At 69.1% G+C, this 52681-nt stretch carries 58 protein-coding genes, 1 tRNA gene and 1 pseudogene; 29 read left to right on the top strand and 31 right to left on the bottom strand.

What is annotated here, in order from left to right; translation table 11 throughout:
* The first annotated feature begins 130 nt into the window (after window positions 1-130).
* Window positions 131-1348 carry an RtcB family protein gene (locus tag AC1DYP_RS11560; RefSeq protein ID WP_477046452.1) on the top strand — a complete coding sequence of 406 codons (1218 nt, stop codon included), beginning with the start codon at window positions 131-133 and terminating at the stop codon, window positions 1346-1348.
* Between the two features lie 47 nt (window positions 1349-1395).
* Window positions 1396-3000 carry a hypothetical protein gene (locus AC1DYP_RS11555; protein ID WP_477046451.1) on the top strand — a complete coding sequence of 535 codons (1605 nt, stop codon included), beginning with the start codon at window positions 1396-1398 and terminating at the stop codon, window positions 2998-3000.
* Between the two features lie 51 nt (window positions 3001-3051).
* Here the strand turns inward: AC1DYP_RS11555 and AC1DYP_RS11550 are convergent, their stop codons facing one another.
* Together AC1DYP_RS11550 and AC1DYP_RS11545 are read right to left on the bottom strand one after the other, a co-directional pair.
* Window positions 3052-3477, bottom strand: a complete 426-nt coding sequence (locus tag AC1DYP_RS11550) for an RcnB family protein (RefSeq protein WP_477046450.1) — start codon at window positions 3475-3477, stop codon at window positions 3052-3054.
* 243 nt (window positions 3478-3720) lie between these two features.
* Window positions 3721-4029 carry a hypothetical protein gene (locus AC1DYP_RS11545; RefSeq protein ID WP_477046449.1) on the bottom strand — a complete coding sequence of 103 codons (309 nt, stop codon included), beginning with the start codon at window positions 4027-4029 and terminating at the stop codon, window positions 3721-3723.
* Window positions 4030-4122: 93 nt separating this feature from the next.
* Between AC1DYP_RS11545 and AC1DYP_RS11540 the strand changes: the two genes are divergently transcribed.
* Window positions 4123-4755, top strand: a complete 633-nt coding sequence (locus tag AC1DYP_RS11540; RefSeq protein WP_477046448.1) for a LysE family translocator — start codon at window positions 4123-4125, stop codon at window positions 4753-4755.
* 7 nt (window positions 4756-4762) lie between these two features.
* Here AC1DYP_RS11540 and AC1DYP_RS11535 read toward each other — a convergent pair whose 3' ends face one another.
* Window positions 4763-5107, bottom strand: coding sequence for a copper-binding protein (locus tag AC1DYP_RS11535; protein ID WP_477046447.1), 345 nt, complete (start codon window positions 5105-5107; stop codon window positions 4763-4765).
* A 319-nt stretch (window positions 5108-5426) separates the two neighbouring features.
* Here AC1DYP_RS11535 and mdoH point away from each other — a divergent pair, with 319 nt between their 5' ends.
* Window positions 5427-7433, top strand: coding sequence for a glucans biosynthesis glucosyltransferase MdoH (mdoH, locus tag AC1DYP_RS11530; RefSeq protein WP_477046446.1), 2007 nt, complete (start codon window positions 5427-5429; stop codon window positions 7431-7433).
* Window positions 7434-7519: 86 nt separating this feature from the next.
* Window positions 7520-8422, top strand: coding sequence for a cobalamin biosynthesis protein CbiG (locus AC1DYP_RS11525; protein WP_477046445.1), 903 nt, complete (start codon window positions 7520-7522; stop codon window positions 8420-8422).
* Window positions 8423-8428: 6 nt separating this feature from the next.
* Here AC1DYP_RS11525 and AC1DYP_RS11520 read toward each other — a convergent pair.
* Window positions 8429-8560: pseudogene (locus AC1DYP_RS11520) on the bottom strand (hypothetical protein); the annotation flags it as partial.
* Window positions 8544-9920 carry an MATE family efflux transporter gene (locus AC1DYP_RS11515; protein ID WP_477046444.1) on the bottom strand — a complete coding sequence of 459 codons (1377 nt, stop codon included), beginning with the start codon at window positions 9918-9920 and terminating at the stop codon, window positions 8544-8546. The gene AC1DYP_RS11515 and the pseudogene AC1DYP_RS11520, both read right to left, overlap by 17 nt.
* A 131-nt stretch (window positions 9921-10051) precedes the next feature.
* Between AC1DYP_RS11515 and AC1DYP_RS11510 the strand changes: the two genes are divergently transcribed.
* Window positions 10052-11062: an SDR family oxidoreductase gene (locus tag AC1DYP_RS11510; RefSeq protein WP_477046443.1), complete on the top strand. Its 1011-nt coding sequence runs from the start codon at window positions 10052-10054 to the stop codon at window positions 11060-11062.
* A 266-nt stretch (window positions 11063-11328) separates the two neighbouring features.
* Window positions 11329-12162 (top strand): flagellin, encoded by an 834-nt coding sequence (locus AC1DYP_RS11505; RefSeq protein ID WP_477046442.1) that lies wholly within the window; start codon window positions 11329-11331, stop codon window positions 12160-12162.
* Window positions 12163-12165: 3 nt separating this feature from the next.
* On the opposite strand, the gene AC1DYP_RS11500 is transcribed toward AC1DYP_RS11505, so the two are convergent.
* On the bottom strand, window positions 12166-12678 hold the full coding sequence (locus AC1DYP_RS11500) for a hypothetical protein (protein ID WP_477046441.1): 513 nt from the start codon (window positions 12676-12678) through the stop codon (window positions 12166-12168).
* A gap of 134 nt (window positions 12679-12812) precedes the next feature.
* Here AC1DYP_RS11500 and AC1DYP_RS11495 point away from each other — a divergent pair, with 134 nt between their 5' ends.
* The 4 genes from AC1DYP_RS11495 to AC1DYP_RS11480 are packed head-to-tail and all read left to right on the top strand — an operon-like array spanning window position 12813 to window position 15145.
* Window positions 12813-13169: a DUF6152 family protein gene (locus AC1DYP_RS11495; protein WP_477046440.1), complete on the top strand. Its 357-nt coding sequence runs from the start codon at window positions 12813-12815 to the stop codon at window positions 13167-13169.
* Window positions 13170-13643, top strand: a complete 474-nt coding sequence (locus tag AC1DYP_RS11490; protein WP_477046439.1) for a hypothetical protein — start codon at window positions 13170-13172, stop codon at window positions 13641-13643. It begins immediately after the preceding gene.
* Between the two features lie 60 nt (window positions 13644-13703).
* On the top strand, window positions 13704-14099 hold the full coding sequence (locus AC1DYP_RS11485) for a VOC family protein (RefSeq protein ID WP_477035407.1): 396 nt from the start codon (window positions 13704-13706) through the stop codon (window positions 14097-14099).
* A gap of 2 nt (window positions 14100-14101) precedes the next feature.
* Window positions 14102-15145, top strand: a complete 1044-nt coding sequence (locus AC1DYP_RS11480) for a ThuA domain-containing protein (RefSeq protein WP_477046438.1) — start codon at window positions 14102-14104, stop codon at window positions 15143-15145.
* A 40-nt stretch (window positions 15146-15185) separates the two neighbouring features.
* On the opposite strand, the gene AC1DYP_RS11475 is transcribed toward AC1DYP_RS11480, so the two are convergent.
* The 3 genes from AC1DYP_RS11475 to AC1DYP_RS11465 form a co-directional block, all read right to left on the bottom strand.
* A complete protein-coding gene (locus AC1DYP_RS11475) occupies window positions 15186-15731 on the bottom strand; it encodes a DUF2239 family protein (RefSeq protein WP_477046437.1) in 546 nt (181 codons plus the stop codon).
* On the bottom strand, window positions 15728-16075 hold the full coding sequence (locus AC1DYP_RS11470) for a GIY-YIG nuclease family protein (protein WP_477035404.1): 348 nt from the start codon (window positions 16073-16075) through the stop codon (window positions 15728-15730). The genes AC1DYP_RS11475 and AC1DYP_RS11470 overlap by 4 nt, the downstream gene beginning before the upstream one ends.
* A 102-nt stretch (window positions 16076-16177) precedes the next feature.
* The gene (locus AC1DYP_RS11465) at window positions 16178-16591 is read right to left on the bottom strand and encodes a (2Fe-2S) ferredoxin domain-containing protein (RefSeq protein WP_477046436.1); all 414 of its coding nucleotides are present in this window, start codon (window positions 16589-16591) and stop codon (window positions 16178-16180) included.
* A gap of 102 nt (window positions 16592-16693) precedes the next feature.
* Between AC1DYP_RS11465 and AC1DYP_RS11460 the strand changes: the two genes are divergently transcribed.
* Entirely contained in the window at window positions 16694-17020 is a 327-nt protein-coding gene (locus AC1DYP_RS11460; protein ID WP_477046435.1) for a hypothetical protein, read from the top strand.
* Here the strand turns inward: AC1DYP_RS11460 and AC1DYP_RS11455 are convergent.
* Both AC1DYP_RS11455 and AC1DYP_RS11450 read right to left on the bottom strand, forming a co-directional pair.
* The gene (locus tag AC1DYP_RS11455; RefSeq protein ID WP_477046434.1) at window positions 17017-17463 is read right to left on the bottom strand and encodes an NUDIX domain-containing protein; all 447 of its coding nucleotides are present in this window, start codon (window positions 17461-17463) and stop codon (window positions 17017-17019) included. The genes AC1DYP_RS11460 and AC1DYP_RS11455 overlap by 4 nt on opposite strands.
* A 4-nt stretch (window positions 17464-17467) precedes the next feature.
* Complete coding sequence (locus tag AC1DYP_RS11450) at window positions 17468-18514, bottom strand: phospholipase C/P1 nuclease family protein (RefSeq protein WP_477046433.1); 1047 nt, start codon at window positions 18512-18514, stop codon at window positions 17468-17470.
* Between the two features lie 352 nt (window positions 18515-18866).
* Here AC1DYP_RS11450 and AC1DYP_RS11445 point away from each other — a divergent pair, with 352 nt between their 5' ends.
* From AC1DYP_RS11445 to AC1DYP_RS11435, 3 genes are all read left to right on the top strand, one after another.
* Window positions 18867-19361 (top strand): 3D domain-containing protein, encoded by a 495-nt coding sequence (locus AC1DYP_RS11445; protein WP_477046432.1) that lies wholly within the window; start codon window positions 18867-18869, stop codon window positions 19359-19361.
* Window positions 19362-20400: 1039 nt separating this feature from the next.
* Window positions 20401-21315, top strand: a complete 915-nt coding sequence (locus tag AC1DYP_RS11440; protein WP_477046431.1) for an alpha/beta hydrolase — start codon at window positions 20401-20403, stop codon at window positions 21313-21315.
* A gap of 31 nt (window positions 21316-21346) precedes the next feature.
* Window positions 21347-22444, top strand: a complete 1098-nt coding sequence (locus AC1DYP_RS11435) for a Gfo/Idh/MocA family protein (RefSeq protein WP_477046430.1) — start codon at window positions 21347-21349, stop codon at window positions 22442-22444.
* Between the two features lie 35 nt (window positions 22445-22479).
* Here the strand turns inward: AC1DYP_RS11435 and AC1DYP_RS11430 are convergent, their stop codons facing one another.
* From AC1DYP_RS11430 to cobA, 5 genes are read right to left on the bottom strand one after another with little or no spacing between them, the layout of a single operon-like run.
* Complete coding sequence (locus AC1DYP_RS11430) at window positions 22480-23253, bottom strand: phosphoadenylyl-sulfate reductase (protein WP_477046429.1); 774 nt, start codon at window positions 23251-23253, stop codon at window positions 22480-22482.
* On the bottom strand, window positions 23253-23771 hold the full coding sequence (locus AC1DYP_RS11425) for a DUF934 domain-containing protein (RefSeq protein WP_477046428.1): 519 nt from the start codon (window positions 23769-23771) through the stop codon (window positions 23253-23255). Before AC1DYP_RS11425 ends, AC1DYP_RS11430 begins: the two co-directional genes overlap by 1 nt.
* Window positions 23755-25413: a nitrite/sulfite reductase gene (locus tag AC1DYP_RS11420; RefSeq protein WP_477046427.1), complete on the bottom strand. Its 1659-nt coding sequence runs from the start codon at window positions 25411-25413 to the stop codon at window positions 23755-23757. Before AC1DYP_RS11420 ends, AC1DYP_RS11425 begins: the two co-directional genes overlap by 17 nt.
* 6 nt (window positions 25414-25419) lie before the next feature.
* Window positions 25420-25785 (bottom strand): DUF2849 domain-containing protein, encoded by a 366-nt coding sequence (locus tag AC1DYP_RS11415; protein ID WP_477035392.1) that lies wholly within the window; start codon window positions 25783-25785, stop codon window positions 25420-25422.
* Entirely contained in the window at window positions 25782-26747 is a 966-nt protein-coding gene (gene cobA, locus AC1DYP_RS11410; protein WP_477046426.1) for a uroporphyrinogen-III C-methyltransferase, read from the bottom strand. The genes AC1DYP_RS11415 and cobA overlap by 4 nt, the downstream gene beginning before the upstream one ends.
* Before the next feature lie 221 nt (window positions 26748-26968).
* On the opposite strand from cobA, the gene gcvA reads away from it, so the two are divergent.
* Window positions 26969-27925 (top strand): transcriptional regulator GcvA, encoded by a 957-nt coding sequence (gene gcvA / locus AC1DYP_RS11405; protein WP_477046425.1) that lies wholly within the window; start codon window positions 26969-26971, stop codon window positions 27923-27925.
* A gap of 6 nt (window positions 27926-27931) precedes the next feature.
* The gene (locus AC1DYP_RS11400; protein ID WP_477046424.1) at window positions 27932-28261 is read left to right on the top strand and encodes a chorismate mutase; all 330 of its coding nucleotides are present in this window, start codon (window positions 27932-27934) and stop codon (window positions 28259-28261) included.
* Between the two features lie 149 nt (window positions 28262-28410).
* Here AC1DYP_RS11400 and AC1DYP_RS11395 read toward each other — a convergent pair whose 3' ends face one another.
* Entirely contained in the window at window positions 28411-29241 is an 831-nt protein-coding gene (locus tag AC1DYP_RS11395; protein ID WP_477046423.1) for a TIGR00266 family protein, read from the bottom strand.
* A 181-nt stretch (window positions 29242-29422) separates the two neighbouring features.
* Window positions 29423-29761, bottom strand: coding sequence for an Hpt domain-containing protein (locus tag AC1DYP_RS11390; protein ID WP_477035387.1), 339 nt, complete (start codon window positions 29759-29761; stop codon window positions 29423-29425).
* An 81-nt stretch (window positions 29762-29842) separates the two neighbouring features.
* Here AC1DYP_RS11390 and AC1DYP_RS11385 point away from each other — a divergent pair.
* Window positions 29843-29918 (top strand) — tRNA-Lys (locus AC1DYP_RS11385).
* A gap of 139 nt (window positions 29919-30057) precedes the next feature.
* Here the strand turns inward: AC1DYP_RS11385 and AC1DYP_RS11380 are convergent.
* Window positions 30058-30693 (bottom strand): TetR family transcriptional regulator, encoded by a 636-nt coding sequence (locus tag AC1DYP_RS11380; protein WP_477046422.1) that lies wholly within the window; start codon window positions 30691-30693, stop codon window positions 30058-30060.
* 91 nt (window positions 30694-30784) lie between these two features.
* On the opposite strand from AC1DYP_RS11380, the gene AC1DYP_RS11375 reads away from it, so the two are divergent.
* From AC1DYP_RS11375 to AC1DYP_RS11365, 3 genes are all read left to right on the top strand, one after another.
* Window positions 30785-31618, top strand: a complete 834-nt coding sequence (locus AC1DYP_RS11375) for an NAD(P)H-binding protein (protein WP_477046421.1) — start codon at window positions 30785-30787, stop codon at window positions 31616-31618.
* A 105-nt stretch (window positions 31619-31723) separates the two neighbouring features.
* Window positions 31724-33211 (top strand): acetyl-CoA acetyltransferase, encoded by a 1488-nt coding sequence (locus AC1DYP_RS11370; RefSeq protein WP_477046420.1) that lies wholly within the window; start codon window positions 31724-31726, stop codon window positions 33209-33211.
* Window positions 33212-33256: 45 nt separating this feature from the next.
* Complete coding sequence (locus tag AC1DYP_RS11365) at window positions 33257-33745, top strand: hypothetical protein (protein WP_477046419.1); 489 nt, start codon at window positions 33257-33259, stop codon at window positions 33743-33745.
* On the opposite strand, the gene AC1DYP_RS11360 is transcribed toward AC1DYP_RS11365, so the two are convergent.
* The 7 genes from AC1DYP_RS11360 to AC1DYP_RS11330 all read right to left on the bottom strand — a co-directional run bounded on the left by AC1DYP_RS11360 (window position 33742) and on the right by AC1DYP_RS11330 (window position 39161).
* Window positions 33742-33939, bottom strand: a complete 198-nt coding sequence (locus AC1DYP_RS11360; protein ID WP_477046418.1) for a hypothetical protein — start codon at window positions 33937-33939, stop codon at window positions 33742-33744. The genes AC1DYP_RS11365 and AC1DYP_RS11360 overlap by 4 nt on opposite strands.
* 66 nt (window positions 33940-34005) lie before the next feature.
* The gene (gene dxs / locus AC1DYP_RS11355; RefSeq protein WP_477046417.1) at window positions 34006-35922 is read right to left on the bottom strand and encodes a 1-deoxy-D-xylulose-5-phosphate synthase; all 1917 of its coding nucleotides are present in this window, start codon (window positions 35920-35922) and stop codon (window positions 34006-34008) included.
* A gap of 17 nt (window positions 35923-35939) precedes the next feature.
* On the bottom strand, window positions 35940-36824 hold the full coding sequence (locus AC1DYP_RS11350) for a polyprenyl synthetase family protein (RefSeq protein ID WP_477035380.1): 885 nt from the start codon (window positions 36822-36824) through the stop codon (window positions 35940-35942).
* A complete protein-coding gene (locus tag AC1DYP_RS11345; RefSeq protein ID WP_477035379.1) occupies window positions 36821-37171 on the bottom strand; it encodes a tRNA-binding protein in 351 nt (116 codons plus the stop codon). Before AC1DYP_RS11345 ends, AC1DYP_RS11350 begins: the two co-directional genes overlap by 4 nt.
* Window positions 37171-37413, bottom strand: coding sequence for an exodeoxyribonuclease VII small subunit (locus AC1DYP_RS11340; RefSeq protein ID WP_477035378.1), 243 nt, complete (start codon window positions 37411-37413; stop codon window positions 37171-37173). Before AC1DYP_RS11340 ends, AC1DYP_RS11345 begins: the two co-directional genes overlap by 1 nt.
* 120 nt (window positions 37414-37533) lie before the next feature.
* Window positions 37534-38193: a histidine phosphatase family protein gene (locus AC1DYP_RS11335; RefSeq protein ID WP_477046416.1), complete on the bottom strand. Its 660-nt coding sequence runs from the start codon at window positions 38191-38193 to the stop codon at window positions 37534-37536.
* A gap of 47 nt (window positions 38194-38240) precedes the next feature.
* Window positions 38241-39161 carry a histone deacetylase family protein gene (locus AC1DYP_RS11330; RefSeq protein ID WP_477046415.1) on the bottom strand — a complete coding sequence of 307 codons (921 nt, stop codon included), beginning with the start codon at window positions 39159-39161 and terminating at the stop codon, window positions 38241-38243.
* 16 nt (window positions 39162-39177) lie between these two features.
* On the opposite strand from AC1DYP_RS11330, the gene AC1DYP_RS11325 reads away from it, so the two are divergent.
* The 4 genes from AC1DYP_RS11325 to AC1DYP_RS11310 all read left to right on the top strand — a co-directional run bounded on the left by AC1DYP_RS11325 (window position 39178) and on the right by AC1DYP_RS11310 (window position 42047).
* Window positions 39178-39696: an N-acetyltransferase family protein gene (locus AC1DYP_RS11325; RefSeq protein WP_477046414.1), complete on the top strand. Its 519-nt coding sequence runs from the start codon at window positions 39178-39180 to the stop codon at window positions 39694-39696.
* Window positions 39697-39762: 66 nt separating this feature from the next.
* Window positions 39763-40467: a hypothetical protein gene (locus AC1DYP_RS11320; protein ID WP_477046413.1), complete on the top strand. Its 705-nt coding sequence runs from the start codon at window positions 39763-39765 to the stop codon at window positions 40465-40467.
* A 55-nt stretch (window positions 40468-40522) separates the two neighbouring features.
* The gene (locus tag AC1DYP_RS11315) at window positions 40523-41701 is read left to right on the top strand and encodes a vWA domain-containing protein (RefSeq protein ID WP_477035373.1); all 1179 of its coding nucleotides are present in this window, start codon (window positions 40523-40525) and stop codon (window positions 41699-41701) included.
* A 67-nt stretch (window positions 41702-41768) separates the two neighbouring features.
* Complete coding sequence (locus AC1DYP_RS11310) at window positions 41769-42047, top strand: UvrB/UvrC motif-containing protein (RefSeq protein ID WP_477046412.1); 279 nt, start codon at window positions 41769-41771, stop codon at window positions 42045-42047.
* Between the two features lie 2 nt (window positions 42048-42049).
* On the opposite strand, the gene AC1DYP_RS11305 is transcribed toward AC1DYP_RS11310, so the two are convergent.
* Window positions 42050-42196 (bottom strand): hypothetical protein, encoded by a 147-nt coding sequence (locus AC1DYP_RS11305; RefSeq protein ID WP_477035371.1) that lies wholly within the window; start codon window positions 42194-42196, stop codon window positions 42050-42052.
* A 34-nt stretch (window positions 42197-42230) separates the two neighbouring features.
* Window positions 42231-43109, bottom strand: a complete 879-nt coding sequence (locus tag AC1DYP_RS11300) for a transglutaminase family protein (protein WP_477046411.1) — start codon at window positions 43107-43109, stop codon at window positions 42231-42233.
* 92 nt (window positions 43110-43201) lie between these two features.
* Between AC1DYP_RS11300 and AC1DYP_RS11295 the strand changes: the two genes are divergently transcribed.
* The gene (locus AC1DYP_RS11295; protein WP_477046410.1) at window positions 43202-44422 is read left to right on the top strand and encodes a putative DNA modification/repair radical SAM protein; all 1221 of its coding nucleotides are present in this window, start codon (window positions 43202-43204) and stop codon (window positions 44420-44422) included.
* Window positions 44422-45975 (top strand): UdgX family uracil-DNA binding protein, encoded by a 1554-nt coding sequence (locus AC1DYP_RS11290; RefSeq protein ID WP_477046409.1) that lies wholly within the window; start codon window positions 44422-44424, stop codon window positions 45973-45975. The genes AC1DYP_RS11295 and AC1DYP_RS11290 overlap by 1 nt, the downstream gene beginning before the upstream one ends.
* Window positions 45976-46019: 44 nt before the next feature.
* On the opposite strand, the gene AC1DYP_RS11285 is transcribed toward AC1DYP_RS11290, so the two are convergent.
* Window positions 46020-47858 (bottom strand): discoidin domain-containing protein, encoded by a 1839-nt coding sequence (locus AC1DYP_RS11285; RefSeq protein WP_477046408.1) that lies wholly within the window; start codon window positions 47856-47858, stop codon window positions 46020-46022.
* Window positions 47859-48139: 281 nt separating this feature from the next.
* Complete coding sequence (locus tag AC1DYP_RS11280; RefSeq protein WP_477046470.1) at window positions 48140-48778, bottom strand: TetR/AcrR family transcriptional regulator; 639 nt, start codon at window positions 48776-48778, stop codon at window positions 48140-48142.
* 330 nt (window positions 48779-49108) lie between these two features.
* On the opposite strand from AC1DYP_RS11280, the gene AC1DYP_RS11275 reads away from it, so the two are divergent.
* Window positions 49109-50911 carry a CHASE3 domain-containing protein gene (locus tag AC1DYP_RS11275; RefSeq protein ID WP_477046407.1) on the top strand — a complete coding sequence of 601 codons (1803 nt, stop codon included), beginning with the start codon at window positions 49109-49111 and terminating at the stop codon, window positions 50909-50911.
* 13 nt (window positions 50912-50924) lie between these two features.
* Here the strand turns inward: AC1DYP_RS11275 and AC1DYP_RS11270 are convergent, their stop codons facing one another.
* Window positions 50925-51128: a UvrB/UvrC motif-containing protein gene (locus AC1DYP_RS11270; protein ID WP_477046406.1), complete on the bottom strand. Its 204-nt coding sequence runs from the start codon at window positions 51126-51128 to the stop codon at window positions 50925-50927.
* Window positions 51129-51229: 101 nt separating this feature from the next.
* On the opposite strand from AC1DYP_RS11270, the gene AC1DYP_RS11265 reads away from it, so the two are divergent.
* A partial coding sequence (locus tag AC1DYP_RS11265; RefSeq protein WP_477046405.1) for an MFS transporter occupies window positions 51230-52681 on the top strand: 1452 nt, incomplete at its 3' end.

The following is a 52681-nucleotide window of genomic DNA, read 5'->3' as shown; positions in this document are numbered from 1 at the left end:
TCTAGGGTTCGTCTGAACTCGGGATGTTCGTAGGAGCCCCTCCTGGCCTGGCCGGAGGGGTTTCTTCGTTTTGTGCGGGAAGTTCTCCGACCAAGTCGCCAGGAGGGGCGGTTTGGAAAAGGAGAAGCCCATGAGCGGCTTCACACACATCGAAAGCGACGGCGCGCCGATCAAGGCGTGGACGCATGGCGTGCCCATCGAGGACTCCGCCCTCAAGCAGCTGCGCAACGTCGCCGCCCTGCCCTTCATCCACAAGCACGTGGCGGTGATGCCCGACGTGCACTGGGGGATGGGCGCGACGGTCGGCTCGGTGATCCCCACCAAGGGGGCGATCATCCCGGCCGCCGTGGGCGTCGACATCGGCTGCGGCATGATGGCGGTGCGCACCTCGATCCGCGCCGAGCACCTGCCCGACAACCTGTTCGGCGTCCGCTCGGACATCGAGGCGGCGGTGCCGCACGGCCGGACCGACAACGGCGGGCGCAACGACAAGGGCGCCTGGCAGGTCGAGCCTCCGGCGGCCGCGGCCGAGAAGTGGGCGGGCCTGAAGGCCGGCTACGACGACGTCGTGGCCCGGCATCCGAAGGCGGCCCACCCGCGCGGCTTCGGCCACCTGGGCACGCTGGGCACCGGCAACCACTTCGTCGAGCTCTGCATCGACGAGGCGGGCGACGTCTGGGTGATGCTGCACTCGGGCTCGCGGGGCGTCGGCAACCGGTTCGGGACCTACTTCATCGAGCGGGCCAAGTACGAGATGCGGCGCTGGTACATCAACCTGCCCGACGAGGACCTGGCCTACTTCGCCGAAGGCAGCGAGGGCTTCATCGACTACGTGCGGGCCGTGTCCTGGGCGCAGAAGTACGCCCTGGCCAACCGCGAGGTGATGATGGAGCAGGTGCTGTCGGTGCTGAAGCGGACCTTCCCCGACCTCGTGACCACGGAGCATGCGGTGAACTGCCACCACAACTACGTGTCGCGGGAAAAGCACTTCGGCAAGGACGTGTTCCTCACCCGCAAGGGGGCGGTCTCGGCCAAGGACGGAGAGCTGGGGATCATTCCGGGTTCGATGGGCGCCAAGTCGTTCATCGTGCGCGGCCGGGGCAACCCGGACTCGTTCTGCACGTGCTCGCACGGGGCCGGACGGGCGATGAGCCGGAACGAGGCCAAGCGGCGGTTCACGATCGCCGACCACGTGGCCGCCACCGCCGGCGTCGAGTGCCGCAAGGACGCCGACGTGATCGACGAAACGCCGATGGCCTACAAGGACATCGACGCCGTCATGGCCGCCCAGAGCGACCTGGTGGACATCGTCCACACGCTGCGCCAGGTCGTTTGCGTGAAGGGCTAGAAGATCGCCGGGCGCGAAAGCGTCCGGCGATCGATTGGGGAAAGCGAATGCCGATCATCAATCCGTTTGCCCGGCGCCGGGCCGCGCCGACCTTCGACGCCCTGCCCGCCCCATGGCCGGCGGACGCCTCGAGCCTCTACGACCAAATCACCTCGGCGATGGGCGTCCAGAAGGTCGACCAGGAGCTGGAGCTGGACGCGCATCAATCCGGTGAGCCCGAAGACCTTCAGTGGGCGGCCGGGATCAAGGACGCCCTGTTTGGCGAGCCTGATCGTTCGACGAAGCAGATTTCGGCGCGAACCCTGCTGGCCGCGCTGGGAAGGCTGGTGCGCAAGCCCGGCGCGGACGCCTTCGCGCATCTGCACGGCTTGATGGCCGACGCCGACGTGCTGGGCGTGATCGACGGCTTTCTGCCTCAGGTGATCCAGACCAAGCTGGACCCTGTCGCCGTGGCCGCTATCGCCCGACGCATCGCGCGCCAGTCGCCTGAGCTGTCGGCCGTCAAGCTGGCCATCGGCCTGCTGGGCGTGACGTCGCGCGCCGTCGATCGCGACCTGGTGCTTCATCTCGGCCGCTACGAGGAGCTGACGCTGTTCAGCGCCGTGGCCATGTCGCACATGCTGCCCGATGCGGCCGCTTCAGAGCAGGCGATCTGGGCCCTGGCCCAATCGACCCATGGCTGGGGCAGGATCCAAGCGGTGCGACGGCTGCGCGATATCCAGGACCCCGACCTCCGGCGATGGCTGCTGGAGGAGGGCTACCGCAACACCATCATGACCGAGGAAATCGCCTACGCCTGCGCGATCGAGGGCCGACTGCTCGACGCCTTGCAAGCGCCCGCGCCCAGCGAAGCTCTCCTGAACGGAGCCGGCGCGCTGCTCGACGCTCTGATCGAAGGCGGCCCCGCCGAAGACATGGACGACTACGCCCACGGCGCCGAGGCGACGCGGCTCTATGTCGAGCATGTCGCCGCCCTGCCCTCGACGGACTTGCGTCGTTTTCTGCAAGTGCGGACGATCCAGGGCTTCGAGGCGGGGATCGAAGGCGACAAAGCTGCGTGGACGGCCGCGCGACGCTGGGCGATCCGCACCCATGCGGCGGCCTTTCTTGCCAGGCCACAGTGGCGGGAGTTGGCGGAAGCGGGGCTGCTGAACGAAGACCGGCAGGACTTCTGGCCGGCGGCCGAGGTCGCGAAAGCATTGGGGCTGGATGTCTGGCCGCATTACCTGCGTCGCCAGCGCGATCTGCGCTCCGACGAATGGTACTTCCTGATGCGGACCGACGACCCCGTACGTGTGCAGGAGGTTCTCGCCCTGGCCCACGAGCAACTCGATCTGGATCGGGTTGGATCAGGGCCGGGAATGGCGATGGGCCTGGGAAGAGACTACGCCGACGACAGCGCGCTCGATTTCATCCTGCAGGACCTGAGGCGCTTTCCGGGAATGGGCTGGCCGTTGATCGAGGTGGGTTTGCGGGGGCGGACGATCCGGGCTCGCAACATGGCCCACCGCGCCCTGGACGCCTGGGATCGCACCCAATGGCCCGAGCAGGCGATCTTCGTCCTGAAGACCGCCTTGACCAAGGAGCCCGATCAGGAGGTCGCCCAGCGCATTCGGGCGCTGATCGACGGCCGCGCCCTGAACTGGGACTGAGAACAGCAAGGCGCCGTCCGGTCGAGAGACCGGGCGGCGTTTTGCGTTGGCCTATTGGAACAGCTGGAAGATCACCGAGCTGATGACGCCGGTGGCGACGGCCGCCAGGACCACGTCGTTGTTGACCCGGACGTACTGGTAGCCGCGCGGCGGAGCGCCCAGGCCGTAGTGGCGGTAGTCGACCTGATAGGCCCGGCCTCGATAGTTGGCCGGCAGCTTGTCGCCGCGATGCCATTGGCGCGCCTGGTAGCCGCGCGGCGGCTGGTAGCGGCCGGGGGCCTTGTAGCGCTTGCTGGCGTGACGCTCGTACTGATTGTCGCCGGGGCGCTGGTCATGGCGATCGTTGTCGTGGCGACCACGGTCGTCCTGGCCCCGCTGCTGGTGCTGGTCGGGACGTTGCGGGCCGGGTTGGGCGCTGGCGACGCCGGCTGAAGCCACGATGGACAGCGCGACCGCGGCGGTCAGGAACTTCTTCATGGCTTCTCGTCTCCTTGCCGGCGGGCCGCCGCTTTGGCGACCTCGTTCCGGCATGTTTGTTGTGCGCGCCGCCGCTTGAGCCGGGACTGAACGCCAGTCGTGGCCAAGGTTCATCGGAGAGACACCGCGCAACCGCAATTACGTGATGCGGTGACGAAAGCGGGGCCGCTTGTTTGCGGCCCCGCCTCGAAGTTTCAGGGTGGAAATGAAGAGGCGGGCCGGATCGTCCGCGGCCCGCCGATCTCAGGTGATGTGCTTGGCGCTGGGCGGATCGCTGGCCGGGAAGCTTTCTTCGAGGCTCTCGTCGATCAGGGCTTCCTGACGATCTTCCGCGGTCTCGAGATGCTCGGCCAGATGGTCGGGTTTCTCGCCTTCGGGCAGAGGCTCGACCTTGCGGCTGGTCGGCGTGTCTTCGTTCTGGAAGGCCTCCTTGACGTCGGTCTCGGAGACGCGGTCCTCGGGATGGCCGGGCTGGCCCAGGTCCTGGGCCTGGGAGAAGTCGCCCAGCACGCCGGGGCGCGAGCCGTCTTGCGGCGCGGTGTTGTCAGCCATTTTGAATGTCCTTGGGTTGGACCCGATCAACGGCTGCGCCTGACCCGGCGTTCCATGGCGCAGCTCTCGAAAATCATATAAGGATATCTTTATATGATTTTCGACCGAGCCCTCCCGATGCTTCTCGACCTGGCCAATCTCGCCCTGTTCACCGTCGCGGCCATCGTCCTGCTGGGCTCGCCGGGACCGGGCATCGCCGCCCTGATCTCGGTGGGACGCCACAAGGGCTTCATCGGCGGCCTGAGGTTCTATGGCGGCCTGCAGGCGGGCCTAGCGGTCGCGGCGGCCGTTTCCGCGGCCGGCCTGTTCTCGGCCGTCCAGGCCCTGCCGTTCGCCCAGCGCGCCCTGGCGATCATCGCCACGGCCTATCTGCTGTTCCTGGCCTGGAAGATCGCGACGGCCCCGGTCGGCGATCATGGGGAGGCCAAGGGCTCCGACCTGGCCGAGACCGCGCTGGGCGGCGCGCTGCTGGGCGTCACCAACCCCAAAGCCTATATCGCCTTCGCCTCGCTGATGGCCGCCTATCCCATCGTCCGGCAACGCCCGCCCCTCGACCTGGGGATCAAGTGGGGGATCTGCGTGATCGTGATGGTGGTGGTCGACCTGGCCTGGCTGGGGCTGGGCGTCGCGGTCGGCAAGGCGCGGCTGCCGCCTCGCGCGGAGCGGGCGATGAACTGGATCATGGGCGGTCTGATCCTGGCGACCGCCCTGCTGGCGTTCGTCTAGCTAGGCGTCAGCGGGTCTTCAGCTCGGTCAGTTCCCAGGCGTCGCCGACCTTGTGGAACTTGAACGCCACGCGCGCGCCGGGCGTCACCGGCGCCTCGGCCAGGATGTCGCCATAGGCCTGGAACGCGGTGCGGCCGGCCACCAGTCCCGCCCCGCTCGCGCCCTCGTGATCGAGCGTTACCAGTTGGCCGTCTAGGGCGGCGATCACGCCCGTCGAATCGTATTCCGGACCCGTCGGAGCCACCGCGGGGGCCGCCACAGAAGCCTCGGACGTGGTTTTCGCCGGCTTGCCCGGTCCACAGGCAGCGAGCGCACCAATCAGGAAAAATGCCGATATTGTTTTGATTTTCATCGTCTTAGCAGAATTCACGAGTCAACGGATCGATCCGAACACGTCACTCATACAAGGTTTTTTGCCGCAGGTGCGAAAAGCGCGGCGATTGTGGTAGCGATTTTGTGATCGAAGTTTTACTCTAAGACCTGCCGGCGGCTCTCCACGCCGGTCGTCGAGATAAAGCCAGACCTGCCCAGCCGAGCACGCCGATCCTAGCGGACACGATCCCTAGCGACCCTGGCGCGCCCCGTGAAGCCGACCTCGCGCCTCTCGAAAGCTCTGCGGAGAGGCCCGGCCTCGGACCACCCGAACCGGACAGCCCGAGACGATGGACCTGATGAGCGAACGCGGCGCCTTCTTCGATCTGACCTCCTCGCGGAGCGTCGCCTACGACACGGTGATCTCCACGAGCGATCGGGTCGAGATCCCCGTCGACGCGCCCCTGGCCATGCCGGTCCAGCCGCTGGCTTTCTGGCAGGGCGACGCCAAGCCGGTCGCCACGGCGAAAGAGAACCTGGTCCTGCGCCGCTGGGGCGTGTTCATCGCCACCGCGATCATGGGCTTCGCCGGCTGGAAGGCCACCTACGACACCATCGCCCTGGGCGGCGTGACGCGCCTGGAAGCCGTCTGCATCACCCTGCTGGCCCCGCTGTTCCTGGCCCTGGCCCTGTGGTTCTGCACCGCCGTGGTCGGCTTCGTCGTGCTGCTGGGCAAGCCCAGGGATCCGCTCGGCATCGACGACTCCGCGTCTTCGCCCATGCCCAAGCCCAAGGCCCGCACGGCCATCCTGATGCCGGTGCACAACGAGGACGCCGCCGAGGTGTTCGCCCGCCTGCGCGCCATGGACGCCTCGATCGCCGAGACGGGCAATAGCCGCGCCTTCGACATCTTCATCCTCAGCGACACCCGCGACGCCGCCGTGGCCCTGGCCGAACAGGCCTGCTTCGCCCGCTTCCGCCGCGAGGCCAACAGCCACGTCTTCTATCGCAAGCGCACCCAGAACACGGGCCGCAAGGCCGGCAACGTGGCCGACTGGGTGGCCCGCTGGGGCGGCGACTACGAGCACATGCTGATTCTGGACGCCGACAGCCTGATGACCGGCGAGGCCATGGTGCGCCTGGCCGACGCCATGGAGCGTCACCCGCGCGTGGGCCTGATCCAGACCATGCCGATGATCATCAACGGCCAGACGATCTTCGCCCGCACCCTGCAGTTCGCCACGCGCCTGTACGGCCGCGTCGCCTGGACCGGCCTGGCCTGGTGGTCGGGTTCGGAAAGCAGCTTCTGGGGCCACAACGCCATCGTGCGCACCCGCGCCTTCGCCGAGACCTGCGGCCTGCCCGAACTGAACGGCCCCAAGCCGTTCGGCGGCGAGGTGATGAGCCACGACGCCCTGGAGAGCGCCCTGCTGCGCCGCGGCGGCTGGGGCGTGCACCTGGCCCCCTATCTGGGCGGCTCGTACGAAGAGAGCCCCTCCAACCTGCTGGACTTCGCCACCCGCGACCGTCGCTGGTGCCGGGGCAACGTGCAGCACGTCCCGCTGATCGGCCTGCCCGGCCTGCACTGGATGAGCCGCCTGCACCTCGTGATCGGCGTGCTCAGCTACGTGCTGTCGCCCCTGTGGTTCGTGGCCCTGTCGGCCGGGATCATCTCGCGCATGCTGATGCCCGAGCTGAAGAAGGCCGCCTTCACCATGGCCGACCTGCAAGCCGCGGCCCACGCCCTGATCGACTGGCGCGAGATCCAGGCCACCGCCTGGGCGATGATCATCACCTTCGTGCTGCTGTTCGGCCCCAAGATCCTGGGCTCGATCCTGGTCTTCTCGCGCGCCAACGAGATCAAGGGCTTCGGCGGCCGTCGCCGGATCATGGCCGGCCTGGGCGTCGAGATGCTGCTCTCGGCCTTGGTCGCCCCGATGCTGATGTTCACCCAGACCCGCGCCCTGGTCGAAATCCTGGCCGGCAAGGTCGGCGGCTGGGCCACCCAGCGCCGCGACGCCGACAAGGTGACCGGCAAGGAAGCCTTCGCCGCCATGGGCTGGATCAGCGTCACCGGCCTGGTCCTGGCCGTCGCCTTCTGGTTCACGCCCGACCTGCTGACCGCCACCCTGCCGATCCTGGCCGGCCTGATCCTGGCCGTGCCGCTGACCATGCTGGGCGCTCACAAGATCGCCGGCCTGGGCGTCAAGTCGAACGGCCTGTTCATGACCCCGGAAGAGCGCCGCCCGCCGGCCATCGTCCGCGCTGCCCTGGGCCCGGCCTGCGAGCCGCCCGTCCGCTGGTTCAGCCGCCAGCCGGCTCCGGCCCTGGTCGCCGAACAAACTGCGGAACGGAACGCGGCCTGAACGCTTAAGCGTCTAGAAGCCCCATAGCCGCCCGCCCTCGACCGGAGTAGAAGCGCGCTTCGTTCAATCCTAACGGAGCGTCCGCCGTGTCGCGCCTCTTCAGCGCCTATGTGATCGTCGACTGGAGCGCGGCGGCCAAGCCGACCACGGGCGCCGACTCCGTGTGGATCGGCGTGATGAAGCGCGACGTGCGGTTCCGGCTGACCTTCGAAAGCTTCAATCCGCCCACCCGCCAGGAGGCCGAGGCCAAGCTGACGGCGATCCTGGACGACCTGAAGAAGCGCAACGAGCGGGCCCTGGTCGGCTTCGACTTCCCGCTGGGCTTCCCGCGCGGCTTCTCGCAGGCCCTGGCGCTGAAGGGCGACCACCCTTGGCGCGCGGTCTGGGACCAGTTGAACAAGATGGTCAAGGACAAGGCCGACAACACCAACAACCGCTTTGGCGTCGGCTCCGAGCTGAACCGTCGGCTGACCGGCGGGCCGTTCCCGTTCTGGGGCGTGCCGCCCAAGGACACCCTGACGACCCTGCAGCCCAAGAAGACCCGCGAGCACGGGCCCGACGACCTGCCGGAGTTCCGCCACGCGGACCTGGCGGCCAAGGGCGCGGCCTCGATCTGGAAGCTCTATTACAACGGCTCGGTCGGCGGTCAGGCGATCGTCGGCATCCCCGCCGCGCGCCGGCTGAGGGACGCTCGCGGCGACGCCGCCAAGGTCTGGCCGTTCGAGACCGGCTTCAAGGCCCTGAACGAGGCCGACCTAGAGGGCGTGCAGGTGGTGATCGCCGAGGTCTATCCCTCGCTGGTCAAGGCCATCCCCGCCCCCGGCGAGGTCAAGGACGCCGCCCAGGTGCGCGCCCTGGCCGAACACTTCGCCAAGCTGGACGAGGCCGGCAAGCTGGCCGCCCTGTTCGGACCACCGAAGGGCCTTGCGGAGGACGTCGTCGCCGAGGCGGAGACCGAAGAGGGCTGGATCCTGGGGGCGTCGGCCTAGGCTGAAACGCACTGCGTCCTTCGAGGCCCGCTGCGCGGGCGCCTCAGGATGAGGAGCGTTGTTGCTGATTTCCTCATCCTGAGGTGCGAGGCGAAGCCGAGCCTCGAAGGACGCACAACGTTCACCGCTCCCGCACATCCAGCATCCGGTACCGCCCCAGCAGGAACGCCGCGGCGATGAAGCTGGTGATGATCACCGACACCACGATGCCGTTGACGCCCATCTTCATCGGCAGGGCCAGCCACCAGGCCAGGGGGCCCATGATCAGGGCGTAGCTGATCATGTGGGTGACGGCCGGCACCCAGACGTCGCCCCGCGCCCGCAGCGCCTGGGCGCAGACCACCTGCACGGCGTCGGGCACCAGGAACAGGCTGGTAAGCACCAGGGCCGGCGCGATCAGGGCCAGGGCCGCTGGGTCGCTGGTATAGGCCCCGCCCACCAGGTGGCGCAGCGGCGCGAGCAGCACGGCCACCAGCAGGGCGAAGACGGCGGTGACGCCGAAGGCGATCCAGCCGGCGCGGCTCATGCCCGCCGGATCGCGCGCGCCGTGGGCCCGACCGACCTGCACAGCCGTGGCCGTCGACAGGCCCAGCGGGACCATGAAGATCACCGCCGCCACGTTCAGCACCACCGCCCAGGCCGCGACGTTCAGCCCGCCCAGCCAGCCGGCGATCAGGCTCATGCCCGCGAAGGCCGAGACCTCGAACAGGTTGGACGTCCCGGCCCCATAGCCGACCCGGCGCTGCTCCTTGGACGCGGCAAGGTCGCGGGCGGGCTTGTCGAATACGCCCATGGCCCGGGCGTCCTTCAGGCGCACGATCACCACCGCCAGCATCAGGGCGAAGACGTTGCGGGCCACGAAGGTCGCCCAGGCCGCGCCCACCGCGCCCAGGGCCGGCAGGCCGAACGTCCCCGGCACCAGCAGCAGGTTGACGGCCAGGTTCACGATGTTGGCCACCCACATGTTCACCGTGACCAGGCCCGGCCGGCCCAGGCCCTCGAGCCAGAAGCTCAGCGCGACGCTGATCGCGTAGGGCGTCATCGACAGCGAGAAGACGATCAGCGGCGCGGTCGCGCCGTCGGCCAGGGCCTTCTCGATGCCGGCGTGGTGCAGCAGCGGCGGGGCGGCCAGGACCAGCAGGACCGAGCCTGCCAGGCCCAGCCAGAAGGCGTAGACCACGCCCCGGCGCAGCACGGCGCCGGCCTCGTGCAGCCGTCCCGCCCCCAGGGCGCGCGAGCCCATCACCTGGGTCCCGACCAGCAGGCCCACCGTCACCGTCACGAACACCGAGGTCGGCGCCCAGGCCATGGCGTGGAAGCCCAGCTGCTGGGCCGAGAAGTGGCCGACCACGATGGCGTCGGTCAGGCCCATGACCATGATGCCCAGGCGCGACAGCACCACCGGCCCGGCCAGGCGCAGCAGTTCGATCAGATCGGAGACAATGACGCCGTGCGGCTTCCCGGAGCGGGGAGCCGGCGCGGCCGCGGGACGCGACATCGGATGGGCCTTTCAAAGAGGCCGGGAAGGTGACCGAAGCTCACGCCTTGGGCAACCCCGGTTCCTGCGGTGAGGCTTGGAACATAGGGACGGTCCGCCGGTTTCGCCGTCTCCAGCTTAGGGAGCCAGCCATGTCCGACATCGAGACCCCGCAGTTCGAACCCGCCGCCGACCGCGTCGCCCAGGCCGAGCGCAACATCCAGGCCCCGCTGGACGCCAAGGAGAAGCGGTCGTTCAAGGACGGTGGCGAGGAGAAGGAAAAGCCCGCCATGCAGGCCGGCGCCCGCCCCTACCCCGAGCCGCCCTTCCCCGAGCAGCACCAGGTCAAGCCGGGGATCGAGGCCAAGCTGGATCCGGCCCCGATGTACGACGCACCGTTCTACAAGGGCTCGGGCAAGTTGGAGGGCAAGGTCGCGTTGATCACCGGCGCCGACAGCGGCATCGGCCGGGCCGTCGCCGTGCTGTTCGCCCGCGAGGGGGCCGACGTCGCCATCGCCTATCTCGACGAGGAAGAGGACGCCGACCTGACCCGCATGGCGGTCGAGCAGGAAGGCCGCCGCGCCATCCTGCTGCCCGGCGACGTCGCCGACCCGGCCTACGCCAAGGCCGCCGTCGAACAGACGGTCAAGGCGCTGGGCAAGCTGGACATCCTGGTCAACAACGCCGCCTTCCAGGAGCATGTGCTGGACTTCGAGGACCTGACCGTCGAGCACTTCGACCGCACGCTGAAGACCAACCTCTACGGCTATTTCCACATGGCCCAGGCGGCGGTGAAGGTGATCCCGCCGGGCGGGACGATCATCAACACCGGCTCGGTCACCGGCCTGCTCGGCAACAAGGACCTGCTGGACTATTCCCTGACCAAGGGCGGCATCCACGCCTTCACCCGCTCGCTGGCCACGCACCTGATCGACAAGGGCATCCGGGTCAACGCCGTGGCTCCGGGTCCGGTCTGGACGCCCCTGAACCCGGCCGACAAGCTGGGGCCGCAGGTGGCGCAGTTCGGCGGCAAGACCCCGATGAAGCGCCCTGCCCAGCCCGAAGAGATCGCGCCGGCCTACGTGTTCCTCGCCTCGCCCCAGACGTCCAGCTACATCACCGGCGAGGTGCTGCCGATCATCGGCGGGTACAACGGGGGCTGAGGACGCCCCAAGGCCCTCCCCCCGTGGGGGAGGCGGTCGCGAAGCGATCGGTGGGGGGAGTGATCGGATGGATCGACAATCCAATCCGCCTCAAACACTCCCCTCCCCGTCGGCTTCGTCGACACCCCTCCCACAGGGAGGGGGACTTGCTGGCCCACCGCCCTTAACCTCGACTGCTAACGAACGGCTAAGCCTGCGCGCGTAAGTTGTCGGTCAGGCGCAAAACGCGCCCTCGGCCTCGTGGCCGAACCTGGAACCGGTCGTCGATGGCGCTGAACAGCATCAACACCAATGTCGGGGCGATGATCGCCCTGCAGTCGCTGAACGCGATCAACCGCGACCTGTCCGACACCCTGCGCCACATCGCCACCGGCCTGGCGATCTCCAGCCCCAAGGACAATCCGGCCATCTGGGCCATCGCCCAGAACCAGCGCTCGGAATCCCGCTCGCTGGACGCCGTGCGCGCCTCGCTGCAGCGCGGCCAATCGGTCACCGACGTCGCCCTGGCGGCCGGCGAGACGGTCACCGACCTGCTGGGCCAGATGAAGGAAAAGATGCTGGCGGCCTCGGACACCAGCCTCTCGACCGCCAGCCGCAGGGCCCTGAACGACGACTACCTGAACCTGAAGCGCCAGATCGACCGCACCGTGGGCGCCGCCGACTTCAACGGCGTCAACCTGATCTCGTCGGGCAGCGCGGGCCAGATCCGCGCCCTGGCCAACGCGAACGCCACCGACACCATCGACGTCGACCACGTGGACCTGTCGACCACCGGCTCGGCGCTTTCGGGAATGCGCGCCGACCTCCTGGGCGCGCCGATCAGCGCCGCCGAGATCAAGGCGATGAGCGGCGCGATCGACAACGTGACCTCGGCCCTGTCCAGCCTGGGCACTCGGTCCTACGCCTTGGAGACCCACCTCAGCTTCATCGACAAGCTGCAGGACACGCTGGACGCCTCGGTCGGCCGGCTGGTCGACGCCGACATGGCCAAGGAGGCCACCAAGCTCCAGGCCCTGCAGATCAAGCAGCAGCTGGCGATCAAGTCGCTGAGCATCGCCAATTCCGGGCCCAGCTATCTGCTGAAGCTGTTCGGCGGCTAAGGCCTAGTGCGGCCAGGCCTCGGTGAGGACCTTGGCCTTCCCGCCCTTCCAGCTGACCTCCAGGGCCGGCGCCTTGGGCTGCCCCTCGGCGAACAGCTCGTAGATCACTTGGCCGTCGTCCTCGGTGCTCTCGATCACCCGCACCGGCGCGATCTTGGGGACGGCCTTGACGGCGGCGTCGCGCACCGGCTGGGGCGTGGCCGTCCAGGCGATGTCGCGCTGGGTCTCGACGATCTTCCAGGTTTCCCCGGTCTGCAGCAGGTCGAACTCGATCTCCGCCCCGTCCGGCAGCACGCCCTCGACGTCGTAGTAGCGACGGTCGGCGCGCTCCTTGAACTCGGCCTCCTTGATCTTCAGCCCGGGCGCGGCGGCGGTGACCACGGCGACCACCGCCGGCGGCAGGTCCGCGGCGGCGACGGGGGTGACCTTGGTCTCGGGGACCTGGGCCGCGACGGCTCCGGCCGTCAGGGCGAGGGTCAGCGCGAAGGCCGGAGCGAGGGTTGAACGCGGGAACACGGCGGTTTCCTCCAGGACGTGGTCGTCTGCGACCCCAGTATGCCCCAACAGAAGGCGGAAAGATTGCACCCGACGCGGTCTTGACCTCAAATCCCGGCGGGCGGGCGCTGACGATGCACGAAGGAGCTGTTCCGATGACGCTGCACAAAAGCCTGGCGAGCGCGGTCGCCCTCGCCGTCCTGATCCCCGGCGCGGCCCTGGCCCACCACGGCTGGAGTTCCTACGACGCCGAGAAGACCCTGACGGTCACCGGACCGCTGACCGACATCGCCTGGCGCAACCCGCACGGCGAGGCCAAGATCAAGTACGACGGCAAGACCTGGGCCGTGGTGCTGGCCCCGGTCGCCCGCATGGAGGCGCGCGGCCTGACCCAGGCGATGATCTCGAACGGCAAGCCGGTCAAGCTGGTGGGCTATCCGCGCAAGGACGGCGTGGCCGAGATGCGCATCGAGCGGGTCACGGTCGACGGCAAGACGGTCGAGCTGCGCTAGGTGGAGGCCCTGGCCGTCGCTCTCGAGGCCTCGCCGCTCGGGGCCTGGGCGCGCGGCTCGAACCTGGCCTATCCGGTGGCGAACCTGGTCCATCTGCTGGGCCTGGTGATGCTGATCGGCGGCATCGGGGTGCTGGACCTGCGCCTGGTCGGAGCGTTTCACCGATTGCCGGTCGAGACCCTATGGCGCTGCCTGCTGCCGTTGGCCGTCGCGGGCGTGCTGCTGCTGGTCCCGGCCGGTTTCGTGATGTTCGCCGCCGACGCCTCCAGCCTGATCGTCTCGACGGTGTTTCGCTGGAAGATCGCCCTGATCGTCGTCGCCCTGGCCAACGCCGGCGCCTATCACCTGCTGTGGCGGCAGCGCCTGGCGCTGTGGGACGTCGATCCGCCGGTAGGCGGGCGGATCATGGCCGCCGGCTCGCTGAGCCTGTGGCTGCTGGTCGCCGCCCTGGGCCGCTGGATCGCCTACACCTGACCAGCCTGCCTGACACGTCGCATCGGCGTGCTAAGCAAGGGCGTCACCGAGTGAGTCCCCATGGCCCAGCACCTCGCCCTCCTGTCCCTGCTCGTCCGCGACTATGACGAGGCCCTGGCCTTCTATGTCGGCAAGCTGGGGTTCTCCCTGGTGGAGGACAGCGAGTTGGGCGGCGGCAAGCGTTGGGTGGTGGTCGCGCCGGGCGCGGCCGGCACGCGGTTTCTGCTGGCCAAGGCCAGCGACGACCAGCAGAAGGCGATGATCGGCGGCCAGGGCGGCGGCCGGGTCTGGCTGTTCCTGCACACCGACGCCTTTGAGGCCGACCACGCCCGCTTCAGCGCCGCCGGGGTGAAGTTCCTCGAAGAGCCCCGTCACGAGGCCTATGGCAGCGTGGTCGTGTTCGAAGACCTCTACGGCAACCGCTGGGACCTGCTGCAACCCAAGACCAAGGCCTGATCATGCGTCGCGTCGTCGCCCTCCTGCTGGTCGCCTTCGCGACCCTGTTCGCCCTGCCCGCCCTCGCCAAGCCGGCCGCCCCGCTGCGGGTGCTCTATCTGGACCAGTCGGTCGGCTGGAAGCACGCCCCTGTCGCCCGCCCCGAAGGCGGCGGCCTCGCCCCGTCGGAAATCGCGATCCAGGCCATTGGCCAGGAGAGCGGCGTCTTCACCGCCGAGGTCACCCAGGACGCCCGCGAGATCACGCCGGAGCGGCTGGCGAATGTCGACGTGCTGATGTTCTACACCACCGGCGCCCTGCCCCTCTCGCCCGAGGCCTGGACCGTGGTCCAGCAGCGGGTGGCGGCCGGCAAGCTGGGCTTTGTCGGCGTCCACAGCGCCACCGACACCGGCTGGCCCTATGACGGCCCCGGCGAGACCTACACCCAGTTCATCAACGGCCATTTCGCCGGTCACCCCTGGACCCAGGGCACGCCGATCCGCATCGAGACCCTGGACGCGGACCTGCCGCTGGTCGGCATGTGGCCGGTCAGCGTCGACTACGCCGAGGAGATCTACCAGCACAGCGACTACGACCCGTCGAAGGTGCGGGTGCTGCAGACCCTGGACTTCGCCGGCACGCCGCTGAAGCGCCCCTACGCCGTGCCGATCGCCTGGGCGCGCCAGATCGGCCAGGGCCGGCTGTTCTTCACCAACCTGGGCCACACGCCCTCGACCTGGGACGATCCCCGCTTCCGCGCGCAGATTATCGAGGCCGTGAAGTGGACGGGCGGCCGCACGGCGGGACGCGCGACGCCCGACCCGCTGCGCCAGTTCCTGTGGCAGCTGAAGGCCCTGCTGGCCTACGAGCCCGTCGCCGGCCGCGACGACAAGGCGATCATCGGCCGGCTGCTGAAGATGGACCCGGTCTGGCAAACCGCGACGGCCAAGCGCATCGCCGACCTGCGCGCGGTCTATCCGAAAAAGCCCGACAGCGACCGTGCCCCGTTCGACGCGGCCTACAAGGCGGTGCTGGCGGACGTGCTGGCCAAGGGCGGGGCGAAGTAGTTCCGCGATAGGAGAACCCTTTCCTGGCGGGAGAGGGGTTTCAGAACGCCTCGGCCGCCAGCGCCCGCAAATGCTCGGCGAGGTCGGCCGGCCATTCCGCGATCTTCGCTGAAAAGCCCTCGGCGTCTCCCGCGAACAACGCCCGGCTCATGTCTTCGAAGCCCGGGCGGTCGCCGGCCATGACCGAGGCGAAGCGATAGGCCGTGTCGCGGGCGGCGCGGCGGCGGTCGGGTCCCTCGCTCTCGCGACGGGCGGCCTCGACCAGCTTGCGCAGGGCGACGGACGCTCCGCCGGGCTGGGCGGCCAGCCATTCCCAGTGCCGGGGCAGCAGGGTCACCTCGCGCGCCGTGACGCCCAGCTTGGGACGCCCGCGGCCGCGCGGGGCGGCGTCGCCTTCGCCCAGGCGCAGGGCGATGTCCCACGGCCCGCCGCGCAGATCGAAATCCACCTGACGCCCCTCGGGGTCGAAGATCAGCAGCGAGGCTTCGGGCGCCTCGGCCAGCCTGGCCTGGGCGGCCACCGCCACGTCCAGCTTGGGGCCTGCCGCGATCCGCCGCTCGCCCTCGAACACCACATAACCGCTCATCGCCGCAGCCCCTCGGCATGCAGGGTCGTGCGCCAGTGCTCGCGGCGCTCGACCAGCAGTGAGGCCCGGCCCAACCGCTCCAGCCCCTTGTCGTCGAGGACTTCCAGCACCTCGAAGCCGAAGGCCGCCTCGCCGTGGGCGTTCCAGGCCTGCTGCAGGGTCGGACTGGTGTGGCCGCCGGTCCGCAGGGCGAACCAGACGCCGTTCTGGCGGGTCGACAGGTCGGGCGTGCCGCCGATCCAGACCTCGCCGGTCGTGGCGCAGCGGACGGCGTAGATTCCCGCCTGGACCTCGCGCTCCTTGTAGTCGCGCACCAAGGCGCGTCGGTTGTTCGTCGTTTCCATGAACGGCTTTTTACCCGGGTATTTTGCAGAGTCAATATTACCCGGATATATTTAATCCTCCCCCTGTCGGGGGAGGTGTCGGCGCAGCCGGCGGAGGGGGAGTTATACGGGCTCGACCAAGCGTAGGGCCGGCGCTTCACCACTCCCCCCACCGGCGCTTCGCGCCGCCTCCCCCGCAGCGGGAGGACCATCCAGCGCCAAGCCCAACCGATCAGTCACCGTCCGGGTCGAGGCGCCGCGCGGCACCACCACCCAGTCACCCGGATTCGAGGCCCGGACCGCCACCACCGCGTTCTTGGGGCAGACGTCGAAGCAGCCGACTTCGATCACTGCCACCGCGGCCTTGCGGCCCTTGCCGCCGCCCTTGGCCTTGACCGACTTGCGCAGGACCTTGGCCAGCTTCTCGTCGCCGTCTTCGCCGAAGCCGCCGTCCAGCTTCTTCGAGCATTTGCGGCAGACCAGGACCACCTCGGTCCAGTCGGAACGGGCGCGCTTGAACGGCTTGTCGTGGCTCACGGGGTCCTGCCTTTGCTGGAGTTCCGCACATGGGACGAAAGCCGCCGATGGCAAGGTCTCGCCAAAGGCGCTAGAGACCCCGGTTCCACGCAGGAGGCCCCCATGGCTCGCAATCTGAAGGGCAAGCTGGTCGCCCCGGCTGTAGACCCCGTCGCCCAGGCCGACATCGCCTGGTTCGAGGCGCACGAGGGCCGGACGTTCCGCCTGCGCGATCCCGCGCCGCTGGAGTTCAAGGACCCGCTGGGCGATCCCGGCGACGGGTTCAGCTGGCGCGTTCTGGTGGCCAAGTTGGCCGACGGCGGCCGGCTGCGCCTGCCGGTCTCCCTGGCCTGGGACCTGCACAACGACCACGCCAAGGACGCGCACCTGAAGATGATCTTCGACCAGGTCGCGCCGGACAAGGCCAAGGCGCTGCTGAAGCAGCCCTAGCCCCGCCGCAGCCACGCCGCCACGGCCCAGGCGTGGGCGTCGTGGCGCAGGGCCACAACCGCGTCGCGCGGGTCCAGCCAGACCAGGGTATGGTCGTCCTCGACCTTCAACTCGGGCCGTTCGCCGGTGACCCGGACGACATAGATCCCGCCGTTGTTGCACACCGGCTGGCCGTCGGACTTCAGGAACGGCTGGCTGACCTCGATCACCCGCGTCCCGACCTCGACGACCAGGCCGGTCTCCTCGCCGAACTCGCGAATGAGCGCGGCGTGCTCGTCCTCGTCGCCGTCCACCGCCCCGCCCGGCAGGTCGAAATACGGCGGCCGGTCGGGCTTGCGCACCTCGACCAGGGCGATCGTCCCGTTGGCGCCCTCGGCGATGCCGAAGGCGGCCCAGCGGTGCTTGTACTCCAGGCCCGGCTGGGGCGGGTCGAACGCCTGCACGGGATCAGTCCTTGCCGTACAGGTCGTTCCAGGGATCGGCCTTGCCCGAGACGATGTCGTCGACGGTGATCTCGGGACGATAGCCGATCTTGCCCGTTGCGCTGGCGTTCCAGGCCTGGACGACCATGTCGCGCAGCTCGGTCGCCCCGGCCGCCAGACGGGCGTCGACGAAGGCCTTGGCGCGCGGGTCGGTGGCGACCAGGCCGCCTTCCTTCTCCAGCTTGTACAGCGGCTCGACGAAGGTGACCGTGGTGCTGAGATAGGCCACCGTCCGCGCCTCGATCGTGCAGCCGCAGTCCTTGTAGGCCGGCACCAGCGCCTTGACGTCGGCGTCGGTGGCCACGGCCTTGACCAGCGGGCCCTCGAAGCTGCCGTGGGTGGCCTTGCTCTGGGTGTAGCCGTTCGGGTTGGGGTAATCGCCCCAGCCGTTGTAGTGCACGGAGAGATGCAGCGGCTGGCTGGCGTCGCCGACATAGTGGGCCCAGACGCCCAGGTCGCGGACCAGCAGGTCCTCGCGCCGCTTCAGGTCGGCGACGTAATAGGCCTTCTTGATCTTGTCCTTCTCGGACACCGAGACCGCCTTGAGGATGCGCCAGTAGGTGAAGTCCTTCACCAGCTGCTGATAGCCGTCGATGATCGAATACGGCAGGTAGCCGGCGTTCCAGCTGTCGTGGCCCACCGCGGCCAGGGCCTTTTCGTAGTCGGCCCGGGTGGGCGGCAGGGTTTCCACCGTGAACTTCGGGCCGCCGTACATCAGGCCCTGGTCGTCGACGTCCAGGAAGTGGGCGGCGTCGCGGTCGGTGTCGTGGATCTTGCCCGAGCCCTTCCAGCGATCCGGCTCGCGGGCGTACTCGCCGATCGCGGCCACCGCTTGCGGCGTGCGCAGGAAGGCCGGCAGGTCGCTGGGGAAGCTCTGGGCGGCGACCACCCCGACCATGCGGTGCCCGGAGGCGCCCCAGGCGAAGGCCGAGCTCGCGGGGGCGGCCAGGGCGGCGACCAGGGCGGCGCCGGCGAACAGGCGACCAAGTGAGGGGCGAATAGACGGCTTCATGCGCGCTCCAACGATCTGGCGGCTCCGACAATCGTCGCGACTCACCGACCCTCGGACCGTGCCCAGGATGTGTGCATCGCCACAAAAGCCGTGGACGACTCCGGTTTATGCCACCCGGGCGACGACCGCCAGACCGCACCGCGCGAGCCGTGAAGCGGCAGCATGCAATCCCTTGCGGACTAGGGGATAGCGCCCGTCGCGGAACCAAATCGCGCTTCAAACGATGGCGCCGAACGCCGCCGTTAAGGATGCAGCGCGGCATCCGGTCGCCCGCAAGTGGGTTGTCACGGCCCCGTGATCTTAGTAATCAGGCCGCCGACCGACACTCTACGCCGATAAGAGGAACCCCTCGATGCGACGCACGTTTGCGGGATTTCTGGCCGTCGCGGCCATGTCCATCGCCCTCCCCGCCCTGGCCGCCGACAGCGCTCCCGCGCGCAGCGACCCGCTTGGCGACCTGATCACCGGCGCCCTGACGGGCACCATGCCGGGCTCGGTCGAATACAAGATGAAGGCGACGCTCTACCACGCCGGCGCCAAGGGCATCCGCGCCCTCGACAGCCTGGGCTGCAAGGTCGTGGCCATGCGCACCCTGGCCGTGGACAAGACCGTGATCCCRCGCCGCACCGTGGTGTTCATCAAAGAAACCGTCGGCCTGCCGATGCCCAACGGCGAGACGCATGACGGCTACTGGTACGCCTCCGACGTCGGCGGCGCGATCAAGGGCAACAAGCTGGACCTGTTCAGCGGCGAAGGCCGCTCGTCGATGAAGCCCCTGATGCCCCTCAACCTGGCCACGCTGTCGGTGACCAAGGTCGGCGAATTCAAGGGCTGCCCGCCGGAATAGGCGAATCAAGACCGGGGACATCCCGATGCCTCGCGCGGCTGCGCTGGGCCGTGGGACAATCCTGTAACCCACCTCCGGCCGACAATCGAAGACAGCCATGGCCTAGGATTCCTTCTCTGGCGGAGACGGAGCGTCCCTTTGCATTTCGCACCTCGCCGCCCGGCTCGCGGCGGCCATCCTCAGTCGGCGGCCGATCTCGCGGCGGAGGTAGTCCATGCGCGCGGGCGTGCGCCCGCTGTCGTCATCCATGGGGTCGGTGCTGGCGCTGACCGGCGGTTGGGCGGCGCGGAGGCGGGCGCGGGTCTTGGATCTGGCATGACGGTTCTCCTCTCGGACATGGCTTGGCCGCCTCACGCGGCGGGCCGCTGAAGTGTGGGGAGGGCTGCGGAGCGCCGGGCCAGGCCCGGAAGCTTTTGTAGAAAATACCGTTTCGACCAGGACAGACGCTCCGCGCGGTCGTTGTCCGGGAGCGTCCGACGATCGGCCCTGTTCGGGCCTCGCCGGCTTTAAGCCCCCGACGGGCGGGCCGGGCTCGCGTTGCCCGGTCCCGGAACGCACGGGTCGCCCCATGCCTGTCGCGCCGCCAGCCCCTTCATCAACGCCGTATCCGTGTTCCGAGCCCGGCCGGCACCAGATGACGAGGGTCGCGGCCCCTTTCGAAGCCGCCGCCGACGAGCGCGCCCGCTCGACCGCACCCCAAGGCCGCGAAGGTCGCAGGCCTTAGCGCCCTCCCCATCGCCTTGTGGTGCAGTGATTATGCGGCGGCGTGAGAGGGGGAGGATAAGTGGATTTTTGGCGTTGAATTCCTTGGGGAAACACGTCGGGAGCGATGGGGATGGTTTTTGCTGGCTTGCGGTTAGGCGTCACCCTGGCCGATTCACGCCCCGCGCGGACATTCGCCCCTCGCCCGGATCCAGACCGTCAGCGGCTGGACCAAGGCGAGGCCGGCCTTAGACCATGGTCGTAGTAGGAACGCGCGCCAAAGTGTGGAGGCTGGATCGCCAAGGCGAACCGCAAGCGCGGTTCGGGAGGTTTCCTCATGCTTGTCCGGGCCGTCGCACTCGTCCTCGTAGCGCTATTGGCCGGCGCGCCGCTCGCGGCGTCGGCGCGAGTCCCGTCGGCGATCGCCGGCGGCTCGGAGACGGTTGCGCTCTGGCCGCGCGGCGCGCCCGGCGCCGAGCGGCGGTCCACTGAGCCAGAGATCGTCGAGAACACCTATGTGCGCAACGTCCACAGCCCATCCCTGACGGTGTTCCCCGCCGACCCGCGCCATGCGAACGGCGCGGCGGTCATCGTCGTGCCCGGCGGCGGGCATCGCATGCTGGTCTTCGTCAATGAGGGCGTCGGGCCGGCCAAGGCGCTCAATCGCTACGGCGTCACCACCTTCGTCCTGAAGTACCGCCTGGCGCGCGAGGCGGGGTCGACCTATGCGATCGACCGCGACGCCGCCGCCGACCTGCGCCGGGCGATCCGCTGGGTGCGGGCCAACGCCGCCCACTATGGCGTGGACCCGCGCCGGATCGGCGTGATGGGCTTTTCGGCGGGCGGCGAACTGGTCTCGCTGGTCGCCGACAATCCCGCGCCGCCCCAGCCGCCCTCGGCCGATCCGCTCGACGCGGTCAGCGCCCGTCCCGACTTCCAGGTCCTGGTCTATCCCGGCCCCTTGGGCGTCCCCGCCCAAGCGGTGACCGGCGCCCCGCCGGCCTTCATCACCGCCGGCTCGCTGGACCAATGCTGCGCCGAGCCGGCCTTGACCCTCTACAGCCAGCTTCGCAAGGCCGGCGTGTCAGCGGAGCTGCACATGTTCGCCGACATGGATCACGGCTTCAACATAGCCGCCCACTCCGAGAGCCTGTCGATCCTGCATTGGCCCGACCGCTTGGCCGATTGGCTGAGCGACGGCGGCTGGCTGCACGAACGGCCCTTGACGGATGCGAAGCCCCTCAAGCCCTGATAGCCCGCCGCCAATCACCGGAACCACGACCATGGACATCGGACGCCGCGACCTTCTTCTCGCCGCCGCCTCTCTCGCCGTCGCCTCGGCCGCGGGAGGGGCCCGCGCCGCCGGCGATCGCAAGATCGGCTACGCGATCGTCGGCCTGGGCTATTACGGCCTCAACGTCATCCTGCCGCAGTTCGTCAATTGCCAGCACAGCCGGGTCACGGCCCTGGTCAGCGGGGACCCGGCGAAGGCCCGCGCGACCGCGGCGCGCTATGGCGTGCCTGAGCGCTCGATCTATTCCTATGAGACCTTCGACCAGATCCGCGACAATCCCGACGTCGATGTCGTCTATGTCATCCTGCCCAATTCCATGCACGCCGAGTACACGATCCGCGCCGCCAAGGCGGGCAAGCATGTGATGTGCGAGAAGCCCATGGCGACGTCGGTCGCCGAGTGCGAGGCGATGATCGCCGCGTGCAAGGCGGCCGGGCGCAAGCTGATGATCGGCTACCGCTGCCATTTCGAGGCCACCAATCTGGAAGCCATGCGCCTGGCCCGCTCGGGCGCGGCCGGCCATGTCCGCTATGTGCGCTCCGAGCACGGCTTCGTGCAGGGCGATCCGTCGAAGTGGCGGCTGAAGAAGGCGATGGCGGGCGGCGGATCGCTGATGGACATGGGCGTCTACAGCCTGCAGGCGGCGCGATACATGACCGGCGAGGAGCCGATCTCGGTCACGGCGCGCGAGTCCACCGATCGCGGCGATCCTCGGTTCACCGAGGTGGAGGACATGATCGAGTGGCTGCTCAAGTTTCCTTCCGGAGCGATCGCCAGCTGCCTGTCGACCTACAGCGCCAACCAGAACCACGTCCTGCTGATGGGCGACAAGGGACGGATCGAGCTGGAGCCCGCCACCCGGTATGACGGCAATCGCCTGTGGACCGGCAAGGACGGCCGCGCGGACGAAATCACGCCGCCGCCAGGCCCGGCCAAGACCCAGTTCGCCGGCCAACTGGATCACCTGGCCGACTGCATTCAAGCCGACCGCTCACCGATCGTCTCGGGAGAAGAGGGCCTGCGCGACATGAAGATCATCGAGGCGATCTACCGGTCGGCGCGCGAGGGAAGCACGGTCAGGCTGTAGGAGGCGGCTGTCTGCGCGGCTCCTGGAGCCGGTCCCTAGATCCCGTCGCCCACGTTCGGCGCCGCGCCGGGCGCGCGGGCGACGTGGATGCCGCACTCGGTCTTGTCCTGGCCCGCCCAGCGGCCGGCGCGGACGTCGGCGTTGGGGTCGTCCACCGGCTTGGTGCACGGCCAGCAGCCCACCGACGGGAAGCCCTGGCTGACCAGCGGGTGGGCCGGCAGGTCGTACTCGGCGACATAGGCGTCCAGCTCCGCCTTGCCCCAGTTGGCCAGGGGGTTGAACTTGATCTGCCCCTCGGTCTCCTCGACCACCCGCAACCGCAGGCGGTCGCCGCCGTGGAAGCGCTTGCGGCCCGTGGTCCACGCGTCGAACTCGCCCAGGGCGCGGTCCAACGGCAGCACCTTGCGGATGTGGCAGCAGGCGTCGGTGTCGGTGCGCCACAGGTCGGACTTGGGGTCGGTGACGGCCAGGTCGGTATAGGCCGGGCGCAGGTCGCGCACGTCGGTCAGGCCCAGCTTGGCGGCCAGGCTCTTGCGGTAGTCCAGGGTCTGGCCGAACAGCATGCCGGTGTCGAGGAACAGCACGGGGATGTCCTTCGACACCTGGCTGGCCAGGTGCAGCAGCACCGCCGACTCCGCGCCGAACGAGCTGACCAGGGCCAGCTTGGCGCCGAAGGTCTCGTAGGCCTTGCGCAGCACGGTCAGCGGATGGGCGTCGCGCAGTTCGGCGTCCAGCCGCGCCGCCACGTCGGCGGCCGTCGGCTGCCGGGCGCAAGGCTTCGCCTCGGTCGCGGTCTGGTCGTAGGCCATCAGACGGCCCTTTCCTCGAACGCGACCACCCGATTGTCGGCCGCGCGCTGATAGACGTGGCGGAAGCGATGGGCGGCCTTGGTCCAGGCCTCGGGCGTCGCGCCGTCGTTGGGTTCGAAGGCGTCGAAGCCGCAGCGGACCATGAAGCCGGCCTGCTCCTGCAGCACGTCGCCGACCGCCCTCACCTCGCCGGTGAAGCCCAGGCGCTCGCGCAGCAGGCGGGCCGAGGTGTAGGCGCGGCCGTCGCGGTATTTCGGGAAGGCCAGGGCCACCACCGACAGGCGCGGCAGGTCATAGGCCAGGGCCTCGACCTCCTGGTCCGGCTCGATCCGCACGCCGACGCGGCGGCTGTTGGACAGCAGGATCTCGCCCTCGGCCTGGAAGCGGGCCAGCGACAGGATCACGTCGCCTTCCGGCAGCGCGTCGTCGTCGGCCACGTGGACGAAGGCGTCCTCGGCCCACTCGGCTCCGAACTCCTTGCTGCTGGGCTCGCCGACCAGCTTAATCAGCTTGGGCATAGACCGCCTCCTTGAAGGGCTCGAGGCCGACGCGACGATAGGTGTCGAGGAAGCGCTCCTCGCCGGTGCGGATGTGCAGATAGGCTTCGACCAGGGCGTCGATGGCCGGGGCCACCTTGTCGGCCGACAGGCCCGGGCCGAGGATCTTGCCGATGCTGGCGTCCTCCGCCCCCGAGCCGCCGAGCGAGAGCTGGTAAAATTCCTCGCCCTTCTTGTCGACGCCGAGAATGCCGATGTGGGCCACGTGGTGGTGCCCGCAGGCGTTGATGCAGCCGCTGATCTTGATCTTCAGCTCGCCCACCTTCTCGGCCCGGTCCGGGTCGGCGAACTTGCGGGCGATGTCCTGGGCGATCGGGATGGCGCGCGCATTCGCCAATGCGCAGTAGTCCAGGCCCGGGCAGGCGATGATGTCGCTGGCCAGGTCGATGTTGGCGGTGGCCAGGCCGACCGACTCCAGCACCGCGTGCACGGCCGGCAGGTCGTCCAGCTTGACGTGCGGCAGGACCAGGTTCTGGGCGTGGGTCACGCGCAGGTCGTCCAGGCTGTAGCGCTCGGCCAGGTCGGCGACGACGTCCAGCTGCTCGGCCGTGGCGTCGCCCGGGGTCTGGCCGATGGCCTTCAGCGACACCTCGACGATGGCGTAGCCGGGCTGCTTGTGCGGCTTGACGTTGTTGCGGACGAAGCGTTGCAGGGCCGGGCTGGCGGCGCGGGCGGCCTCGAAGGCGTCCGACACGGCCGGCAGGGCTTCGAAATTGGTCTGGGCGAAGGCGGCGCGGACCCGGGCCAGCTCGCTGGCCGGCAGGTTGGCGCGGGCGTGGTCGATCTTGCCCCACTCCTCCTCGACCTGACGCGCGAACTCCTCCGCGCCCAGGGCCGCGACCAGGATCTTGATCCGGGCCTTGTAGATGTTGTCGCGCCGGCCGTGGCGGTTGTAGACGCGCAGGACGGCCTCGACATAGCTGAGCAGGTGCTCGGACGGCAGGAACGACTTGATGGTCGGGCCGACATAGGGCGTGCGCCCCTGGCCGCCGCCGACGATCACCTCGAAGCCGATCTGGCCGTCGCGACCCTTGCGCAGGATCAGGCCGATGTCGTGCACCTTGACGGCCGCGCGGTCGGTCAGGGCGCCGGTGATGGCGATCTTGAACTTGCGTGGCAGGAAGCTGAACTCGGGGTGCAGGGTCGACCACTGGCGCAGCACCTCGGACCACACGCGCGGATCGTCGATCTCCTCGGCGGTGGCGCCGGCATAAGGGTCGGCGGTGACGTTGCGGATGCAGTTGCCGCTGGTCTGGATGGCGTGCAGGTCCACCTCGGCCAGGGCGTCCAGGATGTCGGGCGCGTCCTTCAGCTTGATCCAGTTGAACTGGATGTTCTGACGGGTGGTCATGTGCCCGTAGCCCTTGTCGTAGGTGCGGGCGATCCAGGCCAGGCGGCGGGCCTGGCGGGCGTTCAGCGAGCCGTACGGAATGGCGATCCGCAGCATGTAGGCATGGAGCTGCAGGTAGAGGCCGTTCATCAGACGCAGCGGCTTGAACTGGTCCTCGGTCAGCTCGCCGGCCAGGCGGCGGGCCACCTGGTGGCGGAACTCGTTGGAGCGGTCCGTCAGGAATTCGCGGTCGATGGGATCGTACAGGTACATGTCGGCTTACTTCCTGCGGATCAGGTCGACGCGGCCGGTCGAGCGGGCCGCGCCAGCCGCGTGGCGGAGGGCCTCGATCACCTCGCCGCCGACGGCCTGCTTGCCGTGGGTGGGTTCGTTGGTGGGGCCCAGGGCCCGGATGCGTTCGCGGTAGCTGACCGGGGCCAGGCCGCCGTCCACCGGCGCCAGGTCGATCGGATAGGGGTCGACGATCACGGTCGGCTGGGCCTTGCCCTTGGCGACGGCGGCCTCGACCTCGGCGTCCTGCGCCTCGTCGAACAGCTGGGCGTCGCCGAAGCCCTCGACCCAGGCGCCGGCCTTCCAGAACACGACCTCGCCGTCGCTCAGGCGGTTGGCGGTGACAGCTTTCATGAACGCAGGCTCGCGACAGATGTGGGGGATGCGACCTCGTCCTTCGACAGGCTCAGGATGAGGTCTACTGAACGGTTCGCGCCATTCGCCACGCCCAAGACAACCTCATCCTGAGCTTGTCGAAGGACGAGGTTGTCCGGCACGAACTCGGCCAGGGCCATGGCCTCGCCGACCATCAGCAGCGCGGGGCCCTTGAGGCCCTCGGCGGCGACGGCCAGGCCGGCCAGGGTGGTCAGGATGCGGCGCTCGTCGGCGCGGCTGGCGTTCTCGACGATCAGGGCCGGAGTCGAACCGGCGCGGCCGGCGGCGGTCAGGCGCTCAGCGATCAGGCCGGCGGTCGAGACGCCCATGTAGACGACGACGGTCTGGTTCGGACGCGCCAGGGCGGTCCAGTCCAGGTCCGGTTCGCCCATTTCTCCGTTTTGGGCAGCCGCGTGGCCGGTGACGAAGGTCACGGCCTGGGCCGATCCGCGATGGGTCAGGGGCGCGCCGGCGCCGGCCGAGGCGGCCAGGGCGGCGGTGATCCCGGGAACGACAGCGCACTCGACGCCGGCCTCGCGGCAGGCGGCCAGCTCCTCGCCGCCGCGGCCGAACAGGAACGGGTCGCCGCCCTTCAGCCGCACGACGGTCAGGCCGTCCAGGGCCAGGGCCACCAGCAGCTGGTTGATGTCGTCCTGCGGCAGGGTGTGGCGCGACTTGCGCTTGGCGACGTTGATCCGCCGCGCCGCCACGGGCGCCAGGTCGAGGATCTCGTCGGAGACCAAGCCGTCGTGGACGACCACGTCGGCGGCCTGCAGGGCCTTCAGCGCCTTGATCGTCAGCAGTTCGGGATCGCCGGGACCGGCGCCGACCAGGGTCACTTTCCCAGGCGCCAAATGGCGCATACGGGCGCTCGTCCCGCCGCCGAGGGCGACAAGACCGGCTTTAGACCGGGAAGCGGATCGGACCGTGGGCCGAGCCATGTGATTCAGGTCCTCTATAAGCCAGCTGCCATTGGCGACGCCCCGGACCGGCGACTTCGCCAAACCGGTGCGCTTCAAAGCATTACGGGGCGAACCCTAGGGTCCGCCCCGCTCGCGTTCACCGATGAAAAGGGCCATCTCCATCAGCGAACGCTTGCAAATTGGTCGCGACCGGGCCACTTCGCAAACAAGGTCTTCTGCCGGGGCGTTCAGTAAAACTCATGGAAAGACAGTCGGAACGGCGGCGCCTGCCTCCCCTCAACGCGCTCCGGGCGTTCGAGGCGGCCGCGCGCCACCTGAACTTCAGCCGCGCCGCCGACGAACTGTCGGTGACGCCCGGCGCCGTCAGCCAGCAGATCCAGAACCTGGAGGACTATGTCGGCGCGGCCCTGTTCAAGCGCACGCCCAAGGGCCTGCTGCTGACCGACGCCGCCCAGACCGCCCTGCCCGCCCTGCGCGAAGCCTTCGACCGCCTGGCCGAGGCCGCCAGCCTGCTGACCGCCGCCGTCGACGGCCGCCGCCTGACCCTGACCGCCGCCCCCTCGTTCGCCGCCAAGTGGCTGGTGCCGCGCCTGGGCAAGTTCGAGCAGGCCCAGCCCCAGGTCGACGTCTGGCTGTCGGCCGGCATGGAGGTCGTCGATTTCGCCGCCGGCGAGGTCGACCTGGCCATCCGCTACGGCTCGGGCCGCTATCCGGGCCTCGAGGTCATTCGTCTCCTCAGCGAGACGGTCATTCCCGTCGCCTCGCCTGAACTTCTGGCCGCCAACCCGTTGGACTCGCCCGAGGACCTGTCGCACCACATCCTGCTGCACGACGGTTCGCCCGACGCCGACGACAGCTGCCCGGACTGGGCCATGTGGCTGGCCGCGCGGGGCATCAAGTCGGTCGACGGCGCGCGCGGTCCGCGCTTCAACCAATCCAGCCTGGTGATCGAGGCGGCCGCCAACGGACGGGGCATCGCCCTGGCCAAGCAGACCCTGGCCCAGGCCGATCTGGACGCCGGCCGCCTGGTCATTCCGTTCGAGATTCCCACGGCCGTCGACTTCGCCTATTACGTCGTCCATCCCAAGGCCAAGGGACGTCTGCCGCAGGTGAAGGCGTTCGTTTCGTGGCTGCAGGCCGAGGCGGCGGCCCACGAAGCGGCCCTCCTCACCATGGACAACGGCGCGGGCATCTAAAGCTAAATGGTCAAGACGATTATCGAGGTCGGCGAACGACGGGTTCCCGGCGACTGCCAGTCCATGGCCGATGTGCGCCAGGGCGTCGACGCCCTGGACCGGGCGCTGGTGGAACTGCTGACCGAGCGCCAGGGCTACATGAACGCCGCCGCCCGCATCAAGGCCGACCGCTCCAAGGTGTTCGACCGCGCGCGGATCGAGGACGTGGTGGAGAAGGTGAAGGCCGCCGCGCGTGAGTCGGGCCTGTCGGAGGCCATCGCCGAGCCTGTGTGGCGCACGCTGATCGATCGCTGCATCGCATATGAATACGACAGCTGGGACCGGACGAAGGGGTAGAACCTTCCCTTGATTCCTTCCCTCCCCTTTATGGGGAGGGTGGCCCTGGCGACGCCGGGGTCGGGTGGGGCCTGCTGAGCCCGCCGCCCTACACCGCCCCCCCGTCGGCTTCGCCGCCACCCTCCCCACAAGGGGGAGGGAATGGCGTTTTAGCGATTCCCGCCGATCAGATCCCCCAACTCGCCGAGAATCGAACCCTCGCCCCGGTTGCCGCCCGTCCCGCCGGCCGCCTGCATCATCCGGCCGGCCAAACGCGAGAACGGCAGCGACTGGATCCAGACCTTCCCCGGCCCGCGCAGCCGCGCGAAGAACAGCCCCTCGCCGCCGAACAGCACGCTGCGCACGCCGCCGGCCATGACCAGGTCGAAGTCGACGCCGGGGGTGTAGGCCGCCAGGCAGCCGGTATCGACGTGCAGTTCCTCCCCTGCCTTCAGTTCGCGCTCGACCAGGGTGCCGCCCATCTGGACGAACACCCAGCCGTCGCCGTCCAGGCGCTGCATGATGAAGCCCTCGCCGCCGAACAGGCCGGTCATCACCCGCTTCTGGAAGTGGATGCCGATCGACACGCCCCGCGCCGCCGCCAGGAAGCTGTCCTTCTGGCAGATCAGCGAGCCGCCCAGCTGCCCCAGGTTCAGCGGCAGGATCGCGCCCGGCGTCGGCGAGGCGAAGGCCACGCGAGCCTTGCCCGAGCCGGTGTGGGTGAAGACGGTGGTGAACAGGCTCTCGCCGGTGACCAGGCGCTTGCCCGCCCCCAGCAGCTTGCCCATGAAGCCGCCGCCGGCGTCACCCGAGCCGTCGCCGAACACCGTGGTCATCTGGATGCTGGCGTCCTTCCAGACGAACGATCCGGCCTCGGCCACGGCGCTTTCGCCGGCGTCGAGCTCGATCTCCAGGAACTGCAGCTCCTGACCCTTGATCTCGAAGTCGATGTCGTCGGCGACGGCGGCGTTGCGCTGGTGGGACCAGGGGCTGGGCGGCATGGGTCAGGGCTCCAGTTGAAGTCCGCGCAGCCTAGGCGAGCGGATCGCCGCGAGCCAATTACACCTTCGTAAGTTGGAGACGCGCCCCACCCGCTGTCATGCCGGATCTTCGCGCTGCGCGCTCGTCCGGGATGACAAGGGAGGGTTGGACCCGCTGACTGAGAGTCAGCTGCCCTGCGCCCTATCCCTTCAGCGACCTCAGCGCCCGTTCGTGGGCGTAGGCGGCGATGTCCATCAGGGCCAGGTCCAGGGCGTTGCGCACGTCGCCCAGGCTCTTGGTCCCGGCCTCGGCCTCGGCGCAGACGTCGCCCAGCTGGAAAGCCCCCACGCCCCGCGCCGCGCCCTTCACCGTGTGGACCGCGTCGGCCCAGCCGGGATGGCTCTTGTCGAGCATCGGCGTCCACAGCGCGGCCTGTTCCCGGAACAGCGCCAGCACCTCGTCGATGACCGTGGAATCGTCCATCGCGAACCCTTCCAGATAGGCGAAATCCACGGCTCCGCTGATATCTCGTCTGGCCAAAAAATAGTCCCTTGCGTTCCAAGATTCTTTGCGTATGTTCCGCGCCTCGCCGCCGAGGCAAACCACCGCTTCGGGCCGCGCGGGCGCATAGCTCAGTTGGTAGAGCAGCTGACTCTTAATCAGCGGGTCGTAGGTTCGAATCCTACTGCGCCCACCATTTCCTCCGAAAATCGATCTCCCAGATCCTCCCCTCCGGGGACCCCGACGCTCATGGGTCGGACGAACGATAGCTGAATCCATCGCCGCTGACGTCCCTGAATCGGGGGCCTGAATCGGGGGCCTGATCACGGGCGTCCTCAAGGCTTCGCCGCGAGCGTCGGATCGGCGATCTCGCGCAGGGTCAGGCGCTTGAAGGTCTCGACCAGCGCCCGCCCCTCCTCGCGACCCACCGAGATCGCCAGCCGCACCGTCGCCTCGCCCAACTCCCAGATCAGGAAGGCGGCGTTCTCCAGCGCCGCGTCGTCCACGTTCGGATGGACCTTGCGCATGGCCGCGGCCAGGAAGCCGCCGCAGATCCGGCTCTCGGCCAGTTGCAGGCTCATCAGCGACTTGTCGGCCTGCATGCCCGACCAGATGTCGCGCATCACCGGCTCGGCCATGACGATCGCGAAATACAGGTCGATCAGGTCGGCATAGGCGGCCAGCAGGCCGTCCAAGTCGCCCACCCTGGCCAGGGCGTCCTCGATGCACCGCCGGCTCTGGGCGTTGTAGCGCTCGGCCAGGGTGCGGATCAGGGCGCTCTTCTCCGGAAAGTACTGGTAGAGCGAGCCGATCGAGATCCCGGCCAGGGCCGCAACCTCGTTCATCTTCACCTGATCGCTGCCGGTGCGGGCGATCAGTGCGGACGCCGCCGAGAGGATGCGTTCGACCCGCTCGCGGCTGCGCTGCTGGGTCGGCCGGCGCCGGGCGCCAGGCACATCTTCGTCGCTCATCGTCGAGCGGCCTCGGTTGACAATCCAAATGTGAGCATTTATCACCTTTTAGAACATGAGGACTTCTCATGTTTAGCTAAGGGAGACGACGATGACAATCAATCATGACCGCGTCGGCACGATCCTGGTGCTCGGCGCCAACGGCAAGACCGGCGCCCGGGTGGTCGAACGCCTGCGGGCGCTGGGCCGCGACGTGCGCCGGGGCTCGCGCTCGGCCTCGCCGCGTTTCGACTGGGAGGACCGCTCCAGCTGGGCCGGCGCCCTGGACGGCGTCGCCGCCGTCTATGTCGCCTACCAGCCCGACCTGGCCGCCCCGGGGGCGCTGGAAATCGTCCAGGCCTTCTTCGCGACCGCCCAGCGGGCCGGCGTGAAGCAGGTGGTGCTGTTGTCGGGCCGGGGCGAACCCGAGGCGCTGGACGCCGAGCGGGCCCTGGAGGCCACCCCGCTGGACTGGACGATCATCCGCGCCAGCTGGTTCTTCCAGAACTTCAGCGAGAACTTCTTCCTGGAGGGCGTGCTGGCCGGCGAGGTGGTGCTGCCCGAGGGCCTGGCGGACGAGCCGTTCGTCGACGCCGAGGACATCGCCGAGATCGCGGTGGAGGCCTTCACCCAGGCCGGGCACAGCCGCAAGCTCTACGAAGTGACAGGTCCCCGCGCCCTGAGCTTCGGCGAGGCGGTCGACGCCATCGCAGCCGCGACCGGCCGCGACATCGCCCTGGTGACGATCCCGCTGGAAGCCTATCGCGAAGGCCTGATGCAGGCCCTGCCGGACCTGGCCGATCTGGTGATCTACCTGTTCACCACCGTGCTGGACGGCCGCAACACTCCGGTCGCCCACGGCGTGGAGCAGGCCTTGGGCCGTCCGCCCGGCGACTTCGAGGCCTATGTCGCCCGCACTGCCGCCACCGGCGTCTGGAGCGCCTGAACGATCCCCCTGCAGGACTGGGCGCGAGGCCTGACCTAAGGGCGCCATGGCCTCGCGCGGCGTTCCGTCTGATGCTGCCCGCCGAAGCGCTGGAGAACCCGCCCTGTGAGCCCTGACCGCACCCCCGTCATCGTCGGCGTCGGCGAGGCGCTCGACCGTCCCACGGACCTTTCCAGGGCCCTGGAGCCCCTGGCCCTGATGGAGGCGGCCCTGCGCGAGGCCGACGCGGACGCCGGCGGCGGGTTCCTGGTCCGGACCGCCTCGCTGGACGTCGTCAACCAGCTGAGCTGGCGCTACGCAGACCCAGCCGCCGAGCTTTGCGCCCGGCTCGACATCGCCCCAGCCCGCGCCGTCTACGGCCCGGTCGGCGGCGAGAGCCCGGTGCGGTTCCTGCACGAGGCGGCCATCCGCATCGCGCGGGGCGAGGCCGAGGTCTGCGCCGTGGTCGGGGCCGAGGCGCAGTGGAGCGTCAACAAGGCCCGCGCCGCCGGCGTCGACCTGCCCTGGACGCCCAAGCCGCCGGCCACGGGCGGCGGACCGCGCATCGAGGTCCATCCGCTGGCCCTGAAGCTGGGGGTCTTCCTGCCGGTCAGCGTCTATCCGTTCTACGAGAACGCCGCCGCCCATCACTGGGGCCAGACGCCCGCCGAGGCGCTGGCGGAGTCCGGCGCCCTGTGGTCGGCCTATGCGGCGGTGGCGGCGGGGCAGCCCAACGCCTGGATCAAGACGGCCTTCACGCCGGACCAGATCACCACCCCGCGCCCCGACAACCGCCCGATCGCCTGGCCCTACACCAAGCTGATGGTCGCCAACATGCAGGTGAACCAGGGCGCGGCGGTGATCGTGACCAGCCTGGCCGCCGCCAGGGCCGCCGGCGTCCCCGACGAGCGCCTGGTGTTCGTCTGGGGCGGGGCGGCGGCGCGCGAGCCGGGCGACTACCTGCAACGCGACCACTACTACGGCTCGGCCGCGCAGGACGTGGTGCTGGAGGCGGTCGGCGGCATGGTCCCGGGCGGTTTCGACGCCCTGGAGCTCTACAGCTGCTTTCCCTGCGTGCCGAAGATGGCCCGGCGGACCCTGGGCCTGCCGGCCGACGTAACGCCCACCGTGACCGGCGGCCTGACCTTCTTCGGGGCGCCGATGAACGACTACATGACCCACGCCGCCGTCGCCATGACCCGGCGGCTGCGGGGAGGCGCGGGGACGGGCCTGCTGTACGGCCAGGGCGAGTTCGTCACCAAGCACCACGGCCTGATCCTGGCCGACCGCCCTGCCCCGCACGGCGCCAGGCCGCTGGAGGAGGTCAGCGTCCAGACGGCCGCCGACGCCCGCCGCGGCCCTGTACCGGCCTTCGTCGAGGACGCGGCGGGCAAGGCCGTCCTGGAGACTCACACGGTGCTCTACGACCGCGACGGCGCGCCCACCCACGGCGTGGCCATCGTCCGGACCAGCGACGGCGCCCGGGCCCTGGCGCGGGTCCCGACCGCCGACGCCGGCACCCTGGCGGCCCTGACCGCTCCCGAGGCCTTCGCGATCGGACGGACGGGAACCCTGAGCGCGGGCGCCGACGGGGTCCTGGACTGGCGGCTCTGAACCACTAGGGCCGGCGCCGCGTTCCTCTGGCGAAGGAACCCGTCCATGCCCCGCCGCCTGTTCAACCGCCTGCTCCCCAACGCCCTGCTCCTGGTCCTGGCCCTGGGCGGCGTGACGCTGAGCGGCTGCGCCTACGACCGGTCCAGCGCGCCGGGCTACGGCTGGAACTACATGGACAGCGCCGAGGAAGGCCCCAAGCTGGCCTATGGCCAGCCGAACAGCGACGACGTGGTGCTGATGATGGCCTGCGCGCCGCGCGCCTCGGCCGTGACCCTGACGGCGACCGGCCTGTCGGGCGACGAGATCGCCCTGGCCTCCGGCCACGTGGTCACCCGCCTGAAGGCCGGGACCCCGCCGTCGGACATGAGCGACGGCGTCCTTCAGGCCCGCACCACGCTGGACGCCTCGGCCCTGCGGGCCTTCCGCCGCACCGGCGACCTGGACCTGCTGGTCGCCGACGAACGCCACAGCCTCGACGCCGCCCCCGCCGACCAGCGGCAGGTGAAGGCGTTCTTCAAGGCGTGTTCAACTTAACCGAAGCGGCGCATCAGGTAGCGAACGGCGACGACCAGCACCATTACGGCGGCAAGCCCCCATCCAACCCTTGCCGCGTCATCGCCGAACCAATCCTTGGCCAACGCCTGGGCGCCGAATCCGGCCAAAAGCGTCATGGCCCAAAGGCCCCAGGGCATGGCGGGCGTGGGCGTCTCGTCGGCCGGGTGCTTCATCGGACTAACCAACCTCAGACCTGAAATCGCCGCCGAGATGTTCACATCCTAGAGGCGAGCCGTCAATCAGGCCCGCCGTCCCGCCGCGCTGATGTTGTCGACGCCCAGCGCCGCCAGGCAGCCGCGCAGGATGCCCTCGGCGTCGAGGCCGGCCTGGGCGTACATGACGTCGGGCTTGTCCTGGTCCTGGAAGACGTCGGGCAGCACCAGGGTGCGGATCTTCAGGCCGCGGTCCAGCGCGCCGTGCTCGGCCAGGGCCTGCAGCACGAAGGCGCCGAAGCCGCCGACGGCGCCCTCCTCCACCGTGATGATCGCCTCGTGCTCGCGCGCCAGGCGCAGCAGCATGTCGACGTCCAGCGGCTTGGCGAAGCGGGCGTCGGCGACGGTGGCGGAGAGACCGCGCGCGGCCAGCAGGTCGGCGGCCTTCAGGCACTCGCCCAGGCGCGTGCCCAGCGAGACGATGGCGACGCTGGTCCCTTCGCGGACGATGCGGCCCTTGCCGATCTCCAGCGGGGCGGCCAGGTCGGGGATGGTCAGGCCCAGGCCCTCGCCGCGCGGATAGCGGAAGGCGCTGGGGCGGTCGTCGATGGCCACGGCGGTCGAGACCATGTGGGCCAGCTCGACCTCGTCGGCGGCGGCCATCAGCACCATGCCGGGCAGCGCCCCCATGAAGCCGAGATCGAAGGTGCCCGCGTGGGTCGGGCCGTCTGCGCCGACCAGGCCGGCGCGGTCCATGGCGAAGCGCACCGGCAGGCGCTGGATGGCGACGTCGTGGACCACCTGGTCGTAGCCGCGCTGCAGGAAGGTGGAATAGATCGCCGCGAACGGCTTCATGCCGTCGGCGGCCAGGCCGGCGGCGAAGGTCACCGCGTGCTGCTCGGCGATGCCGACGTCGAAGGTGCGCTGGGGGAACGCCTTGCCGAACAGGTCCAGCCCCGTGCCCGAAGGCATGGCGGCGGTGATGGCCACGATCTTGTCGTCGATCGCGGCGTGCTTGATCAGCTCCTGGGCGAAGACCTTGGTGTAGCTGGGCGGGCCGGCGGCCGGCTTCTGCTGCTGGCCGGTGACCACGTCGAACTTGACCACCGCGTGCAGCTTGTCGTCGGCGCCCTCGGCGGGGCCATAGCCCTTGCCCTTCTGGGTGACGACGTGGACCAGCACCGGCTTTTCGTCGAATTCCTTGGCGTTCTTCAGCACCGAGACCAGGGCGTCCATGTCGTGGCCGTCGATCGGACCGACATAGTGGAAGCCCAGCTCCTCGAAGAAGGTGCCGCCGGTGACCATGCCGCGGGCGTATTCCTCGGCCTTGCGGGCCGCGTCGCGGATGGGGGTCGGCAGCTTCTCGACCACCGTCTTGCCCAGCTTGCGCACCTTGCGATAGGCGCCGCCCGAGACGAGGTTGGCCAGATAGGCGCTCATCCCGCCCACCGGCGGGGCGATCGACATGTCGTTGTCGTTGAGGATGACGATCAGGCGCTTGGTGGTGTCGACCGCGGCGTTCATGGCCTCGTAGGCCATGCCGGCGCTCATCGAGCCGTCGCCGATCACGGCGATGACGCTGTTGTTCTCGCCTTTGGCGTCGCGCGCGGCGCAGAACCCCAGGGCCGCCGAGATCGAGGTGGCCGCGTGGGCCGCGCCGAACGGGTCGTATTCGCTTTCGGCCCGCTTGGTGAAGCCCGACAGGCCGCCGCCCTGGCGCAGGGTGCGGATGCGGTCGCGACGACCGGTCAGGATCTTGTGCGGATAGGCCTGGTGGCCGACGTCCCAGATGACGATGTCCTTGGGCGTCTCGAACACGTGGTGCAGGGCGACGGTCAGCTCGACCACGCCCAGGCCCGCGCCCAGGTGGCCGCCGGTCACGGAGACGGCGTCGATGGTCTCGGCCCGCACCTCGTTCGCCAGTTGCTTCAGTTCGGTCACGCTGAGGCCGCGCGTGTCGGCCGGTGACGAGATGGTGTCGAGAAGAGGGGTCAAAGCAGGCATGTCCGAAGAAAGCGCGGTCAGTTGCGGCGGTCCAGCACGAAATCCACGCTACGGCGCAGATGTTCAGCCCGTTCGCCGAAAATATCGAGATGTGACTTGGTTTGCGCGGCCAATAGATTGACGCGCTCTTTGGCCGCATCAAGGCCGAGCAGCGTGACGTAGTTGGCCTTGCCCTTGACGGCGTCCTTGCCGCCGGCGGCCTTGCCCAGCACCGCTTCGTCGCCCTCGGCGTCCAGAATGTCGTCGACGATCTGGTAGGCCAGGCCCAGGTCCTGGGCGAAACCCATCAGGGCCGCGCGCTCCGAATCCTTGGCGCGGGCGATGATCAGCGGGATCTCGAAGGCGAAGGCGATCAGGGCGCCGGTCTTCAGGCGCTGCATGCGGGCCACGGCCCCCAGGTCGTCGCGGACGCCCAGCAGGTCGATCATCTGGCCGCCGGCCATGCCCTTTGCGCCCGAGGCGATGGCCAGCTTGCGCACCAGCTCGGCGCGGACATGGCCGTCGTCGTGGGTGTCGGGGTGGGCCATGATCTCGAAGGCGGCGGTCTGCAGGGCGTCGCCGGCCAGGATGGCGGTGGCTTCATCGTACTGCACGTGGACGGTCGGACGGCCGCGACGCATGTCGTCGTCGTCCATGGCCGGCAGGTCGTCGTGCACCAGGCTGTAGGCGTGGATGCATTCCAGGGCGCAGGCGGCGCGCAGGACCGGCCGCTCGGGCAGGTCGAACATCTTGCCCGTCTCCAGGGCGAAGAACGGCCGCAGGCGCTTGCCCGGCCCCAGGGCGGCGTAGCGCATGGCCTCGGTCAGGCGGCTCTCCGGCCCGTCGGCGCGCGGCAGCAGCTCATCGAGCGCCACGGTGACGATGTCGGCGGCCTGGACGATGCGCTTTTCGAGGTCGATCAAAACAGCTTACCCCCGTTGGGAACATCACGGTCCACGTCGACCAGCACCACCCCGCCGTCGGCGTCCGGAAAACCGAGGCACAGGACCTCGGACTTCACGGGACCAATCTGGCGCGGCGGAAAATTGACCACGGCGGCCACGCGACGACCGATCAACTCGTCCAGGGCGTAGTGCTTGGTCACCTGGGCCGAGGACTTCTTGACGCCGATCTCGGGGCCGAAATCGATGGTCAGCTTGTAGGCTGGCTTGCGCGCCTCCGGGAACGGCGTGGCCTCGATCACCGTGCCGATACGGATATCGACACGCTCGAAGTCGTCGTAGCCGATCTGCGGCGACGCCTGACCCATCAGTTGAACTCGGCCGCTTCGGCGGCGACCGCGCCCCCTTGGCCCAGCACGATCTTCTCGACCTTCAGGCGGGCCGCCTCGAGCTTCTTCTCGCAATGGGCCTTGAGGGCCGCGCCGTCCTCGTAGATCTCGATCGAGCGCTCGAGCTCGGCCTTGCCGGACTCCAGCTCGCCGACGATCTGCTCCAGACGCTGCAGGGCCTGCTCGAAGCTCATGCCTTCAAGATCTTGCGGACTGATCATTTCTACTCCGGGGCGAACAGGCGCACCCTAGTGGCGGGTCGCGGCGCGAGCAACGCCGTTGGCGGGGCTTTTGGTGAACAGGGTTCAGGGCCTTGGCGTCACTGTCGCTTGCGAAGGCGCCTAGGGCCGCTCGAAGCGCTTCACGCACCAGTACTTGAACCCCTGGTCCTGCGTCTTCCTCAGGCCGCGCTTCTGCAGCGCCAACCCGATCATCGTGTTGAAGAAACCGTGGGCCACCAGCAGCACGTCCTGGCCGCTCTTGGACAGGTCGATCAGCAGGTCCGCGGCCTGGTCGGCGCGAAGCTCGGCCTGGGCCCGGCTCTCCTGGCCGGCGTGGTGATCGAAGAACCACCACCAGAACCGGGCGAAGAATCCCCAGTTCTTGGGCGACATCCTGATCCAGCGCGGCCAGGGCGGCGGCGGCAGCGGGGCCTCGATGAACAGGGGATCGGTGGCGAAGGCCTTGCCGTCGGCGACGGCCGTGGCGGTCTCGATCGAACGGCGGCGCGTCGAGGCGATCATCACCCCGGCCTTCCGGGCTGTGGCCTTCAGCGACTCGGGTGGGGTCTGGCCGGGCAGCAAGCCGCCCTCCTCGTAGCGCGCCCACCATTCGCCATAGGCCGGCGCGTTGAAGCGGACCTTGCGCGACAAGGCCGGCTCGCCGTGGCGGGCCAGGGTGATCACGCCCGGGCGCGAACCAGCCTGGGCGCCGACGGCCACGAAGGCGGCCGGCGCGGAAGCTCCCGACGAGGAAAGGTGGTCGGCGGATTCGTCGGCCATAAAACTTGGAGGTCGGGTTTCGCGCCGCGCGCGATCTCTCGAACCTCTCACCCCTCTTGCAACGCTTTGACATGCGCCGCCGCCGAGCGGCCGAGCGCTTCTAGGTCGTAGCCGCCCTCGAGCGAGGAAACAATACGCCCCCCGCAACGGCGGTTCGCGACCGAGGCGATCGCCCGTGTCGCCCAGGCGAAATCCTCGGCCTCCAGGCTCTGGGCGGCCAGCGGATCGCGGACGTGGGCGTCGAAACCGGCCGAGACCAGGATCAGCTGCGGCGCGAATCCGTCGACCTTGTCCATCAGCCCCTCGAAGCCCTTGCGCCAGACCTCGCGCGGCGCATGCGGAGCGACGATGGCGTTGGCGATGTTGCCGACCCCGGTCTCGGACGGGGCGCCGGTGCCGGGATAGAGCGGCGACTGGTGGATCGAGGCGAAGAACACGGTCGGATCGTGCTCGAACGTCGCCTGGGTGCCGTTGCCGTGGTGAACGTCGAAATCGACGATGGCCACGCGCTTGAGCCCGGCGGCCTGCGCGACCCGCGCCGCCACGGCGATGTTGGAGAACACGCAGAAGCCCATGGCCGTATCAGGCTCGGCGTGGTGGCCGGGCGGTCGGACGGCGCAGAAGGCCCGCGTCCCCTGCCCAGCCGTCACGGCCCGGGTCGCGGCGACCACCGCCCCGGCGGCGCGGCGCGCGGCGGTCAGGCTGCCGGTCGACAGCACGGTGTCGGGATCGAGGGAGCGCCGGCCGCTGCTGGGCGCGGCGGCCAGCACCTCGTCGATGAAGCCCTGGGGATGCACGCGGGCCAGGTCGGCATAGTCGACCAGCGGGGCCTCGATGCTCTCCAGGTTCAGGCAGGCGTCGTCGTTCAGCGCGTCGATCACCGCCCGCAGACGTTCGGGCCGCTCGGCGTGGTTGTCGCCGGGCCGATGGTCGAGCATATCCAGGTGCGTATAGAGCGCGACATCCATGCGAGGATCGTAACCCTTGAACATCGCCCCGACTATCCGCCGCGCCACGATCGATGACGCCGACACCGTGTCCAGCCTGGGCGCGCGCACGTTCAGCGAGACTTTCGCCCACCTCTATCCGACCGAGGACCTGGAGACCTTCCTGGCCTACGCCTACGGCCTGGAGCGGACCCGGCGCGACCTGGCCGATCCGGACAAGGCGACGTGGCTGCTGGAGCTGGACGACGAGGCCATCGGCTACGCCACCGCCGGCCCCTGCGGCCTGCCGCACGAGGACGTGAAGCCCGGCGACGGCGAGCTGCACCGGATCTACGTGTTGAAGGACTTCCAGGGCGGCGGGCGCGGCTCGCTGCTGCTGAAGACCGCGCTGGACTGGCTGGAACGCGACGGCCCGCGCCGGCTGTGGATCGGCGTGTGGTCGCAGAATTTCGGGGCGCAGAAGCTGTATGAGAGCAAGGGGTTCGAGAAGGTCGGCGAGTACCATTTCCCGGTGGGGCAGACGCGGGACCTGGAGTTCATCCTGCGGCGCGGCTGAGTCGATCTCGCTTTCTCCACCGAAGGCTGCAAAGCTGGGCCGGGAGAAGCAAACGGGGGAAACTCGATGAAGTCGCTGACGATGCTGGCCCTGGCGTGCGCCCTGGCCGCCACTCCGGCCCTGGCCCAGACCGAACCGACGCCGGAGCAACTGGCCGCCAAGCAGGCCGCCGCCAAGGTCGAGGGCGACTCCCTGCTGGCCAAGGCCGGCGCGGCGGCGTTCTTCGACAATCTGAGCGACCGGCAAGGCGAGAGCGGGGTCATCCTGCAGCACAAGGCTTCTGGTCTCTATTGCATCTTCAATCCCGGCCGCGCCGACAGCGAGGTGGTGCTGTTCAAGCCGGACGGCACGGACGTCGGCTGCAGCAGCGCCACCTTCGCCGACAGCCGCACGGTCTACGCCACCAAGTCGGACCTGACCCTGGATCAGGCCATGGCCATGTCGGTCGCGGCCCTGAAGGCCAAGCATCCGAAAGCCAAGCCCTATCGCGGCAAGGGTTCGAACCTGGTCGCCATGATCACCGCGACCGGCAAGGTGCCCCCCAGCCGCACCGAGCGCTTCATCGACGGCGGGACCTACGAGAGCGTCTCGGTGGCGGTCGTCGACGGCTGGGAGATCAAGCTGCGCATGAGCGGCGACGCCGCCAACGCCGGGTTCCTGGCGACCCAGGGCGATGGCATGGGCTGGCTGATGTATCTGTACAAGGCGGTCCAGCATAAGGCCGCGCCGGTCGCGACGCCGCCCGCGCCGGCTGGACAGCCCGCCTCCTGACGGCCATCCTGGGCTCGAACACTCGTTCGAAAGTCTGCCCCCAGAGATCTTGGCCATGTTCCTGCGCTTCTTCTCCGAACTCCGCGCCGCCAAGGTTCCCGTGTCCTTGCGCGAATACCTCCTGCTGATGGAGGCGCTGGACAAGGACGTCATCGACCGGCGGATCGAGGACTTCTACTTCCTGTCGCGCGCCAGCCTGGTGAAGGACGAGAAGAACCTCGACAAGTTCGACCGGGTGTTCGGCCACGTGTTCAAGGGGCTGGAGACCGTCGAGGACGGCCTGACCGCCGACATCCCTGCCGAGTGGCTCAAGGCCCTGACCGAGAAGTTCCTGACCGACGAGGAGAAGGCGCAGATCGAGGCCATGGGCGGCTTCGAGAAGCTGATGGAGACCCTGCAGGAGCGCCTGAAGGAACAGAAGGAGCGCCACGAGGGCGGGTCCAAGTGGATCGGCTCGGGCGGCACCAGCCCGTTCGGCAACAACGGCTACAATCCCGAAGGCGTCCGCATCGGCCAGGACAAGAGCCGCCACGGCCGGGCCGTGAAGGTCTGGGACAAGCGCGAGTACAAGAACCTCGACGACTCGGTCGAACTGGGCACCCGCAACATCAAGGTGGCCCTGCGGCGCCTGCGCAAGTTCGCCCGCCAGGGGGCGCTGGACGAACTGGACCTGAACGGCACGATTCGCGGCACCGCCGAGAAGGGTTATCTGGACATCCAGATGCGTCCCGAGCGGCGCAACACGATCAAGGTGCTGCTGTTCTTCGACATCGGCGGCTCGATGGACGGCCACATCAAGCTCTGCGAGGAGCTGTTCAGCGCCGCCAAGACCGAGTTCAAGCATCTGGAGTTCTTCTACTTCCACAACTGCCTGTACGAGGCCGTGTGGAAGGACAATCGCCGCCGCCAGGTCGAGAAGCTGCCGACCTGGGACGTGCTCCACAAGTTCCCGCACGACTACAAGGTGATCTTCGTGGGCGACGCGACGATGAGCCCCTACGAGATCACCTATCCGGGCGGCAGCGTCGAGCACTGGAACGAGGAGGCCGGGGCCATCTGGATGAGCCGGGTCACCGACATCTACCAGAGCGCCGTCTGGCTGAACCCCACGCCCGAGCGGCACTGGGACTACACCCAGTCGATCGGCGTCATGAAGCAGCTGATGAACGACCGGATGTTCCCGCTGACGATCGACGGCCTGGACAAGGCCATGCGGGAACTGGTGCGCGGCTAGCCGGCAGGCGGGCTCGCCCTTCCGACGGCTGGCGCGTTATCCTGGCGCTGACAACCAGGATTTCGCCGTGTCCGACACTCCCGATCTCTCCGAACTCGAAGCGGCGATGGCGAAGGCCGTGGCGGCGGAGGATTTCGAGACCGCGGCCGCCCTGCGCGACCGGATCGCTCTATTGGGAGGCGTCGACCGCCCCGGCGGGTCGTATCTCAAGCGCCAGGAGCCCGGGAAGATGGGCCTGGGGACCAACCAGTCGAGCTATACGCCGCCCAAGGACTGGGTTCCGCCGCCCAAGCCCAGCCCGATGACCAAGGGCCACTCGAAGGGCGGCCGCCGCATAAAGGGATAGCCCTAGTGTCCCGGACGCGGCTCGAACGAACGCTTTTCCGGGACCTTCAGGCACTCCACGTCCGGCTTCTGGCCGTGCTGCGGCTTGGGCTCGGGATGCGGCAGGTGGCCGCCGCCGAGTGGCGCTTGCTGTTGGAACGGCTTCATCATGGCTTCATCCTCCCGATTTTTCTTGTCAGTTTTATCACGCCGCCGCCTCGAGGGTGTCGAGCAGGCTCACCTCGACCTTGACGCTGAGATGCGCCTCGCCCGGGTCGTCCAGGATCGTGCCCGAGATCGGCTTGGCTTCGTTGGGCGTGCGGGTGTGGGCGACCAGGATCAGGTCCGGCGACTCCGCCAGGCCGTTGGTCGGGTCGAACTCGGTCCAGCCCAGGCCCGGCAGGAACACCTCGCACCAGGCGTGGGTGGCGCCCGCGCCGCGCAGGGCCGAGGCTGGGCCGCTGTAGATGTAGCCGGTGGCGAACACCGCCGCGTAGCCCAGACGCCGCAAGGCCTCGACCATCAGCCAGGCGAAGTCGCGGCAGGTGCCCTCGCCCGACGAAATCGTCTGGGCCGGCGTCTGGGTGCCGGCCTCGGGCCGGGCCTTGTAGGCGAAGGTGTCGTGGATGGTGGCGTTCATCCGCAGCAGGAAGTCGATGGCCGGCTCGTCGGGGCGCTCCATCTGCTGGCGCAGCCACCGCAGCAGCACGCGGTCGTCGTCGTCGGTGGCCGGGGTGATGAACGGGTTCAGCACCGCCCGGTCCTCGCGCGAGTAGACGATCGGCGAGATGGTGTGCGGGTCGTCGATCTGCAGGCTGGTCAGGGGCGCGGGAAAGCGGTCGATGACCAGACGGCTGGTGATGGTGAAACTGTCGGCCTCGCCCCTCGGCGTGAACCAGCAGACGCAGTTGCCGACGGCGTCGTAGGTCCAGCGGGTCTCGCCCGGCAAGGAGGTCTGCAGCGAAGCCTCGACGATGCGGATGGCATGGCTGTCGCGCGGCCGGATCAGCAGCCGATGCGCCCCGAAGCCGACCGGCCGGGCGTAGCTGTACCGCGTTTCATGAAGGATGCCGAGCCGCGCCATAGGCTCTGCATAACCCCGCCGAACCTGCTTCGTTCCGTCACAGGCGAGTGATTGGCCTGGACGGAACAAAATAGGAACAATAGGTTGGGCGAATGGCCGTCCTCGATCTGAAACGCAAGCTCGCCATCCTCTCCGACGCCGCCAAATACGACGCTTCCTGCGCCTCGTCCGGAGCCGAGAAACGCAACTCCATGGGCGGCAAGGGAGTCGGCTCCACCGAGGGCATGGGCATCTGCCACGCCTATGCGCCGGACGGGCGGTGCATCAGCCTGCTCAAGATCCTGCTGACCAACTTCTGCATCTACGACTGCGCCTATTGCGTGAACCGGGTGTCGTCCAACGTCACGCGGGCCCGCTTCAGCGTGAAGGAGGTCGTCGACCTCACCCTGAACTTCTACAAGCGCAACTACATCGAGGGCTTGTTCCTGTCGTCCGGGGTGATCCGCACCGGCGACTACACGATGGAGGAGATGGTCCGGGTGGCCAGGAGCCTGCGCCTGGACCACGACTTCCGCGGCTACATCCATCTGAAGCTGATCCCCGAGGCCTCGCCCGAGCTGGCGGCCGAGGCCGGGCTCTATGCCGACCGGGTGTCGATCAATGTCGAGCTGCCGGGCGACGAGAGCCTGGCGGTGCTGGCGCCGGAGAAGGACGCGGCGGGCATCAAGAAGGCGATGGGCCGGATGCGGCTGCACATCGAGGATCGGGCCGAGCCGGCGCGCAAGGCCGGCCGCCGCGCCTTCGCCACCGGCCAGTCGACCCAGCTGATCGTCGGGGCCGACGCGGCCAGGGACGGCGACATCCTGTCCCGCAGCGCGACGCTGTACGGCGCCTATCAGCTCAAGCGCGTCTATTATTCGGCCTTCAGCCCGATCCCCGACGGCAGCGCCCGCCTGCCCCAGGCCCGCCCGCCCCTGGTGCGCGAGCATCGGCTGTACCAGGCCGACTGGCTGATGCGGTTCTACGGCTTCGGCCAGGGCGAGATCGTCGCGCCGGGCGAGAACCTGGACCTGGAGGTCGATCCCAAGACCGCCTGGGCCCTGCGCCATCGCGGCGACTTCCCCGTCGACGTCAACTCCGCTGACCGCGAGACCCTGCTGCGCACGCCGGGCCTCGGAACGCGCGGCGTCGACCGCATCCTGCTGGCCCGCGCCCAGACGCGGCTGACCCTGGACGACGTCAAGCGCGTGTGCGGCTCGGTCAAGCGCGCCAAGCCGTTCATCGTCACCGCCGACTGGACGCCCGGCGCGGCGACCGACGGCGAGAGCCTGCGGGCGTCCCTGATAGCGCCCGAACAGCTGAGCTTGTTCTGATGCGGGTGGCGCGGCTGGAGTCCGAGATCGACTTCGACGGCTGGCGGACGGCGGCCCGGACACTGAGGGCGGAAGGCGTGGCGCCGGAGGCGGTGGTGTGGACGGTGGAGCGGGATCTGTTTTCGGAACCGCTGCAAACAACGTCTGTCATCCCGGACGAAGCGCAGCGAAGATCCGGGAGCGGCCCAGAGCGCGGCGCTTCCGGCGGTCCCGGATCTTCGCGCTCCGCGCTCGTCCGGGATGACAAGGAAAATCGCGAAACTCCCGGCAGAGCTCCCTTCACCGTCCCCGCCGCCTTCGTCGACCTGGCCCGGACCGTCATCCTGCACCGCTCGCCCGAACGGCTGGCCCTGCTCTACCGCATTCTGCACCGCCTCGAGCGCCAGCCGCGCCTGCTGGACAACCCCGCCGACGTCGATGTCGCCAAGGCGCGCGACATGGCCAAGGGCGTCGGCCGGGCGATCCACAAGATGCACGCCTTCGTCCGCTTCCGGCTGGTCGAGGACGTCGCGCCGGAAACCCCAAGGGAGCAATATGTCGCCTGGTTCGAGCCGGCGCACCGGGTCACCGAGGCCGCCGCGCCGTTCTTCGCCCGGCGGTTCGCCAACATGAACTGGTCGATCCTGACACCGGACGCTTGCGTGCACTGGGACGGAAGCACGCTGACGATGTCGCCCGGCGCCGATCCCGCCGACGCGCCGTCGCAGGACGCCCAGGAAGAGATGTGGCGCACCTACTACGCCTCGATCTTCAACCCGGCGCGGCTGAACCCGGCGATGATGAAACAGGAGATGCCCAAGCGCTATTGGCGGAACCTACCGGAGGCGGCGCTCATTCCGGATCTGATCGAGAACGCTCGAAACCGGACCGAAGCCATGGTCGCCGCCCACCCCGTCAAGCCGTCCGAACGCGTGCTCAAGGCCGCGCTGAAGCACGCCCGCGACGGCTCGTTCGGCGAGAGCAATCTGGTCAATCTGGAAGAGGTGGCCGCCGGCGTGCAGGTCTGCCGCCGCTGCGACCTGTGGCGCGACGCCACCCAGGGCGTGCCGGGCTTGGGACCCGCCAAGGCGGCGCTGATGATCGTGGGCGAACAACCCGGCGATCAGGAGGACCTGCAGGGCGTTCCGTTCGTCGGCCCCGCCGGCCAGCTCCTGGATCGCGCCATGGCCGAGGCCGGCGTCCCCCGCGACCGCGCCTTCGTCACAAATGCCGTCAAGCACTTCAAGCACGAGCCGCGCGGCAAGCGCCGGCTGCACAAGACGCCGGACCGCGGCGAGGTCCAGGCCTGCCGCTGGTGGCTGGACGCCGAGCGCCGGCTGGTCCGGCCCAAGGTGATCCTGGCCCTGGGCGCGACGGCGGTGCAGGCGGTGTTCGGCAAGGCCCTGCCGATCGGCAGGACGCGTGGCCAGCGCCAAGCGCTGGACGGCGGCGAACAGGGCCTGGTCAGCTGGCACCCGTCCTTCCTGCTGCGCGTCCCCGACCCCGAGACCAAGGACCGGGCCTTCGCCGAATTGGTCGAGGACCTGAGGCTGGCCTGGAAGCTGGCGGGCTAGGACGAGGTTGGGGACACGCGCCAGGCGCGTGYCCCCGTCCGTTCCTAGTTCAGGCTGACGCTCATCTCGTAGATGATCGGCGTGAACGCCCCGGAGGTGAAGTTCAGCCGCACCCTGCTGCTGACCACCGTGGGGAAGGTCACTGTGCTGCTGGCCCCGATGGTCGTGCCGTAATAGGCCGGAGTCCACGCGCTCCCCGTCCAGTAGTCGATCCGGTAGCCGCTGGTGCGATCGCCGAATTCCGACATGGTGACGGTGTTGAACGCCTTTCGGGTCCCGAAATCGGCCTGCAGCGAAGCAGCATACCCGGGGCCCCGAGCCTGCCAGTTGGTGTTGGGATCGCCGTCGAAGGCCTTGTCGGCCGTCTGGGTGAGGTCCCAATTGGACGAGCTGGCGTAGGAGCCGTTCAGCGCCAGGTTCGGCGAAACGGCCGGCGTGGCGTTCAGCGTCATCTCGTAGATGATCGCCGTGTCGATCCCCGAGGTGAAGAAGAGCCGGGCCCTGCGGCCGGTCACCGCCGGGAAGCTGACCGTGCTGGACGCGCCGATGCCGGTTCCGGTGTAGGCCGTCTTCCAGGTCGAGCCGTTCAGGTACTCGATCCGGTAGCCCGTCGTCCGGTTTCCGTACTCGCTGATCGTCGCCTGGCTGAAGGTGGAGTCCTTGCCGAAGTCGATCTCCACCCACTGCCCGCCGTAGAGCGTGCCGGGCGCCGCCTGCCAGTTGGTGTTGGGATCGCCGTCGAACGCCCCGTGCGCCGTCTGGCCGGGCCAGTTGGACGAGCTGGAATACCGCAGCACCTCCGAAACGGCGTCGACGCGGTCGGTCCCGGTCTGCAGGGTGGGCGTCATCCACCCGCCCTCGTCGAACTCGTTCCAGGCGTACATCAGCACCGTGTTGGCGTCGGCGGTGAGCTGATTGTTCTGCACCCAGTTCAGGGCGTTCTGCAGGTTGGTCCCGATCTCGGCCGGGGTGGCCTTCTGAACCCAGGCGTTCGAGGCCACCGGCTGGTTGTTGTTCCAGCTCTGCGGATAGAGCGACCGGGGCCGGTTGTCCCAGCCCGTCGTCACCGAGGGCACCACCTTCCTGCCGGTGTTCCTGAAGGTGTTCCAGGTGTTGGCGTTCTGCGAGATCAGCGTCGAATAGGCCACGCCGTTGGTCGAACCGTCGGCATAGGTGCTGATGGCGTCCGCCCCGGCGGCCGTGGCGTAGCTCGACGCCGTGGCGGCGTTGGGCGACAGCAGGACGATGTAGGGGTTGGCCGACCCCGCGGTCGCCGCCGCCGACCGCACGCCGGCCACGAAGCTCGCCATGTCGGCCGTGGTGTCGCCGGCGTTGATCATCACATAGAGCAGCGGACGACCGTTGAGCACCTTCTGGAAGTTGCTCCGCACGAACTCAGAAGCCAGGGTCGCGGCCGGCGCCGAACTCATGCTGACGACGTACGCGTAGTTGAGGCCGTCGCGCTGGGTGCTCGACTGGTAGAGGTTCCGGGCCGTCGACATGCCGTCGTTGTCCGGGAAGTAGCAGAACGCCCAGTAGTTGACGCCCGCACGCTTGGCGTAGGCGATGTCGGCGTCCATCTGGGCCTGGGTCAGTTGGCGAACCTGGACGGAGTCCGCGCCGGTCTCCACGCCATAGAACGGCACGCGGTCATGGAACTGGTTGAGGCCGAGATTGCGCTCGACCTCCAGGCCGACGTGGCCGCCGGCCCCCGTGGGCAGGTCGCCCACCCAGGCGTCCCAGCGGATCGCGCCGACGGCGGCGCCCGGGGTGTTGGCGGCGAATGTCGCGGCCGGCGCCGACAAGGTCGCCAGGCACAGCGCCGCGGCGACGGCCTTGGCGCTTTTCGGCGCCAGGCCGCGCAGAGGGGATGATCTATTCATTTTGGAAAATCCTTGGAGGTTCAAATTGGGTTCGTGGATCGCCGACGCGGAAAATTGCGCCGGCGTGTTTTCACGATCCCGAGGGCGGGGATCGCCCGCTCCTCAAGATCGCTTGTTCTTATTTTGTTCTATTGATGCGTCAGACTCGGACGTGCTCGCGCTTGCCGAGTCCGCAATTCGCGCAGGGCCGCGCCGACCCGAAACCGGCGCGGGGCGCATGCGCCCCGGCGGTCCCGGCCTGGCCGTTTCCTTGATGTCGGTGAGCGGCCCGGTCCGAAGACCTAGGCCGAGAACCCCGCCTCGGCGAAGGCCAGCATGCGGCCCAGCAGCGCCTCGACATCGGCCTCGCTGGTCGTGCCTTCCGACAGCACGTTCAGGCGGTCGAACTCGGCGAAGCGGTTGTTGTGCAGCATGCCCAGGGTGAAGTGCAGCCGCCAGTAGATCTCCTCGGACGGCAGGTCCGGCCGCGCCTTGAGCAAGGCGTCGGAGAAGCGGCGCAGATGGGTGACGTCGGTCTGCAGGACCTTGCGGATCTCGTCGGTGCCCTCGCTGCGGGCCCGGATCAGGAACTGCAGCGAGATGCGGCGCTCGTGGTCGGGGGCCAGCCATTTCAGCGGCGGGGTCAGCAGGGCGGCCAGGATCTCGCGCACGGGCGGAGCGCCTTCGAAGCGGTCGGTGGCCTCGTGCAGCTTCTTGGCCCGCTCGCGGTTCAGCTCGACCGTGCGCCGACGGAAGATCTCGTACAGCAGCGCGTCCTTGGAGCCGAAGTGATAGTTCACCGAGGCCAGGTTGACGCCCGCCGCGGCGGTGATGTCGCGCACCGAGACGTTCTGGAAGCCGTGCAGCGCGAACAGGCGCTCGGCGGCGACGAACACCAGATTCTTGGTGACGGCTTCGTTGTCGGCGCTGTCGGCGTCGATGTCTGGCGCGGTGGTGACGGTCGCGCCGTCGCTCTTCGGACTCACTACGGTATCCCCTTTACCTGTGGGGAAGTCTTACGGCCGTTCGAAATTGGCGCAAGCGTCAAGATGGAACGCGGACGGAGGAATTCTGAAAGCGGCGCCAGCGAGGCGCCCCTGGATCGTCGTTTCAGCGCGCAAGCGCCTCGCGGCGTTTGGCTACCTCCTCGATTCCACGTATCAAGCCTTCGTTCGACGGGACGGGACCCATCGGGGGAGTAATCGAGTTTGGCGCGTATTCAGTCGACCGACGTCGCCTCGGGCGCACGGGGTGTTCGTGCGAGCCTCGTCGTGGGCCTTCTCCTGCTCGTCTGCGCCGCCGTGGCGGCCATCGTCGTGGCGTTCGCCAGCGCGGGGGCCGAACGCTGGGCGGCGCACTCGCTGGAGGTGCGGCGGGTCCAGGCGGTGACGTTCAGCGCGCTGCAGGACGCCGAGACCGCCCAGCGCGGCTACCTGCTGACGGCCGACCCGGCCTATCTGCAGCCCTACAGCGAGGCCCACGATCGCCTGCCGGTCCTGAAGGACCAACTGCGGGGCCTGGTGGCCGACAACGCGGCGCAACGGCGGCGCGTGGCGGACCTCACCCAGGCGATCGACGCGAAGATGGCCGAGCTGGACCTGACGGTGGCCATGGCGCGCGGGGGCCGCGCCGACGCCGCCATCGCCCGCCTGAAGACCAATGTGGGCAAGGCCCAGATGGATCGCGTCCGCGCGCTCAGCCGGACATTCGAGACCGCCGAGGCGAACTTGCTCGCCGAGCGGCAGGCTGTCGTCGCCACGCAGCGTTCGGTGCTGATCGGGGTGATCGTCCTGGCCCTGTTCGCCGCCGCCGTGTTGGCCTTCGCCATCGTCCGTGAATCGCGTGACCATGCCCGCGAACTGCTGAGCCACAACCGCGCCCTCGAGAACGCGATCGCCCAGCGCGAACGCGCCGAGGCCCAGCTCCGCCAGGCCCAGAAGATGGAAGCCCTGGGCCAGCTGACCGGCGGCGTCGCCCACGACTTCAACAACATGCTGGCGATCATCGTCGGCAATCTGGACATGCTGATCCGCCGGCTGTCGGGCCAGGAGAAGCTGCTCAGCCTGGCCGAGAACGCCCTGTCGGGCGCCAATCGCGCCGCCGCCCTGACCAAGGGCCTGCTGGCCTTCTCGCGCCAGCAGCCGCTGGATCCCAAGCCCACCGACGTCAACAAGTGCGTGGCCGACATGTCCGAGCTGCTGCGCCGGGCGTTGGGCGAGAACATCGCGGTCGAGACCGTGCTGGCCGGCGGCCTGTGGCGGGCCTTCGTAGACACGCCCCAGCTGGAAAGCGCGATCCTCAACCTGGCGGTCAACGCCCGCGACGCCATGGGCCAGGCCAGCGGGGCCAGCGGCCGCCTGACGATCGAGACGTCCAACGCCTTCCTCGACAAGGCCTATGCCGACGCCCACGACGAGGTCGTGGCCGGCCAGTTCGTGCTGGTGGCGATCACCGACACCGGCGGCGGCATGACGCCCGAGGTGATGGAACGCGCCTTCGATCCGTTCTTCACCACCAAGCGGCTGGGTGAAGGCACGGGCCTGGGCCTGTCGCAGGTGCACGGCTTCCTCAAGCAGTCGCGCGGCCACATCAAGCTCTACAGCGAGCTGGGCGTGGGCACGACGGTCAAGCTCTACCTGCCGCGCGACACCCAGGGGCTGGCCATCGAGGAGCCGGTCGCGCCGCGTCCGATCGTGGCCAGCGGCGAAGCCTTCACCGTGCTGATCGCCGAGGACGATCCGGGCGTGCGCAGCTTCACCGTCAGCGCGGCCCGCGAGCTGGGCTACAAGGTGATCGAGGCCGACGGCGCGGCGGTGGCGCTGGAGCGCCTGGGCCAGCGTCCGGAGATCACCATCCTGCTCACCGACGTGGTCATGCCGGGCTCCAACGGCCGCCAGCTGGTCGACGCCGCCCTGCTGGTGCGGCCGGACCTGAAGGTCATCTACATGACCGGCTACACCCGCAACGCCATCGTCCACAACGGCACGCTGGACGCCGGCACCCGCCTGCTGACCAAGCCGTTCACGCTGGAGCAGTTGGACCGCGAGCTGCGCGACGCCCTCTCGGGCGAGTAGGCTGCCGCCGACCCTAGGGCGGGCCGGCCTTCTGGGACTCGCGCTGCTTGAGATAGGCCGCCTGGGGCGCTCCTCCGCCGGGCTGCTCCATGACCCGCAGGTCGCGGCGGATCTGATCGATCTGGCCGCGCAGGATCGAGGCCGTTTCGAAGTCCTCGGAAGCGACGGCCTGGGCCATCTCCTCCTCCAGTTCGGACAGATGGGTTTCCTGCGTCATCGCGGGCTCCAGGCGGCTGCGAGGAGGATAACGCACAAGACGCCGGATTGGCCGGTCCATCCGACTTGAGATCGTCAGCCGGCGGGCGTAAGCCGCCCGTCGTGTCGATTGATCAGCCCGCCCCTCCGCCAGACAAGTCGGTTCTCGGAACCCGGCTGATCTCGCTGGCGGTGGCCAGCGCCCTGCTGATGGAGTTCATCGACTCCACCGCCCTGTCGACCGCCCTGCCCACCCTGGCCCGGGCGTTCAGCGTCGACCCCATCCATCTGAAGCTGGCCCTGACCTCCTACATCCTGGCCCTGGCGGTGTTCACGCCGGCCAGCGGCTGGGCGGCCGAACGCTTTGGCGCGCGGCGGGTGTTCATGACGGCCATGGTCGTGTTCCTGGCCGGCTCGGCCCTGTGCGGCCTGTCGCGGAACCTGGAGGCCCTGGTCGCCTCGCGCATCCTCCAGGGGATCGGCGGGGCGATGATGACGCCGGTGGCCCGGCTGATCGTCGTCGGCTCGACGCCCAAGGACAAACTGATCCGGGCCATGGGCTGGTTCACCATGCCCGCCCTGATCGGCCCGCTGATCGGCCCTCCCCTCGCCGGCCTGGTGCTCAGCGTCGCGGACTGGCCGTGGATCTTCTACCTGAACCTGCCGATCGGCCTGCTGGGCATGACGGCGGTGATGCGCTTCGTGCCCAGGAGCCCGCCGAACAAGGAGATGGGCCGGTTCGACACCGCCGGCTTCCTGCTGTCGGCCCTGGCGATCAGCGGCCTGGTGGTGGTGGCCGAGACGGCGGGGCTGTCGCTGCTTCCCCCCTGGGCGCAACTGGGCATGCTGGTCCTGGCCCTGGGATCCGGCTGGCTCTACCTGCGCAAGGCCAAGGCCACGCCCAGGCCGATCCTCGACCTGGGTCTACTGAAATACCGCACCTTCCGCGCCAGCCTGCTGGGCGGGACGCTGGTGCGGCTGGGCATCGGGGCCAGCCCGTTCCTGATGCCGCTGTTGCTGCAGGTGGCCCTGGGCTGGAGCCCGCTGAAGGCCAGCGCCGTGACCCTGGGCACCGGCGTGGGCGTGCTGATCGCCCGCCCGTTCGCCGCCGCCGGCCTCAAGCGCTTCGGCTTCCGCACCTCGCTGGCGGTGTTCGTGACCCTGACGGCGGCGTTCACGGCCGCGCCCGGCTTCTTCACCCTGGCCACGCCGATGGCGGTGATGACGGGCGCGCTGTTCCTCGGCGGCTTCTGCCGCTCCAACCAGTTCATCGCCGCCAACACCATCGCCTATGCCGACGTGCCGCAGGCCAAGGTCGCGGCCGCCTCCACCCTATCGGCTGTCGCCCAGCAGGTGGGCCTGGCCCTGGGGGTCAGCTTCGGCGGCCTGATGCTGCACCTGGCGCGCGGCCACGGCGCCCACCTGACGCCCGACCGCTTCACCTGGCCGTTCGTGGCGATCGGCGTGGTGACGCTGCTGGCCTTGCCGGTCTACCTGCGGCTGGACCGGGACGCGGGGTCGGAGATTTCGGGAAGGGTGCGGGGCCCAGGCCCTCCCCCTGTGGGGGAGGGGAGG

This window comes from Caulobacter sp. P1_D6 (genome assembly GCF_056406095.1).
Note: the sequence above shows the minus strand (reverse complement) of the source record. Positions and strands in the feature narration are given on the sequence as shown.

What these genes read in the sequence shown, in the direction of transcription:
- AC1DYP_RS11395 (WP_477046423.1), bottom strand. Translation starts at nt 29,241, where the DNA reads ATGCCGCCCAGCCCCTGGTCCCACCAGCGCAACGCCGCCGTCGCCGAC.
- AC1DYP_RS11335 (WP_477046416.1), bottom strand. Translation starts at nt 38,193, where the DNA reads ATGGCCGACGAATCCGCCGACCACCTTTCCTCGTCGGGAGCTTCCGCG.
- AC1DYP_RS11550 (WP_477046450.1), bottom strand. Translation starts at nt 3,477, where the DNA reads ATGAAGAAGTTCCTGACCGCCGCGGTCGCGCTGTCCATCGTGGCTTCA.
- AC1DYP_RS11300 (WP_477046411.1), bottom strand. Translation starts at nt 43,109, where the DNA reads ATGGCGCGGCTCGGCATCCTTCATGAAACGCGGTACAGCTACGCCCGG.
- AC1DYP_RS11450 (WP_477046433.1), bottom strand. Translation starts at nt 18,514, where the DNA reads ATGAAGCCGTCTATTCGCCCCTCACTTGGTCGCCTGTTCGCCGGCGCC.
- AC1DYP_RS11285 (WP_477046408.1), bottom strand. Translation starts at nt 47,858, where the DNA reads ATGAATAGATCATCCCCTCTGCGCGGCCTGGCGCCGAAAAGCGCCAAG.
- AC1DYP_RS11295 (WP_477046410.1), top strand. Translation starts at nt 43,202, where the DNA reads ATGGCCGTCCTCGATCTGAAACGCAAGCTCGCCATCCTCTCCGACGCC.
- AC1DYP_RS11290 (WP_477046409.1), top strand. Translation starts at nt 44,422, where the DNA reads ATGCGGGTGGCGCGGCTGGAGTCCGAGATCGACTTCGACGGCTGGCGG.
- AC1DYP_RS11470 (WP_477035404.1), bottom strand. Translation starts at nt 16,075, where the DNA reads ATGGAAACGACGAACAACCGACGCGCCTTGGTGCGCGACTACAAGGAG.
- AC1DYP_RS11270 (WP_477046406.1), bottom strand. Translation starts at nt 51,128, where the DNA reads ATGACGCAGGAAACCCATCTGTCCGAACTGGAGGAGGAGATGGCCCAG.
- AC1DYP_RS11420 (WP_477046427.1), bottom strand. Translation starts at nt 25,413, where the DNA reads ATGTACCTGTACGATCCCATCGACCGCGAATTCCTGACGGACCGCTCC.
- AC1DYP_RS11320 (WP_477046413.1), top strand. Translation starts at nt 39,763, where the DNA reads ATGAAGTCGCTGACGATGCTGGCCCTGGCGTGCGCCCTGGCCGCCACT.
- AC1DYP_RS11345 (WP_477035379.1), bottom strand. Translation starts at nt 37,171, where the DNA reads ATGGGTCAGGCGTCGCCGCAGATCGGCTACGACGACTTCGAGCGTGTC.
- gcvA (WP_477046425.1), top strand. Translation starts at nt 26,969, where the DNA reads ATGGAAAGACAGTCGGAACGGCGGCGCCTGCCTCCCCTCAACGCGCTC.
- AC1DYP_RS11555 (WP_477046451.1), top strand. Translation starts at nt 1,396, where the DNA reads ATGCCGATCATCAATCCGTTTGCCCGGCGCCGGGCCGCGCCGACCTTC.
- AC1DYP_RS11495 (WP_477046440.1), top strand. Translation starts at nt 12,813, where the DNA reads ATGACGCTGCACAAAAGCCTGGCGAGCGCGGTCGCCCTCGCCGTCCTG.
- AC1DYP_RS11440 (WP_477046431.1), top strand. Translation starts at nt 20,401, where the DNA reads ATGCTTGTCCGGGCCGTCGCACTCGTCCTCGTAGCGCTATTGGCCGGC.
- mdoH (WP_477046446.1), top strand. Translation starts at nt 5,427, where the DNA reads ATGAGCGAACGCGGCGCCTTCTTCGATCTGACCTCCTCGCGGAGCGTC.
- AC1DYP_RS11425 (WP_477046428.1), bottom strand. Translation starts at nt 23,771, where the DNA reads ATGCCCAAGCTGATTAAGCTGGTCGGCGAGCCCAGCAGCAAGGAGTTC.
- cobA (WP_477046426.1), bottom strand. Translation starts at nt 26,747, where the DNA reads ATGGCTCGGCCCACGGTCCGATCCGCTTCCCGGTCTAAAGCCGGTCTT.
- AC1DYP_RS11545 (WP_477046449.1), bottom strand. Translation starts at nt 4,029, where the DNA reads ATGGCTGACAACACCGCGCCGCAAGACGGCTCGCGCCCCGGCGTGCTG.
- AC1DYP_RS11480 (WP_477046438.1), top strand. Translation starts at nt 14,102, where the DNA reads ATGCGTCGCGTCGTCGCCCTCCTGCTGGTCGCCTTCGCGACCCTGTTC.
- AC1DYP_RS11400 (WP_477046424.1), top strand. Translation starts at nt 27,932, where the DNA reads ATGGTCAAGACGATTATCGAGGTCGGCGAACGACGGGTTCCCGGCGAC.
- AC1DYP_RS11540 (WP_477046448.1), top strand. Translation starts at nt 4,123, where the DNA reads ATGATTTTCGACCGAGCCCTCCCGATGCTTCTCGACCTGGCCAATCTC.
- AC1DYP_RS11510 (WP_477046443.1), top strand. Translation starts at nt 10,052, where the DNA reads ATGTCCGACATCGAGACCCCGCAGTTCGAACCCGCCGCCGACCGCGTC.
- AC1DYP_RS11415 (WP_477035392.1), bottom strand. Translation starts at nt 25,785, where the DNA reads ATGAAAGCTGTCACCGCCAACCGCCTGAGCGACGGCGAGGTCGTGTTC.
- AC1DYP_RS11515 (WP_477046444.1), bottom strand. Translation starts at nt 9,920, where the DNA reads ATGTCGCGTCCCGCGGCCGCGCCGGCTCCCCGCTCCGGGAAGCCGCAC.
- AC1DYP_RS11430 (WP_477046429.1), bottom strand. Translation starts at nt 23,253, where the DNA reads ATGGCCTACGACCAGACCGCGACCGAGGCGAAGCCTTGCGCCCGGCAG.
- AC1DYP_RS11535 (WP_477046447.1), bottom strand. Translation starts at nt 5,107, where the DNA reads ATGAAAATCAAAACAATATCGGCATTTTTCCTGATTGGTGCGCTCGCT.
- AC1DYP_RS11360 (WP_477046418.1), bottom strand. Translation starts at nt 33,939, where the DNA reads ATGAAGCACCCGGCCGACGAGACGCCCACGCCCGCCATGCCCTGGGGC.
- AC1DYP_RS11365 (WP_477046419.1), top strand. Translation starts at nt 33,257, where the DNA reads ATGCCCCGCCGCCTGTTCAACCGCCTGCTCCCCAACGCCCTGCTCCTG.
- AC1DYP_RS11305 (WP_477035371.1), bottom strand. Translation starts at nt 42,196, where the DNA reads ATGATGAAGCCGTTCCAACAGCAAGCGCCACTCGGCGGCGGCCACCTG.
- AC1DYP_RS11315 (WP_477035373.1), top strand. Translation starts at nt 40,523, where the DNA reads ATGTTCCTGCGCTTCTTCTCCGAACTCCGCGCCGCCAAGGTTCCCGTG.
- AC1DYP_RS11380 (WP_477046422.1), bottom strand. Translation starts at nt 30,693, where the DNA reads ATGAGCGACGAAGATGTGCCTGGCGCCCGGCGCCGGCCGACCCAGCAG.
- AC1DYP_RS11560 (WP_477046452.1), top strand. Translation starts at nt 131, where the DNA reads ATGAGCGGCTTCACACACATCGAAAGCGACGGCGCGCCGATCAAGGCG.
- AC1DYP_RS11330 (WP_477046415.1), bottom strand. Translation starts at nt 39,161, where the DNA reads ATGGATGTCGCGCTCTATACGCACCTGGATATGCTCGACCATCGGCCC.
- AC1DYP_RS11375 (WP_477046421.1), top strand. Translation starts at nt 30,785, where the DNA reads ATGACAATCAATCATGACCGCGTCGGCACGATCCTGGTGCTCGGCGCC.
- dxs (WP_477046417.1), bottom strand. Translation starts at nt 35,922, where the DNA reads ATGCCTGCTTTGACCCCTCTTCTCGACACCATCTCGTCACCGGCCGAC.
- AC1DYP_RS11485 (WP_477035407.1), top strand. Translation starts at nt 13,704, where the DNA reads ATGGCCCAGCACCTCGCCCTCCTGTCCCTGCTCGTCCGCGACTATGAC.
- AC1DYP_RS11340 (WP_477035378.1), bottom strand. Translation starts at nt 37,413, where the DNA reads ATGATCAGTCCGCAAGATCTTGAAGGCATGAGCTTCGAGCAGGCCCTG.
- AC1DYP_RS11435 (WP_477046430.1), top strand. Translation starts at nt 21,347, where the DNA reads ATGGACATCGGACGCCGCGACCTTCTTCTCGCCGCCGCCTCTCTCGCC.
- AC1DYP_RS11475 (WP_477046437.1), bottom strand. Translation starts at nt 15,731, where the DNA reads ATGAGCGGTTATGTGGTGTTCGAGGGCGAGCGGCGGATCGCGGCAGGC.
- AC1DYP_RS11505 (WP_477046442.1), top strand. Translation starts at nt 11,329, where the DNA reads ATGGCGCTGAACAGCATCAACACCAATGTCGGGGCGATGATCGCCCTG.
- AC1DYP_RS11460 (WP_477046435.1), top strand. Translation starts at nt 16,694, where the DNA reads ATGGCTCGCAATCTGAAGGGCAAGCTGGTCGCCCCGGCTGTAGACCCC.